General features: G+C 59.4%; 51 protein-coding genes (1 of these 51 running past the window's edge). 34 read left to right on the plus strand and 17 right to left on the minus strand.

What is annotated here, in order from left to right; all coding sequences use genetic code 11:
• Window positions 1–511: 511 nt before the first annotated feature.
• Both gap and tkt read right to left on the minus strand, forming a co-directional pair.
• Window positions 512–1,510 (minus strand): type I glyceraldehyde-3-phosphate dehydrogenase, encoded by a 999-nt coding sequence (gene gap / locus ACLV74_RS02530; RefSeq protein WP_411877796.1) that lies wholly within the window; start codon window positions 1,508–1,510, stop codon window positions 512–514.
• Window positions 1,511–1,565: 55 nt separating this feature from the next.
• Window positions 1,566–3,608, minus strand: a complete 2,043-nt coding sequence (gene tkt / locus ACLV74_RS02535) for a transketolase (RefSeq protein ID WP_411877797.1) — start codon at window positions 3,606–3,608, stop codon at window positions 1,566–1,568.
• Window positions 3,609–3,740: 132 nt separating this feature from the next.
• Here tkt and speD point away from each other — a divergent pair, with 132 nt between their 5' ends.
• From speD to ACLV74_RS02550, 3 genes are read left to right on the plus strand one after another with little or no spacing between them, the layout of a single operon-like run.
• Entirely contained in the window at window positions 3,741–4,118 is a 378-nt protein-coding gene (gene speD / locus ACLV74_RS02540) for an adenosylmethionine decarboxylase (RefSeq protein ID WP_411877798.1), read from the plus strand.
• Between the two features lie 20 nt (window positions 4,119–4,138).
• Complete coding sequence (gene murU / locus ACLV74_RS02545; RefSeq protein WP_411878038.1) at window positions 4,139–4,846, plus strand: N-acetylmuramate alpha-1-phosphate uridylyltransferase MurU; 708 nt, start codon at window positions 4,139–4,141, stop codon at window positions 4,844–4,846.
• 26 nt (window positions 4,847–4,872) lie between these two features.
• On the plus strand, window positions 4,873–6,264 hold the full coding sequence (locus ACLV74_RS02550; protein WP_411877799.1) for an aminopeptidase P N-terminal domain-containing protein: 1,392 nt from the start codon (window positions 4,873–4,875) through the stop codon (window positions 6,262–6,264).
• A 652-nt stretch (window positions 6,265–6,916) separates the two neighbouring features.
• On the opposite strand, the gene ACLV74_RS02555 is transcribed toward ACLV74_RS02550, so the two are convergent.
• The 4 genes from ACLV74_RS02555 to ACLV74_RS02570 all read right to left on the minus strand — a co-directional run bounded on the left by ACLV74_RS02555 (window position 6,917) and on the right by ACLV74_RS02570 (window position 10,427).
• Window positions 6,917–7,690 (minus strand): hypothetical protein, encoded by a 774-nt coding sequence (locus ACLV74_RS02555; protein ID WP_411877800.1) that lies wholly within the window; start codon window positions 7,688–7,690, stop codon window positions 6,917–6,919.
• 57 nt (window positions 7,691–7,747) lie between these two features.
• Window positions 7,748–8,407: a TetR/AcrR family transcriptional regulator gene (locus tag ACLV74_RS02560; RefSeq protein WP_411877801.1), complete on the minus strand. Its 660-nt coding sequence runs from the start codon at window positions 8,405–8,407 to the stop codon at window positions 7,748–7,750.
• Window positions 8,408–8,507: 100 nt separating this feature from the next.
• Window positions 8,508–9,791, minus strand: coding sequence for a patatin-like phospholipase family protein (locus tag ACLV74_RS02565; RefSeq protein WP_411877802.1), 1,284 nt, complete (start codon window positions 9,789–9,791; stop codon window positions 8,508–8,510).
• A gap of 129 nt (window positions 9,792–9,920) precedes the next feature.
• Window positions 9,921–10,427, minus strand: coding sequence for a phasin family protein (locus ACLV74_RS02570; protein WP_411877803.1), 507 nt, complete (start codon window positions 10,425–10,427; stop codon window positions 9,921–9,923).
• A gap of 215 nt (window positions 10,428–10,642) precedes the next feature.
• On the opposite strand from ACLV74_RS02570, the gene ACLV74_RS02575 reads away from it, so the two are divergent.
• The 21 genes from ACLV74_RS02575 to ACLV74_RS02675 all read left to right on the plus strand — a co-directional run bounded on the left by ACLV74_RS02575 (window position 10,643) and on the right by ACLV74_RS02675 (window position 34,507).
• Complete coding sequence (locus tag ACLV74_RS02575; RefSeq protein ID WP_411877804.1) at window positions 10,643–12,628, plus strand: SDR family oxidoreductase; 1,986 nt, start codon at window positions 10,643–10,645, stop codon at window positions 12,626–12,628.
• A gap of 148 nt (window positions 12,629–12,776) precedes the next feature.
• A complete protein-coding gene (gene rfbB / locus ACLV74_RS02580) occupies window positions 12,777–13,841 on the plus strand; it encodes a dTDP-glucose 4,6-dehydratase (RefSeq protein WP_411877805.1) in 1,065 nt (354 codons plus the stop codon).
• A gap of 8 nt (window positions 13,842–13,849) precedes the next feature.
• Entirely contained in the window at window positions 13,850–14,767 is a 918-nt protein-coding gene (gene rfbD / locus ACLV74_RS02585) for a dTDP-4-dehydrorhamnose reductase (RefSeq protein ID WP_411877806.1), read from the plus strand.
• A gap of 95 nt (window positions 14,768–14,862) precedes the next feature.
• Window positions 14,863–16,167, plus strand: a complete 1,305-nt coding sequence (locus ACLV74_RS02590; RefSeq protein ID WP_411877807.1) for a nucleotide sugar dehydrogenase — start codon at window positions 14,863–14,865, stop codon at window positions 16,165–16,167.
• A 1-nt stretch (window position 16,168) separates the two neighbouring features.
• Window positions 16,169–17,230 (plus strand): Gfo/Idh/MocA family protein, encoded by a 1,062-nt coding sequence (locus ACLV74_RS02595; RefSeq protein WP_411877808.1) that lies wholly within the window; start codon window positions 16,169–16,171, stop codon window positions 17,228–17,230.
• Window position 17,231: 1 nt separating this feature from the next.
• Complete coding sequence (locus ACLV74_RS02600; RefSeq protein WP_411877809.1) at window positions 17,232–17,792, plus strand: DapH/DapD/GlmU-related protein; 561 nt, start codon at window positions 17,232–17,234, stop codon at window positions 17,790–17,792.
• Window positions 17,793–17,800: 8 nt separating this feature from the next.
• Entirely contained in the window at window positions 17,801–18,904 is a 1,104-nt protein-coding gene (locus tag ACLV74_RS02605) for a DegT/DnrJ/EryC1/StrS family aminotransferase (protein WP_411878039.1), read from the plus strand.
• A gap of 138 nt (window positions 18,905–19,042) precedes the next feature.
• The gene (locus ACLV74_RS02610; RefSeq protein WP_411877810.1) at window positions 19,043–20,002 is read left to right on the plus strand and encodes an NAD-dependent epimerase/dehydratase family protein; all 960 of its coding nucleotides are present in this window, start codon (window positions 19,043–19,045) and stop codon (window positions 20,000–20,002) included.
• Window positions 20,003–20,007: 5 nt separating this feature from the next.
• Window positions 20,008–21,114 carry a DegT/DnrJ/EryC1/StrS family aminotransferase gene (locus ACLV74_RS02615; RefSeq protein WP_411877811.1) on the plus strand — a complete coding sequence of 369 codons (1,107 nt, stop codon included), beginning with the start codon at window positions 20,008–20,010 and terminating at the stop codon, window positions 21,112–21,114.
• Window positions 21,115–21,215: 101 nt separating this feature from the next.
• Window positions 21,216–22,127 (plus strand): NAD-dependent epimerase/dehydratase family protein, encoded by a 912-nt coding sequence (locus ACLV74_RS02620; RefSeq protein WP_411877812.1) that lies wholly within the window; start codon window positions 21,216–21,218, stop codon window positions 22,125–22,127.
• Window positions 22,124–22,813 (plus strand): metallophosphoesterase family protein, encoded by a 690-nt coding sequence (locus ACLV74_RS02625; protein WP_411877813.1) that lies wholly within the window; start codon window positions 22,124–22,126, stop codon window positions 22,811–22,813. Before ACLV74_RS02620 ends, ACLV74_RS02625 begins: the two co-directional genes overlap by 4 nt.
• Before the next feature lies 1 nt (window position 22,814).
• Window positions 22,815–23,915, plus strand: a complete 1,101-nt coding sequence (locus ACLV74_RS02630) for an ATP-grasp domain-containing protein (RefSeq protein ID WP_411877814.1) — start codon at window positions 22,815–22,817, stop codon at window positions 23,913–23,915.
• 10 nt (window positions 23,916–23,925) lie between these two features.
• Window positions 23,926–24,552, plus strand: coding sequence for an acetyltransferase (locus tag ACLV74_RS02635; RefSeq protein WP_411877815.1), 627 nt, complete (start codon window positions 23,926–23,928; stop codon window positions 24,550–24,552).
• Between the two features lie 10 nt (window positions 24,553–24,562).
• Window positions 24,563–25,783, plus strand: coding sequence for a glycosyltransferase family 4 protein (locus ACLV74_RS02640; protein WP_411877816.1), 1,221 nt, complete (start codon window positions 24,563–24,565; stop codon window positions 25,781–25,783).
• A 36-nt stretch (window positions 25,784–25,819) separates the two neighbouring features.
• Window positions 25,820–26,812 carry a lysylphosphatidylglycerol synthase transmembrane domain-containing protein gene (locus ACLV74_RS02645; protein WP_411877817.1) on the plus strand — a complete coding sequence of 331 codons (993 nt, stop codon included), beginning with the start codon at window positions 25,820–25,822 and terminating at the stop codon, window positions 26,810–26,812.
• Between the two features lie 231 nt (window positions 26,813–27,043).
• The gene (locus ACLV74_RS02650) at window positions 27,044–28,867 is read left to right on the plus strand and encodes a hypothetical protein (RefSeq protein ID WP_411877818.1); all 1,824 of its coding nucleotides are present in this window, start codon (window positions 27,044–27,046) and stop codon (window positions 28,865–28,867) included.
• 46 nt (window positions 28,868–28,913) lie between these two features.
• A complete protein-coding gene (locus ACLV74_RS02655) occupies window positions 28,914–30,605 on the plus strand; it encodes a glycosyltransferase (protein ID WP_411877819.1) in 1,692 nt (563 codons plus the stop codon).
• Window positions 30,602–31,846, plus strand: a complete 1,245-nt coding sequence (locus ACLV74_RS02660) for a glycosyltransferase (protein WP_411877820.1) — start codon at window positions 30,602–30,604, stop codon at window positions 31,844–31,846. Before ACLV74_RS02655 ends, ACLV74_RS02660 begins: the two co-directional genes overlap by 4 nt.
• Entirely contained in the window at window positions 31,843–32,712 is an 870-nt protein-coding gene (locus ACLV74_RS02665; protein ID WP_411877821.1) for a glycosyltransferase, read from the plus strand. Before ACLV74_RS02660 ends, ACLV74_RS02665 begins: the two co-directional genes overlap by 4 nt.
• 118 nt (window positions 32,713–32,830) lie before the next feature.
• Window positions 32,831–33,565: a hypothetical protein gene (locus tag ACLV74_RS02670; RefSeq protein WP_411877822.1), complete on the plus strand. Its 735-nt coding sequence runs from the start codon at window positions 32,831–32,833 to the stop codon at window positions 33,563–33,565.
• A complete protein-coding gene (locus tag ACLV74_RS02675) occupies window positions 33,566–34,507 on the plus strand; it encodes a methionyl-tRNA formyltransferase (protein WP_411877823.1) in 942 nt (313 codons plus the stop codon).
• Between the two features lie 116 nt (window positions 34,508–34,623).
• Here the strand turns inward: ACLV74_RS02675 and ACLV74_RS02680 are convergent, their stop codons facing one another.
• From ACLV74_RS02680 to ACLV74_RS02720, 9 genes are all read right to left on the minus strand, one after another.
• Window positions 34,624–35,577 (minus strand): hypothetical protein, encoded by a 954-nt coding sequence (locus tag ACLV74_RS02680; RefSeq protein WP_411877824.1) that lies wholly within the window; start codon window positions 35,575–35,577, stop codon window positions 34,624–34,626.
• Window positions 35,552–36,697 carry an MBOAT family O-acyltransferase gene (locus ACLV74_RS02685; protein WP_411877825.1) on the minus strand — a complete coding sequence of 382 codons (1,146 nt, stop codon included), beginning with the start codon at window positions 36,695–36,697 and terminating at the stop codon, window positions 35,552–35,554. The genes ACLV74_RS02680 and ACLV74_RS02685 overlap by 26 nt, the downstream gene beginning before the upstream one ends.
• A 745-nt stretch (window positions 36,698–37,442) precedes the next feature.
• Window positions 37,443–38,696, minus strand: a complete 1,254-nt coding sequence (locus ACLV74_RS02690; RefSeq protein WP_411877826.1) for an ABC transporter ATP-binding protein — start codon at window positions 38,694–38,696, stop codon at window positions 37,443–37,445.
• Window positions 38,697–38,699: 3 nt separating this feature from the next.
• A complete protein-coding gene (locus ACLV74_RS02695) occupies window positions 38,700–39,527 on the minus strand; it encodes an ABC transporter permease (RefSeq protein ID WP_411877827.1) in 828 nt (275 codons plus the stop codon).
• A gap of 280 nt (window positions 39,528–39,807) precedes the next feature.
• Entirely contained in the window at window positions 39,808–41,496 is a 1,689-nt protein-coding gene (locus ACLV74_RS02700; protein WP_411877828.1) for a glycosyltransferase, read from the minus strand.
• Window positions 41,497–41,561: 65 nt separating this feature from the next.
• Window positions 41,562–42,281, minus strand: a complete 720-nt coding sequence (locus ACLV74_RS02705; RefSeq protein ID WP_411877829.1) for a class I SAM-dependent methyltransferase — start codon at window positions 42,279–42,281, stop codon at window positions 41,562–41,564.
• A 53-nt stretch (window positions 42,282–42,334) separates the two neighbouring features.
• A complete protein-coding gene (locus ACLV74_RS02710; RefSeq protein WP_411877830.1) occupies window positions 42,335–43,087 on the minus strand; it encodes a TauD/TfdA family dioxygenase in 753 nt (250 codons plus the stop codon).
• A gap of 41 nt (window positions 43,088–43,128) precedes the next feature.
• Window positions 43,129–43,830 carry a WbqC family protein gene (locus ACLV74_RS02715; RefSeq protein WP_411877831.1) on the minus strand — a complete coding sequence of 234 codons (702 nt, stop codon included), beginning with the start codon at window positions 43,828–43,830 and terminating at the stop codon, window positions 43,129–43,131.
• Window positions 43,831–43,842: 12 nt separating this feature from the next.
• On the minus strand, window positions 43,843–44,955 hold the full coding sequence (locus tag ACLV74_RS02720; RefSeq protein WP_411877832.1) for a DegT/DnrJ/EryC1/StrS family aminotransferase: 1,113 nt from the start codon (window positions 44,953–44,955) through the stop codon (window positions 43,843–43,845).
• 368 nt (window positions 44,956–45,323) lie between these two features.
• On the opposite strand from ACLV74_RS02720, the gene ACLV74_RS02725 reads away from it, so the two are divergent.
• The 7 genes from ACLV74_RS02725 to rfbC all read left to right on the plus strand — a co-directional run bounded on the left by ACLV74_RS02725 (window position 45,324) and on the right by rfbC (window position 52,544).
• On the plus strand, window positions 45,324–46,175 hold the full coding sequence (locus ACLV74_RS02725; protein ID WP_411877833.1) for a dTDP-4-dehydrorhamnose reductase family protein: 852 nt from the start codon (window positions 45,324–45,326) through the stop codon (window positions 46,173–46,175).
• A gap of 45 nt (window positions 46,176–46,220) precedes the next feature.
• Complete coding sequence (locus ACLV74_RS02730) at window positions 46,221–47,231, plus strand: polysaccharide biosynthesis protein (RefSeq protein WP_411877834.1); 1,011 nt, start codon at window positions 46,221–46,223, stop codon at window positions 47,229–47,231.
• Window positions 47,224–48,351 (plus strand): non-hydrolyzing UDP-N-acetylglucosamine 2-epimerase, encoded by a 1,128-nt coding sequence (wecB, locus tag ACLV74_RS02735; RefSeq protein ID WP_411877835.1) that lies wholly within the window; start codon window positions 47,224–47,226, stop codon window positions 48,349–48,351. Before ACLV74_RS02730 ends, wecB begins: the two co-directional genes overlap by 8 nt.
• Entirely contained in the window at window positions 48,348–49,334 is a 987-nt protein-coding gene (locus ACLV74_RS02740) for a glycosyltransferase family 2 protein (protein ID WP_411877836.1), read from the plus strand. Before wecB ends, ACLV74_RS02740 begins: the two co-directional genes overlap by 4 nt.
• An 8-nt stretch (window positions 49,335–49,342) precedes the next feature.
• A complete protein-coding gene (locus tag ACLV74_RS02745) occupies window positions 49,343–50,983 on the plus strand; it encodes a glycosyltransferase (RefSeq protein ID WP_411877837.1) in 1,641 nt (546 codons plus the stop codon).
• A 137-nt stretch (window positions 50,984–51,120) separates the two neighbouring features.
• Window positions 51,121–52,008 (plus strand): glucose-1-phosphate thymidylyltransferase RfbA, encoded by an 888-nt coding sequence (gene rfbA, locus ACLV74_RS02750; RefSeq protein ID WP_411877838.1) that lies wholly within the window; start codon window positions 51,121–51,123, stop codon window positions 52,006–52,008.
• On the plus strand, window positions 52,005–52,544 hold the full coding sequence (gene rfbC / locus ACLV74_RS02755; protein ID WP_411877839.1) for a dTDP-4-dehydrorhamnose 3,5-epimerase: 540 nt from the start codon (window positions 52,005–52,007) through the stop codon (window positions 52,542–52,544). The genes rfbA and rfbC overlap by 4 nt, the downstream gene beginning before the upstream one ends.
• Here the strand turns inward: rfbC and ACLV74_RS02760 are convergent.
• Together ACLV74_RS02760 and ACLV74_RS02765 are read right to left on the minus strand one after the other, a co-directional pair.
• The gene (locus tag ACLV74_RS02760) at window positions 52,541–54,496 is read right to left on the minus strand and encodes a polysaccharide biosynthesis protein (protein WP_411877840.1); all 1,956 of its coding nucleotides are present in this window, start codon (window positions 54,494–54,496) and stop codon (window positions 52,541–52,543) included. The genes rfbC and ACLV74_RS02760 overlap by 4 nt on opposite strands.
• A 34-nt stretch (window positions 54,497–54,530) precedes the next feature.
• The gene (locus tag ACLV74_RS02765) at window positions 54,531–55,091 is read right to left on the minus strand and encodes a sugar transferase (protein WP_411878040.1); all 561 of its coding nucleotides are present in this window, start codon (window positions 55,089–55,091) and stop codon (window positions 54,531–54,533) included.
• Between the two features lie 406 nt (window positions 55,092–55,497).
• Here ACLV74_RS02765 and ACLV74_RS02770 point away from each other — a divergent pair, with 406 nt between their 5' ends.
• The 3 genes in view from ACLV74_RS02770 to ACLV74_RS02780 are tightly spaced (at most 14 nt apart) and all read left to right on the plus strand, a layout consistent with a single transcriptional unit that may run on beyond the window.
• Window positions 55,498–56,475 (plus strand): NAD-dependent epimerase/dehydratase family protein, encoded by a 978-nt coding sequence (locus ACLV74_RS02770; protein WP_411877841.1) that lies wholly within the window; start codon window positions 55,498–55,500, stop codon window positions 56,473–56,475.
• A 14-nt stretch (window positions 56,476–56,489) separates the two neighbouring features.
• On the plus strand, window positions 56,490–57,620 hold the full coding sequence (locus tag ACLV74_RS02775) for a glycosyltransferase (protein ID WP_411877842.1): 1,131 nt from the start codon (window positions 56,490–56,492) through the stop codon (window positions 57,618–57,620).
• Window positions 57,617–57,671: the 5' portion of a glycosyltransferase family 4 protein gene (locus ACLV74_RS02780; protein WP_411877843.1), read on the plus strand. 1,190 nt of this gene lie beyond the right edge of the window; 55 of the gene's 1,245 nt are visible here — the first part of the coding sequence; its start codon is at window positions 57,617–57,619; the stop codon falls past the right edge of the window. The genes ACLV74_RS02775 and ACLV74_RS02780 overlap by 4 nt, the downstream gene beginning before the upstream one ends.

Consider the following 57,671-nt stretch of genomic DNA (forward strand, 5'->3'; position numbering starts at 1 on the left):
ACAGCGGCGCACTTTGAGGCAGATCCACACACTCAGCCCAAAAAGGAGAAAACCAAGAACTTATCCACATCGTGAGCACCTTCTGCTCACAAAGAGTGTGGGTCAATATTCGATGGAAAACTCGGGTCAGACTTCAGCGGAATTCAACAGAATTTGTATTGGTAGCCAGTTATCTTGTCTGTCTGCCCGGGCTGCCTGTGAAAACTATCTAGCCCACGAAAGTCTCCGGATCGATCACTGAAAGTATTGATAATTCTGTGATCTTTATTAGCCTGGAAAAACAAAAGTAAATCAATTATTCGCGCAAACTCTTTTCCGCCCTCTGTTCCGCTAGGTAGGATTTGCGCCAAAGTTCTTACTTCGGGCAAACGTCGTATCGCGTTCATACTTCATCTCCTTGTTTTAACCGAGCATAGAAGATTCGGAAAGTTTGCGCGAGTCAGAGTTAAATTAAAATTTTTCCAAGAAAAAAGCGCCCGGAGGCGCTTTTTTGGATGGAAGCCGCGGCGAATTACTTCGAAACGACCCGCACCATTTCCAGGCACTTGTTGGAGTAGCCCCATTCGTTGTCGTACCAGGCCACGACCTTGATGAAGGTGCCGTCCAGCGCGATGCTGGCGTCGGCGTCAAACACGCTGGTGCAGGTCTCGCCGCGGAAGTCGGTGGCGACCACCTTGTCTTCGGTGTAGCCCAGGATGCCCTTGAGCGCGCCTTCGCTTTGCGCCTTCATCTCGGCGCAGATTTCTTTCAGCGTGGCTTCCTTGTTGAGTTCGCAGGTCAGGTCGACCACGGACACATCGGAAGTGGGCACGCGGAAAGACATGCCGGTCAGCTTCTTGTTGAGCTCGGGGATCACCACGCCCACGGCCTTGGCCGCGCCGGTGCTGGAAGGAATGATGTTTTCCAGGATGCCGCGGCCGCCGCGCCAGTCCTTGTTGCTCGGGCCGTCCACGGTTTTTTGCGTAGCGGTGGCGGCGTGCACCGTGGTCATCAGGCCGCGCTTGATGCCCCACTTGTCGTTCAGCACCTTGGCGATGGGCGCCAGGCAGTTGGTGGTGCAGCTGGCGTTGGAGATGATGGCCTCGCCCTTGTAGGTCTTGTCGTTGACGCCGAAGACGAACATCGGGGTGTCGTCCTTGGACGGTGCCGAGAAAATGACTTTCTTGGCGCCGGCGGCCAGGTGCTTCTCGCCGGAGGCTTTGTCCAGGAACAGGCCGGTGGATTCGAGCACCACGGTGGCGCCGATGTCGCCCCACTTGAGGTTGGCGGGGTCGCGTTCCTGCGTGAGGCGGATCTTCTTGCCGTTGACGATGAGGGTGTTGCCCTCGACGGACACGTCGCCTTCGAAGCGGCCGTGCACCGAGTCGTACTTCAGCATGTAGGCCAGGTACGCGGGCTCCAGCAGGTCGTTGATGCCGACGATTTCGATGTCGCTGAAGCTCTTGATCGCCGAGCGGAACACGTTGCGGCCGATCCGGCCAAAACCATTAATGCCAAGTTTGATAGTCATCTGCTGTTGCTCCTGGAAGTTGAAATTTCGTTGAATCGGTCGGGCCGTGCCGCGCTTATTTGCGCAACACCTTGCGCACGGTGTCGGCGACGTTCTCGGCCGTGAAGCCGAAATGTTTGAACAGCACCGGCGCCGGGGCCGACTCGCCGTAGCTGTCGATGCCGACGACGGCCGCGCAGCCGTATTTCCACCAGCCGTCGGTCACGCCCATTTCCACCGCGATGCGGGGGATGCCTTCGGGCAGGACTTCGGATTTGTAGGCGGTCTTTTGTTTGTCGAAGGTCGTGGTGCTGGGCATGGAAACCACACGCACGGCGATCTTGTGGGCGGCCAGCAGTTCCTGCGCCTTGAGCGCGAGCTGCACTTCGGAACCGGTGGCGATGATGACGGCCTGGGCCTTTTTGTTCAGGCCGACTTCGGCCGGCTCGGCCAGCACGTAGGCGCCGCGGCTGATGTTGCCCAGGTCATTCTTCGGCGAGTAAGGCAGGTTCTGGCGGCTCAAGAGCAGTGCCGTCGGCTTGTTCTTGTTTTCCAGCGCGACGGCCCAGGCAACGGCCGTTTCGGCCGTGTCGCCCGGACGCCAGACGTCCAGGTTGGGGATCAGGCGCAGGCTGGCGGCATGCTCGATGGACTGGTGCGTCGGGCCGTCTTCACCGAGGCCGATGGAGTCGTGGGTGAACACGTGCACCACGCGCAGCTTCATGAGCGCGGCCATGCGGATGGCGTTGCGGCTGTAGTCGCTGAAGGTCAGGAAGGTGCCGCCGTAAGGGATGTAGCCGCCGTGCAGCGCGATGCCGTTCATGATGGCGGCCATGCCGAATTCACGCACGCCGTAGTTGATGTGGCGGCCGATCGAGCTCACGCCCTCGGCGTTGGCCGTCAGCACGACTTCGCCGTTCATGTCAAAACGCAGGCTGGGCGTGGACTTGGTGTTGGTCAGGTTGGAGCCGGTCAGGTCGGCCGAACCGCCCAGCAGCTCGGGCAGGCCGGCGGTGAAGGCTTCGAGCGCGAGCTGCGAGGCCTTGCGCGAAGCGACGGTCTCGGCCTTGGTGTGCGCGCCGATGACGGTATCGACCGCCAGTTGCGCGAAGGACTTGGGCAGCTCGCCCTTCATCCGGCGGCTCAGTTCGCTGGCGAGTTCGGGATGCGCGGCTTTGTAGGCGGCGAATTTCGCGTCCCAGGCGGCTTCAGCGGCCAGGCCCTTGGCCTTGGCGTCCCAGGCGTCATAGGTTTCTTTCGGCACTTCAAACGGGGCGTAAGGCCAGTTCAGGGCTTCGCGCGTGAGCTTGATTTCCTCGGCGCCCAGCGGCTCGCCGTGGGCCTTGGCGGTGTTGGCGCGGTTGGGCGAGCCTTTGCCGATGTGCGTCTTGCAGATGATCAGCGTGGGCTTGTCGTTGGACTTTTTCGCGCCTTCGATGGCCTGCGAGACCAGCTCGGCGTCGTGGCCGTCGATGGGGCCCAGCACGTTCCAGCCGTAGGCGGCGAAGCGCACGGCGGTGTTGTCGATGAACCAGGGCGCGACCTGGCCGTCGATGGAAATGCCGTTGTCGTCATACAGCGCCACCAGCTTGTTGAGCTTCCAGGCGCCGGCCAGCGCCGCGGCCTCGTGGCTGATGCCTTCCATCAGGCAGCCGTCGCCCATGAACACATAGGTGTTGTGGTCGACGACGGTGTGGCCTTCGCGGTTGAATTCCTTGGCGAGCAGCTTTTCAGCCAGCGCCATGCCGACGGCATTGGTCAGGCCCTGGCCCAGCGGGCCGGTGGTGGTTTCAACGCCGGGGGTGTAGCCGTATTCGGGGTGGCCGGGGGTCTTGCTGTGCAGCTGGCGGAAATTCTTAAGTTCGCCGATCGGCAGCTTGTAGCCGGTCAGGTGCAGCACGGCGTAAATCAGCATGGAGCCGTGGCCGTTGGAGAGCACAAAACGGTCGCGGTCGAACCAGTTGGGGTTGTGCGGGCTGTGCTTGAGGTGGCTGCCCCAGAGGGCGACGGCCATGTCGGCCATGCCCATGGGGGCGCCGGGGTGTCCGGAATTGGCTTGTTGAACGGCGTCCATTGCGAGTGCGCGTATCGCATTCGCCATCATTTGCGTGTTTGCCATGTAGGCTGCTCCGGAGGGGGAAAGATCAGGGGTAACCCGGTATTTTACCGTCTGGCCCCGGCCGGGGAATTTGGCGGGATATGGAACCAAGTTACGGCCTGGACGAGGCCGCGCATCGTCTAAAGTCGGGGGATGCAAGGCCTACACCTGACCGCCGACCTTTACAAATGCCGCTGCGATCCCGCCTGGCTCACCGACGCCGAGCGCCTGGGCGGCTGGTGCGTCGAAACCGTGCGCACGGCCGGCCTGCAGGCCGTCAACCAGCTCTTCCACACCTTTCCCGACACCGTGCACGGCCCGGGCGGCATCACGGCCACGGTGCTGCTGGCCGAATCGCATGTGTGCATTCACACTTGGCCCGAGCAAAAGGCCGTGACGCTGGACGTTTACGTCTGCAACTTCGGCGCCGACCACTCGGCCCGGGCGCGCGGCCTGATGGATGCGCTGGTGCGGCGCTTCAACCCCGAATGGACCGAGCAGCGCTCGCTGGATCGCGGGGATACGCAGTGAGCGGCCCATCCATCAAAGCCATGATCATGGCCGCCGGCCGCGGCGAGCGCATGCGGCCGCTGACCGACAGCACGCCCAAACCCCTGCTGGCGGTGCGCGGCAAACCACTCATTGACTGGCATGCCGAGGCGCTGGCGCGCGGCGGATTTAACGAGCTCGTCATCAACACCGCCTGGCTCGGCGAGCAGGTGGAAAACCATTTCCGGCAGGAAAGCCGCACGCCGCTGTCGATTGCCTATTCGCACGAAGGCATTGATTTCGGCGGCGCGCTGGAAACCGCCGGCGGCATCTCGCGCGCATTGCCGCTGCTGGGCGAGGTGTTCTGGGTGCTGGCGGGCGACGTGTTTGTGCCGGGCTTTGAATTCACCCAGGCCGCCGTGGACCGCTTTGCCGCCGGCGGCAAGCTGGCCCACCTGTGGCTGGTGCCCAATCCGCCGCACAACCCCCAGGGCGATTTCGGCCTGGGCCCGGACGGCCTGGCGCTGAACCTGGCCAAGGGCAGCCCGCAACCCAAGTTCACCTACAGCACCATAGGCCTGTACCGGCGGGAATTCTTCGACGCCATGCCTTTCGGCAACCCGCAAGGCCTCAAAGCCCCACTGGCGCCGCTGCTGCGTACGGCGATGGACAATGGCCAGGTCAGCGCCGAGCTGTACACCGGGCCCTGGACCGACGTGGGCACGCCGGCGCGGCTGGACGAGCTGAACCAGGCCACGACCACACACTAACAACCCCACAAAAAGCGCCGCGCACCATGAGCACCACCACGATTTACCAGAAACGCCGTGCCGCCGTGGCCCGCGCGCTGAAAGCAGCCGGCGGCGGCGTCGCCCTGCTGCCCACCGCGCGCGAATACCCGCGCAACCGCGACAGCGATTTTCCCTACCGGCACGACAGCTATTTCTATTACCTGACCGGCTTTGACGAGCCCGAAAGCTGGCTGGCCATCGACGCCAGCGGCAAGACCACGCTGTTTTGCCGCCCCAAGGACCTGGAACGCGAGATCTGGGACGGCATACGCCTGGGCCCCAAGGCCGCGCCGGCGCAACTAAGCGTGGATGCCGCCTTCAGCACCGAGGCGCTGGACGCGCGCATGCCGGCCCTGCTGGCCAACCAGAAGTCGGTATGGTTCCCGTTTGCCACGCACGAAGGCCTGGACGCCCGCGTGGACGGCTGGCTGGACAAGGTGCGCACCCGCGTGCGCCTGGGCGACGAATGCCCGCAAAGCCGCAATGACCTGTGCGGCGTGCTCGACGAGATGCGCCTCTTCAAGGACAGCCACGAGATCGCCATCCTGCGCCGCGCCGGGAAAATTTCAGCGGGCGCGCACGTGCGCGCGATGCAAACTTCCGCCGCGATGCTGCGCAACCCGGTCAAGGGCGGCCTGCGCGAATACCACCTGGAGGCCGAACTGCTGCACGAGTTCCGCCGCCACGGCTCGCAGTTCCCGGCCTACACCAGCATCGTGGCCGCCGGCGCCAATGCCTGCGTGCTGCATTACCGCGCCGGGGATGCCGAACTCAAGGCCGGCGAACTGTGCCTGATAGACGCCGGCTGCGAGCTCGACGGCTACGCCAGCGACATCACCCGCACCTTCCCGGCCGGCGGAAAATTCACGCCGGCCCAGCGCCGGCTGTATGACATCGTGGTGGAGTCCCAGTACGCCGCGGTCAAAGCCACCAGGCCCGGCAAGCGTTTTAACGACCCGCATGAAGCCGCCTTGCGCGTGCTGGCGCAGGGCATGCTCGACACCGGCCTGCTGCCCAAGGCCAAGCACGGCAAGGTCGACGACGTGCTCGAATCCGGCGCCTACCGCCAGTTCTACATGCACCGCACCAGCCACTGGATGGGCATGGACGTGCACGACTGCGGCGACTACAGCGAACCCGGCAGCAAGCCCCGCCCCGACAAGGACGCCATGGGCCAGCCCATCATGCGCAAGCCCTCGCGCATCCTGCGGCCCGGCATGGTGCTGACGATAGAGCCCGGCATTTATGTGCGGCCCGGCAAGAACGTTCCCAAGGAGTTCTGGAACATCGGTATCCGGATTGAGGATGATGCCTTGGTGACTATCAAGGGGTGTGAGTTGATGACGCGTGGGGTGCCCGTCGATGGGGATGAGATTGAGGCGTTAATGGCGGGTTGAACTGGCCGGGTCTTGCTCCGGCGGCGCGCCTGCCCCTTGCTGAGTACTGCTGGCCGGGGTTGCCCGGCGGCAACTCACTTTTCTTTGCTTCGCCAAAGAAAAGTAAGCAAAAGAAAGGCGACCCTGGTTGCTGCGTCCCCTGCGCTTCGCTCCGGGGCAACCTGCGGTGCTCGGTCCAGCCGGGGTCAAAAACAACTCGCTTCGCTCAAACAAGTTTTTGCCCTGATCCGTCTGGCCCTCCGCTCCTCGGCGCATCCACAAGGGGTGGGAGCGGGGAGAAGAAATACAAACAGCCGAATACCTGAAGAAACAAGGACTCGCCATGGCGAGTCCTTGTTGTATTTGTCTTTCTTGGTATTGGTATTCGGTTCCCGATCCCGATTGCCCCTTGTGGATGCGCCGAGGAGCGCAGGTTCAGGCGGATCAGGGATCGCGTTGTTTGAGCGAAGCGAGTTTAGCGAGACCCCGCCTGAACCGAGCACCGCAGGTTGCCCGTAGCGAAGCGAAGGGACGCAGCAACCAGGGTCGCCTTTTCTTTGGTGACTTTCTTTTGGCGAAGCAAAAGAAAGTTACTGGCCGCCGGGCCACTCCCGGCCAGCAAACCTATGCAAAGGGCACAGGCGCGCAAGCCGGCGCAAGACCCGGCAAAAAATCAATCTTCCAGCTCAGCCCTAGCCATCTCCACATCCAACCTCTCCGTCGCATCCAGCGCCTTGCTGGCCGCAGCCTGCTCATACAACTTGGTGGCTTCCTTCATTTTCTTGTCGCCTTCGAGCATCACCATGCCGTTGGCGTACTCGATCATGCCGATGGCGGAGCCGGGGTGCAGCTTCAGGGCTTCCTTGTAGAGCGACAGGCCCGTGTCTTTCTTGGCGCCGTAGGTCATGCCGCCTATCAGCGAGCCGACCTTGTCGATCACCTCGGCGTGGAAGGCCGCCAGCGCGATGTGGGCGTCGGCGTGTTTGGGGGACAGCTTGATGGCCTGCTCGAGCGCGGTCTTGACCTTGGTGCCCAGGCCTTGGGCCAGGGCCTTGGCCACGCTGATGCCCTGGCTGTAGCGGCCCAGCGCATAAGCCTGCCAGTACCAGGCGTTGGCGTTTTTCGGGTCGTCCTTTTGCTGGGCCTCGGCGCGCGCGGCGACTTCCATGAAGAGGTCGAGCTTGGTTTTTTCCTTGGTTTCCAGGTAGGTGGCGTACATGCTGGCGGCCTTGTTGGCCACGGTGATGCCGTCGCCGCCGGCTTTCAGGCCGGCGTCAAAGGCTTTCTGGAATTCGCCGTTGTGAAACAGTACCCAGGCCTGCAGCACGGCGGCGTCTTTGGGCAGGGGTTCGCAGTCGCCCAGGTGCAGGCGGGTCCAGCTCTTTTTCAGGCCGGCGGCATCGAATGCGTAGTCGCCGGTATGGGGAAAGGCAGTCCATTTGGCCATGTGTCTTGTCTCCTGATAAAAATTGTTGGTGTTATGGGTAAGCGGGCTGCGGGGAACTCAGGCCGGGTTGCTGTACGCGCCGACCAGGGCCTGCAGGTGCGCGCGCTGGCTTTTTTCGAGGTAAGGAATCAGCAAATTGAGCACGTGGTGCGCGCCGCGCAGCAACGCGGCCTGCGCGTTGGCCGGCTCCAGCGCGTTGCGCGGGTCGCGCACGTACTCGAAACTGAGCCAGTAAGTGAGCACCACCACCATGCTGGTGGCCGTGGCCTCGACTTCGCGTGAATCGATGGTCACGGCGCCGGCGCGGCTCATGCCGTCGAGCAGGCCCTTGATGGCGCGCGTCTTGTTCTTGAGCACCCACTGGAAGTGGGTTTCCAGCCGGCGGTTCTTGCTCAGCAGGTCGTTCAGGTCGCGGTAGAGGAAACGGTACTGCCAGATCAGCTCGAACAGCGTGTGCATGAAGAACCAGGCGTCTTCCACGTCGCGCACGCCGTCGCTGGCGTTGAGCAGCTCGCCCAGGGATTTTTCGTAACGGTCGAACAGCGAGTTGATGAGCTCGTCTTTGGCCGGGTAGTGGTAGTAGAGGTTGCCGGGGCTGATGTTGAGCTCGGCCGAGATCAAGGTGGTCGACACATTGGGCTCGCCAAAGCGGTTGAAGAGGTCCAGGGTGACCTCCAGAATCCGCTCTGCTGTACGGCGCGGCGCTTTTTTCGCCATAAGTTGTCTACCTCGTATTGTTCTTTAACTCTAACCCAGCGTGCCCCGCCGCGAAACTAGGGAAGTCCATCAAAGCCCGGCAACCCGGAGAACCTTTGGATTACGCCGCGAGCGCCCGGCGGGAGTCGGGCCGCAGCGCATGGCTCAAATCCTCCATCACCTCCTCCAGCGAGGCGATGGCGCGGCCCACGCGGGTGGCGGCCGGCCTTGTGGCCGCCAGGTGGCGCTTGGGGTCTTCCAGCACCTCCAGGTTCAGGCTGACGCCGTGCCTGGCTAGCTTGGCCGACAGCGTGGTCTTGCGCGAGCGCAGCATTTGCCGGGTCTTCTGGTAGGCGTGCTCGGCCAGTTCGCGGCGCTGGCGGTAGCTGAAGGTGTTGGCCAGGAACATCTCGGCGTCGCGGTGGTCGGGCTCCAGCAGCACGATGTCGGTGTCGGGGTAGGCGTGCTCGTAGTGCTTCATGCCCAGTTCCAGCCGCGAATGGATCATGGAGCGGAAGGTCTGGCTCATCACCGCGGGCAGGCCGCCGCTCACGATGCGCGGGATGGCCTGTTTCACGGCGGGCAGGCCGCGGCGCATGACGCGCTGGTCCATGGCCAGCTCGGGCGCGCGCGTGGAATTGAAGGGCACCAGCGGGTTCAGGCAGAACATCAGGTCTATGCCCTCGTCCATGGCCACGCCGGCGTGCATGGTCTTCTTGAGGGCGCCGTCCACGTAGTAGTGCTTGTCAATTTCAACGGGAGGGAACAGGCCGGGCAGGGCCGAACTGGCCTGCACAGCCTTGGAGATGGGCACGTGGTCCCAGCCGGGACGGCCGAAAGGCGCGGCGTCGCCGCTGTCCAGGTTGGTCGCGACCAGCGTCAGGCGGGTGCCGAGCTTGCGGAAGTCGTTGGTGCGCCCGGGTTTGGAGAACAGTTTTTCGAGTTGCGTGTCGACTTCGTCGTTAGAGAAAATTCCCGTGGGCAGGGCCGGCCCCAAGGCTTCCAGCGCATGGACAAATGACTTGCGCCCGAAGCTTGCGCGCCACGCGGCCGATGCGAGCAGGCCGGGCAGCATGATGCCGCGCCGCAGGAATTCGCCATACGCGGGCACCATCAGCCAGGCCGGGTCGAACACCTCCGAGGACTGGTCATCGTTTTCAATAAAGGCCGCGCAGAGTTCGCGCGGCGTCATGCCGTTCGCCAGGCCCGCGGCGATAAATCCGCCGGCCGAGACGCCGACGTAGTGGTGCAGCTCGGTGAAGGAAATGCCCTGCAGGGATTCGTCGAGCGCGCACAACGCGCCTATCTCGTAAATGGCGCCCAACGGACCGCCGCCGGCGAGTGCCAGGGCAATGCGCGGCTTGCCGGATGGGGATTTACTTTTTGAACGCTTGGCTGAGGTCATGGAAAGAAAGTGTAGACGGCGGCCCAATGAATATTTGCTGCTGTGCAGCAAAGCGGCGCGGGTGACGTGATGCGCACAGGCGAAAAAAAAGGGACGGCATGTCCCTTTTTGGGGTGAAGCCCGCCGCGCTTAAGCCGACTTGCGTGCGGCCGGGCGTTTGGCCGGTGCTTTCCTGGCGGCAGGCTTTGCGGCGGTCTTGGCTGCCGTCTTGGCGGCGGGGGCCTTGGTGCTCATCTTCTGCACGTTGCGGTTCAGTTCGTCAATCCGCGCGATCAGCGCGTCCACGTCCTTTGCGGAAGGCACGCCGAGCTTGTTCAGGGCTTTGGCGACGCGGTCTTCGAAGATGGTTTCCAGCTTGTCCCACTGGTGGCCGGCTTTGGATTGGATGTCGGTGGCCATGGTGGCCATCTTGTTGGTGGCTTCGGAGATTTTTTCCTCGGCGACGGCCTGGGTCTTGCGCTGGATGGACAGGCCTTCCTTGACCAGGGTCTCAAACACTTTGCCGCCTTCTTCCTGCGCCTTGGAGAAGGCACCCAGGCCGGCCAGCCAGATTTGCTGTGCGGATTCCTTGACGGCACCCGACAGCTGGGGACCGGTTTTTTTGTCGGCGCTCATTTTTTGCAGTTTCTTGACCATGATGGACTCCAGACGGTTTATGGTTGTGAAGGTTGCGCGAACAGTATGCCGCACAGACTGGAAAATATAAGCCTTACTCGCGGCGGTGTTTAGGTGCCCCGCTCTATGGAAAAGCGCGCCGCAAGCCGCTGAGCGCGGGTTTCTGCTGAATAGAGAGTCATGCGCTTTAAGCAAGAATCGCTTTTTGATCGACAGTTCAGCGGAGAACACACAACATGCATTATTTCGTCACGGGGGCCACAGGCTTCATCGGCAAGCGCCTGGTCAAAAAACTTCTGGAACGAAAAGGCACGACCGTTCATTTCCTGATCCGCAAGGAGAGCGCGGGCAAAGTGGCGGCGCTGAGGGAATACTGGGGTGTGAGCCCCGCGCGGGCCGTCGCGGTGCACGGCGACCTGACGAGCAAAAAACTCGGCGTCAGCAGCGAGGACGTCAAGAAGCTCAAGGGCCAGGTCGGGCATTTTTACCACCTGGCCGCGGTCTACGACCTGGGCGCCGACGAGGAAAGCCAGATCGCCGTCAACATCGAAGGCACGCGCAGTGCCGTCGAGTTCGCCAAGGCCATCGATGCCGGGCACTTCCACCATGTGAGCTCTATCGCCGCGGCCGGCCTCTATGAAGGCGTGTTCCGCGAAGACATGTTCGAGGAGGCCGAGAACTACGAGCATCCGTACTTCATGACCAAGCACGAGAGCGAAAAAATCGTGCGCAAGGAATGCAAGGTGCCCTGGACGGTGTTTCGCCCGGCCATGGTGGTCGGCGACAGCACCACCGGCGAGATGGACAAGATCGACGGCCCCTACTACTTCTTCAAGCTGATCCAGCGCATGCGCCAGCTGCTGCCGCCCTGGATGCCGGCCGTGGGCCTGGAAGGCGGGCGCATCAACATCGTCCCCGTTGACTTCGTCGTCGACGCGCTGGACCACATCAGCCACAAGACCGGCATCGCCAAAAAGTGCTTCCACCTGGTGGACCCGGTGGGCTACCGCGTCGGCGACGTGCTGGACATCTTCAGCCGCGCGGCCCATGCGCCCAAGATGAACCTGTTCGTGAACGCCGCCTTGCTGGGCTTTATCCCGCGCGGCGTCAAAAAGAGCCTGATGGCGCTGGCGCCCGTGCGGCGCGTGCGCAATGCGATCATGGCCGACCTGGGCCTGCCCGAGGACATGCTGACCTTCGTCAACTATCCCACCCGCTTCGACTGCCGCGAAACCATGGCCGCTCTGAAGGGGGCCAACATCGAGTGCCCCAACCTCAAGGACTACGCCTGGCGCCTGTGGGATTACTGGGAGCGCCACCTGGATCCCGACCTGCACATCGATCGTTCGCTGCGGGGCACGGTGGGCGGCAAGGTGGTGCTGGTCACCGGCGGCTCATCCGGCATAGGCTTGGCCGCGGCGCACAAGTTCGCCGAAGCCGGCGCGGTCACTGTCATCTGCGGGCGCGACCAGGACAAGCTCGACGAGGCCTGCAAGGAAGCCAAGGCCAAGGGCTACCACTTCGTGGCCTATCCGGCCGACATCGCCGACATGGCCGACTGCGACCGCTTCCTCAAGTTGCTGATCGCCAACCACGGCGGCGTCGACTTCCTGATCAACAACGCCGGCCGCTCCATACGCCGCGCGATCGAGGCCAGCTACGACCGCTTCCACGATTACGAACGCACCATGCAGCTCAACTACTTCGGCTGCCTGCGCGTGACCATGGGGCTGCTGCCCGGCATGGCGGCCAAGCGCAAGGGCCACGTGGTCAACATCAGCTCCATCGGCGTGCTGACCAACGCGCCGCGCTTTTCGGCCTACGTGGCCTCCAAGGCTGCGCTCGACGCGTGGACGCGCTGCGCTTCGAGCGAGTTCGCCGACGTGGGCATCAGCTTCACGACCATCAACATGCCGCTGGTGCGCACGCCCATGATCGCGCCCACCAACCTGTACAACAACGTGCCGACGCTGTCCCCCGAAGAGGCCGCCGACATGATCGCGCAGGCCTGCATCTTCAAGCCGGTGCGCGTGGCCACGCGCCTGGGCATCACCGGCCAACTCATGCATGCGCTGGTGCCGCGCGTCGCGCAGATCGCCATGAACACCAGTTTCCGCATGTTCCCCGACTCTTCGGCCGCCAAGGGCGACAAAGGCGCCAAACCGCATCTCTCCGCCGAAGCCGTGGCCATGCAGCAGATGATGCGCGGGATTCACTTCTGACCGGGGAGGGGCAAAGCCCTTGCGGGGCGGCCTTCGCTTCGGGGCGGTTTCCCTCTGATCCGCCGGCTTTCTTCATGACCGCCGCCTCAGGGTCAAAGGCATAATGCAAGCCGGTGCCGCGCAGCACCGGCACATGGAAGGGGAGTTCATGATTTTGGTTACAGGGGGAGCCGGATTTATCGGCGCCAATTTTGTTCTTGACTGGGTGGCGGGCACCGATGAGCCGGTCGTCAACCTCGACAAGCTCACCTACGCCGGCAATATGGAAACCCTGGCGCCTCTCAAAGGCGATCCACGGCATATTTTTGTCAAAGGCGACATCGGCGACAGCGCCCTGGTCGCGGGCCTGCTGGCCACGCACAAGCCGCGCGCCATCGTCCATTTCGCGGCCGAATCGCACGTGGACCGGTCCATTTCGGACCCCGAAGCATTCATCCAGACCAATATCGTCGGCACCTTTCGCCTGCTGGAGGCCGCGCGCCAGTTCTGGGCCGGCCTGCCGGCCGGCGAAAAAAGCGCATTCCGCTTCCTGCAGGTTTCCACGGACGAGGTCTACGGCTCCTTGCGGCCCACTGACCCGGCCTTCAGCGAAACCAACCGCTATGAGCCGAACAGCCCCTATTCGGCCAGCAAGGCGGCCAGCGACCACCTGACCCGGGCCTACCACCACACCTATGGCCTGCCGGTGCTGACCACCAACTGCTCCAACAATTACGGTCCCTACCATTTCCCGGAAAAACTGATCCCGCTGATGATCGTCAACGCCCTGGCCGGCAAGCCCCTGCCGGTGTATGGCGACGGCCAGCAGGTACGCGACTGGCTGTACGTCAAGGACCACTGCAGCGGAATCCGGCGCGTGCTGGAGGCCGGCAAACCCGGCGAGGTCTACAACATAGGCGGCAACAACGAAAAACCGAACATCGACATCGTCCACGCGGTGTGCGCGCTTCTGGATGAGCTGCGCCCGCGCGCCAACGGCAGCTACCGTGAGCAGGTGGCCTTCATCAAGGACAGGCCGGGCCATGACCGCCGCTATGCGATCGATGCCAGCAAGATGACGCAGGAACTGGGATGGAAGCCCGCTGAAACCTTTGAAACCGGCATCCGCAAGACCGTGCAGTGGTACCTGGACAACCCCGAATGGGTCACCCATGTGCAAAGCGGCGCCTACCGCGACTGGGTTGAGGCCCAGTATGCGGCGACGGCCGCGTGACCGCGCCCATGAAAATTCTGCTTTTCGGCAAGAACGGGCAAGTGGGCTGGGAGCTGCAGCGCAGCCTGGCGCCGCTGGGCGAGGTGGTCGCGCTCGATCGCCACAGCAAGGACTTTTGCGGCGACCTTGCCGACCTGAGCGGAATCCGCGAGACGGTGCAACGTATCCGCCCTGACGCCATCGTCAATGCCGCAGCCTATACCGCCGTCGACAAGGCCGAAAGCGATTCGGCCACGGCGCATACCATCAATGCCGAAGCACCGGGCGTGCTGGCCGAAGCGGCCGATGCCGCCGGCGCATGGCTGCTGCACTATTCGACCGACTACGTCTTTGACGGCAGCGGCAGCAAGCCCTGGGAAGAGGCCGACCCCACAGGCCCGCTCAGTGTGTACGGCCGGACCAAGCTGGAAGGCGAGCAGCGCATCGCGGCCCGGTGTGCCCGGCACCTCATTTTGCGCACCAGCTGGGTCTATGCGGCGCGCGGCGGCAACTTCGCCAAAACCATGCTGCGCCTGGCCGCGGAGCGCGACCGCCTGACGGTCATCAACGACCAGTTCGGCGCGCCGACGGGGGCCGATCTGCTGGCCGACGTCACGGCCCACATGCTGCGCAGCGCGCTCGCGGGGCCTGCCGCACGCCTTGACGGGACCTACCATGTGGCGGCCGCGGGCGAGACGACCTGGCACGGCTATGCGCAGTTTGTCCTCGACTGCGCCGCCAGGAACGGCGCGCTGCTTAAAGCCACGCCGGGCACCGTGGACCCCGTTCCCACATCGGCTTTCCCGACGCCGGCGGTGCGTCCTCATAACTCACGCATGAGTACGGCCAGGCTTGAACAGTCATTTGGCTTTCAGCTTCCTGTTTGGCAGCAGGGCGTTGCCCGCATGCTGGCTGAAATTGGTGACACTCTGGCATCGCCGCGTTGAACGGGGAGTGGCTGGGCTTGGCCGGACCGGGAAGATGGCTGGGCTGATAGTGCGCGTGCTAACATCAAACTCCTCCAAAAAAGCACCCGCCTACAGTGAAATCAAGCCTCATTTCTAAGCTCAAAAGCAAAAAAGCCGTCATTGGGATTGTGGGTTTGGGATACGTGGGCCTGCCTCTGCTCCTTCGCTACTGCGAGATGGGCTACAAGGTCATCGGCTTCGACATCGACGAGGCCAAAGTGCAGGCATTGCGGGACGGCCAGAGCTACATTGAGCACATTTCCGCGCAAGCGATTGGTGCGGCAGTGAAGCAGGGGTTTGAGCCGACCACGGACTTTTCGCGTGTTGCAGAGGCGGATGCGCTGATACTGTGTGTGCCGACGCCGCTCAACAAGCACCGCGAACCCGATCTGAGTTTTGTCCTGAATACGACGGACTCCTTGCTGCCCTACCTGCGTACCGGTCAGGTGGTTTCATTGGAAAGCACGACTTACCCCGGCACGACGGATGAAGAGTTGCTGCCCCGCATCGAGTCTCGCGGACTGAAGGTAGGTGAAGATGCCTTCCTGGTGTTTTCGCCGGAACGGGAAGATCCCGGAAACCCGAATTTCACGACTCGCACCATTCCCAAGGTGTGCGGCGGGCATACCGCGCAATGCCTTGAGGTCGGCTTGGCGCTTTACGGACAGGTGATCGACCAGGTTGTCCCCGTCAGCTCGACGCGCGCCGCCGAACTGACCAAGCTTCTCGAGAACATCCACCGCGCGGTCAACATCGGCCTGGTCAACGAGATGAAGATCGTTGCCGACAAGATGAATATCGACATTCACGAAGTCATCCGGGCCGCCGCAACCAAGCCCTTCGGCTTTGTCCCCTATTACCCCGGCCCGGGCCTGGGCGGGCACTGCATTCCCATAGACCCGTTCTACCTGACCTGGAAAGCCCGCGAATACGGGGTGCACACCCGGTTCATCGAGCTTGCTGGCGAGGTGAACTCCTCCATGCCCGATTACGTCATCGCAAAGGTGGCTTCCGCGCTCAATGCGGCCAAGAAGTCCATCAACGGCTCCAGGGTGCTGGTACTGGGAATTGCCTACAAAAAGAACGTGGACGACATGCGCGAATCGCCCTCGGTCGTGCTGATGGAGAAGCTTCGCGAGCTTGGCGCGGATGTTTCCTATAGCGATCCCCATATACCGGTATTCCCCAAAATGCGGGAACACAGCTTCAACCTGTCGAGCGTGCCGTTGACGGCGTCCGCGCTGTCGCAGTACGACTGCATCCTGCTGGCGACCGATCACGAAAAATTTGATTACACCCTGATCAAGGACAACGCCAAACTGATCGTGGACTCCCGCGGTCGTTATCGCGAGTCGGCTTCGCATATTGTGAAAGCCTGACATGCGCCGCTGGCCCGCTCCCATCGCAGGTAGAAAAATCCGCTTTGCAATCGTCGGTTGCGGGCGCATCGCCCGAAACCACTTTGCCGCGCTCAAGCAGCATGCCGAATATGCGGAGCTCGTGGGCATCTGCGACATTGACAACGCAGCCCTGCAAGCCGCAGCCGCCGAGACCGGCGCCAAACCCTACGGCAGCCTTGCCGACATGCTGGAGGATACGGACGCGGACATCGTCGTGCTCACGACGCCGAGCGGGTCCCATCCCGAACAGACCATGCTGGTGGCCGCGGCGGGCCTGCACGTCATGACGGAAAAGCCCATGGCCACGCGATGGAACGACGGGTTGCAGATGGTCAGGGCTTGCGACGACGCGAATGTCCGCCTGTTTGTGGTCAAGCAGAACCGAAAAAACGCCACCTTGCAGCTGCTTAAACGCGCCGTGCAGCAGGGGCGCTTCGGCCGCATCTACATGGTCAACATCAACGTGTTCTGGACGCGGCCGCAGGAATACTACGACAGCGCGGCCTGGCGCGGCACCTGGGAATATGACGGCGGCGCCTTCATGAACCAGGCCAGCCACTATGTGGACCTTCTTGACTGGCTGATCGGGCCCATCGAAAGCATTCAGGCCTACACGGCGACCCTGGCGCGTGATATCGAGGTGGAAGACTCGGGCGTCATCAGTGTCAGGTGGCGCTCAGGCGCACTGGGCTCGATGAACGTGACCATGCTGACCTATCCGAAAAACCTGGAAGGCAGCATCACCATCATCGGCGAGAAGGGTACCGTCAAGGTGGGCGGCGTCGCGGTCAACGAGATCCAGCACTGGCAATTTTCCGATTCGCACGAAGATGACGGCAAGGTCAAGGATGCAAGCTACGCCACCACCTCCGTCTATGGGTTTGGCCACCCCCTTTATTACGACAATGTCATCAAGGTGCTGCGGGGCGAAGCGGAGCCCGACACGGACGGCCGCGAAGGCCTGAAGTCCCTCGAAGTGCTGATCGCCGCTTACCTTTCCGCGCGCGACGGCAAGCGTATCGCGCTTCCACTGGACTATTGACGTGACCACGACGGTCCATTCCAGCGCCATTGTTGACGAGGGCGCGAGCATAGGCGAGGGAACGCGCGTCTGGCATTGGGTGCACGTCTGCGGCGGCGCCACGATCGGCAAGGGCTGCTCGCTCGGGCAGAATGTTTTTGTGGGCAATGACGTGGTCATAGGCGACAACGTCAAAATACAAAACAACGTCTCGGTCTATGACGCCGTCAGGCTGGAGGATGATGTTTTTTGCGGGCCCAGCATGGTCTTCACGAATGTCTACAACCCCCGCTCCGCCATCACGCGCAAAGACGAATACCGCAAGACCCATGTAAGGAAGGGCGCGACCCTGGGCGCCAACTGCACCATTGTGTGCGGCGTGGATATCGGCACCTACGCCTTCATCGGTGCGGGTGCGGTCGTCAATCGCGATGTGCCTGCTTATGCACTCATGCTCGGAATGCCGGCGCGCCGCAAGGGCTGGATGTGCAAATGCGGCGTGCAGCTCAAAGGGGATGGCGAGATTCGTTGCACTTGCGGCCTGGCCTATCTGATTGACAAAAACAGCTGCGTTGCCTTATGACATCCAAAATTGAATTCATCGACCTGAAGTCGCAATATGCGCAAATGCGCGAACCCATCAACGGGCGCATCCAGCAGGTCCTCGATCATGGCCAGTACATCATGGGGCCTGAGGTCAAGGAACTTGAGGAGAGGTTGCAGGACTTTGTGGGGGTCCGGCATTGCATCACGGTGGCCTCTGGGACCGAGGCTTTGCTGATCGCGCTGATGGCGCTGGACCTGAAAGCCGGCGATGAAGTCATTACCACGCCGTTTACCTTCATCGCCACGGCGGAAGTCATTGTCCTGCTGGGCGCGATTCCCGTTTTTGTGGACATTGAGCCCGACACGTGCAACATCGACTGGCGATTGATCGAGGCAAAAATTACCTCCAGGACCAGGGCCATCATGCCCGTGGGTCTCTATGGGCAGACAGCCGACATGGACGAGATCAACGCCATCGCCGCCCGTAATGGAAATATTCCCGTGATCGAGGACGCCGCCCAGAGTTTTGGGGCAACCTACCGCGACAGGAAAAGCTGCAACCTTTCAACCATCGGCTGCACCAGCTTTTTTCCCAGCAAGCCCCTTGGCTGTTACGGCGACGGCGGCGCCATTTTCACCAACGACGACGAACTGGCCAAGGCCATGCGCGAAATCCGGGTACACGGCCAGGAAAGGCGCTACCACCACACCCGTGTGGGCGTAGGGGGGCGCATGGATACCCTGCAGTGCGCCATCGTGCTGGCCAAGCTGGACAGCTTCGAGGCGGAGGTGCAAAGCCGGCTTGCCTTGGGTGAGCGTTACGCGGAATTGATCCGCAAGGCGGGGGTCCCGGCCAGCGTGCTTGCCGTGAGGCCCGACAGGACCTGTGTCTGGGCGCAGTTCACCGTTTTTATCCAGAATCGCGATGCGGTCCAGAAAAAACTGCAATCCCTGGGCGTTCCCACTGCGGTCCACTACCCTGTAGCGCTCAACCGGCAGCCGGCGTACCTGCATCTCGGCAGTGCGGACAATACGCCGCTCAGCGATGCGGCGGCCGGCACGGTGATCAGCCTGCCCATGCACCCGTATCTCACAGAATCAACGCAGGCGTTCATCGTGGACGCCCTCGCCGGCGCTCTTGCGGGTTGACGGCGTCCCGGCTGTGGGCCGGGAGCAGCTAAAATCAAAATTTCCCGCATCTGGTCGGCATAGTGATGGCTCACATCGCCAGTCGCCGCCGGCAAACTGGTCCGGTGCAATCATTCTTTTCAAACAACAGGGTTCGCGATGGCAATCAAAGGCAAAAAAATCTTCATCACCGGCGGCGCTGGTTTTATCGGCTCAACGCTGGCATCCCGCCTTTGCGCCGACAACGAGATGGTGTTGTTTGACAACTTGGATCGCAACACGCTGCAGCATTCCGAGCTGGGCAAAAACAAAAACATCCACTTGATCAAGGGCGACGTGCTCGACTTCAACGCGGTGAACGAGGCCATGGCCGGCGCCGACATCGTGGTGCACGCCGCCGCCATCGCCGGCATCGACACGGTGGTCAAGTCGCCCGTGCGCACCATGGAAGTCAACATGATAGGCACGGCCAACGTGCTCAAGGCCGCGCAGCAAAACAAGATCAAGGACCGTGTCCTGGACTTTTCAACCTCCGAGGTGTTCGGTTCCATGGCCTATCGTGTTGCCGAGACCACGCAAACTGTCGCAGGCTCCGCGGGCGAGGCGCGCTGGGTCTACGCCGTCAGCAAGCTGGCTGGGGAGCATCTTGCGCATTCCTATTTCAAGGAGTTCGGCCTCCCCGTTGTGACGGTGCGGCCGTTCAATGTTTACGGCCCTGGCCAGACCGGCGAAGGTGCGCTCCAGATATTTGTCCGCCGCGCCCTTAAAAATGAGCCCATCACTATCTACGGCGACGGCACGCAGATCCGCGCATGGTGCTATATCGACGACATGGTCGAATGCCTGATGCTGGCGCTTGAAGACAAGCGCGCCATTGGCGAGTCGTTCAATGTGGGCAATGCGCGGGCGGTAACGACCATCTTCGGCCTCGCCGAGGCCGTCTGCCGCGTGCTCGAATCCAAATCCAAGATTGAATTCAAGCCGGCGCTGTCCGCCGACATCGAACTGCGCATTCCGGAAACGGGCAAGGCCAAGGAGCTGTTGGGCTTTTCCGCCAAGGTCGACCTCGAAGAGGGTGTGCAGAAAACGGCTGTCTGGTTCCGACAGAACCTGCTGTGATCCGGTTGGCTGTCCCGGATATTCGCGATGACGACATTGCCCGCATGGTCGAGGTCGTCAGGAGCGGCCAGCTCGTCCAAGGAAAGGCCGTTGAAGAATTTGAAGCGGCACTGGTGGCGTTCTCGGGCATTCCCCATTGCGCCGCCGTGTCGTCGGGAACCTCTGCTTTGCACCTTGCGCTGCTTGCGTTGGGGATAGGCCCCGGCGACAAGGTCCTGGTGCCGGCCTTTACTTACCCGGCCACCGCCAACGCCGTCGAACTGGTCGGCGCCAAGGTGCTGCTGTGCGACGTCGACCCGCAAAGTTATGTGGTGACGCCGCAAGCCGTGGAAAAGGCGCTGTCTTCTCCCGAGGGTCAGGATATCAAAGCCATCATGCTGGTGCATGAGTTCGGCTTCCCGGTTGAGGTCAAAAGCATTGCCGAACTGGCGGCAAGCCGCGGCATCAAGGTAATCGAAGACGCCGCTTGTGCCCTCGGCACGATTGCGGACGGTTTCCATCCGGGCTATTACAGCGACATGGCCTGTTTTTCCTTTCATCCGCGCAAGGCGATCACCACCGGTGAAGGCGGCGCGATGATGTCGCGCAACGCCGAACTGGTCACGCTGTCCAAACGCCTGAGAAACCATGGGACCCAGCCCGTCAACGGGCGCATGGACTTCACCGAGGCAGGCCTGAACTATCGGCTCACCAACTTCCAGGCCGCGCTCGGCATCAACCAGATCGCCCGCTTCGGGCAGGAGCTGGCTGTGCGCAAGGAGATGGTCGAGGTGTATTGCGCGCTCCTGCAAGACCATGCAAGCATAGGCTTGCCGCGGCGCAGCGACGGGCACTCATGGCAGAGCTTCATGGTCGTGCTTCCGGACGGTGTCCGGGAGCGCATCAAGCAGTTGATGATCGAGCAGGGCGTGGAGGTCAACCTGGGTGCGCACGCCCTGAATTGCCTGAGCTATTTCGAGGCCACCTATGGCGTGGGTGCCGCGACATGCCCGGTTTCGACCGCCCTGTACCACGACGGACTCGTATTGCCGCTCCACGGGCGCATGTCCATGCGGGACATTGAAGACGTGGCCGGCAAATTGCTCCGCAGCGTCTCAGAGTGCTGCGGATAGCAGGTGGAGGTCCGGATGATCCTGCTCACAGGGGTTAAGCGGACGCCAGGTTTTTGCCCGCATCGTGTCCATCACCAGTTTCCCGGCCACAGGAGTGTTCAATGAAGTCGCTGGAGGGGATGAAGGTGCTGGTCACCGGCGCAAGCGGTTTTCTCGGGAGCGTTGTCGCCGCCGACCTGCTGGCCTGCGGCGCCGACGTGCTGCCGCTGGCGGGACCAAAGTCCGGCCGGTCGCCTGCGCAGGCGAAAGCCCTGGGCCTGGACCTCTCCGATATGGCTGATGTGCAAAAACTCGACGTTCTCGGCCGATTCGACGCGGTGGTTCATTGCGCGGCCGTCTTGCCGGGCGGCATGGGTGAGCCCGGCGTGTTGCTGGAAAATCAGAAAATGACCCACAACCTGCTCGAATGGGTCATACGGGCAAACACCGGCCACTTTGTTCTGGCCTCCACCTGCCGGGTTTACGGCGCACAATCCTCCGCCTGCGGCGAGGACGCCCCGCTGTGCCCCCCAGATCTTTACGCCGTCGGCAAGGCGGCCTGCGAACTCATGTCTTCGGCCATGCTGGCTCCGCACGCCATCCCCTGCTGCAGTTTGAGGGTGTCGGCGCCTTATGGCCCCAGGGCGAAGGCAAAAACGGTGATACATCGCTTTCTTCACGACGCCGCGGCCGGCCTGCCGTTGGTCCTCAATGGCACGGGCAGCCGGAGCCAGGATTTTGTATTTGAGTCCGATGTCGCGGATGCGTTTCGCCAGGCGATAGCCGCCCGCGCAACGGGCCGCTACAACCTCTCCGGGAACCAGGCGGTCAGTTCCAGGGAACTGGCACTGGCGGCGCTGGAACTGTTTGGCCGCGACCCGGCAACCCACCTGGTTTTTGCCGGCGCGGACGCCCAGGAAAATTACCGCGGGCGCTTTCCGACAGACGCGGCGTTCGCCGCTTTCGGCTTCAGTCCCCGGGTCTCTCTCAAAGAGGGCCTGCACCGGACCGCCACCGCCTGGGGGCTGCTGTGAAGCTGGCATTCCTGTCCGATATCCACGGCAACCATCTTGCGCTTGCGGCGGTGCTGAACGACATGCCGGCGGTGGACGCCATCATCTGCAGCGGTGACGTCGTGGGCTATTACCCGGACGTCAACCAGGTGTGCGATGCGGTGAGAGGCGCGAAGATGCATGTGGTGCGCGGCAACCATGATGCTTATGTCTGCGGCGGGCTGACGCCCGCGCCCGAGCACCGCCAGGCTTACCGGGTGGACTGGACGCGCGAGCACCTGAGCGCGGAGAATTTCAGATGGCTCGCCTCCTTGCCGCTCGAAATGAATTTTGCCTTCGACGGTTTGCGGATCAAGGTCCGCCATGCCAGTCCCTGGGACGAAGAAAGCTACCTATACCCCGACTCTCCCGAGCTGGCCGACATCCGGCTCGAGCACGACCAGATGCTCTGCCTGGGGCATACTCATCATCCGCTGCGCATCGAAGCGGGCGCGGGCGTGCTCCTGAATCCGGGCTCGGTGGGCCAGCCGCGCGACTGGAATCCCGATGCGAGTTATGCGATTTTTGACACGCTGACCCGGGCCGTGGAGTTCCGCAGGGTGGCCTACCCGGTCCAGGATTTCCAGCTTCGGCTGCGCGAACTCGGCTGGGAAGAGCCTTCGATCCAGATACTGAGCAGAAAAAGACAGCAAAGGGCAATGCCATAGCATGACGTACGACAAGTCGAATCCCATTGGGGTCCTGGTGACGGGGGTGAGCGGCGGCAGCATAGGGGAACAAGTCTGCAAGTCCCTGCTTCTCGGGCGCCAGGCTTACCGGATTATCGTCACCAACGTCCATCGCGATGCCACCCAGGTGGTTCCGGCCGACGTCCGCGAGACGCTTCCCGTCGCGTCTTCGGACGATTACATCGGCCAGTTGCTGGGCTTGATCCGCCGGCACGGCATCCAGTTTGTGGTCCCCGGCAGCGAACCCGAGCTGATCAAGATGTCCAGGCACTTGGACGCGTTCGAATCCTCGGGTGCCACCGTGCTGGTCAATGCGCCGCAAGTCATCGCCACCTGCGTCGACAAGCAGCAGACCATCGATTTTCTGTCCGCCAACGGCTTCCATACCCCCCGCACCTTCATCTTCGAAGAGGGGCAAAGCCTTGATGCCGGGCTGCCCCTGCAATTCCCCTGCATCATCAAGCCGGTTCACGGCGGCGGGGGTTCCGCCAACACCTTTCTTGCGCAGGACGACGAAGAACTGCGGTTTTTTACCCGCTACCTCGTCAAGTACGGCGCCACGCCGCTGGTGCAGGAATATATCGCCGGTGCGGAAACCGAGTACACGGTTGGCGTGCTCCACAGCCCCAAGGGAAAGCACCTGGGTACCGTGGTGCTGCGGCGCCAGATACTCGCGGGTCTTTCAAACCGCCTTCGCGTCGCCAACCAGACGGGGCGAGCGGAGCTAGGCAAGGTGTTGGCCGTGTCCTCGGGCATTTCGCAAGGGGACATTGTCGATTTCGAGCCCGTGCGCCAGGCCGCCGAGAAGATGGCGAGCGCCATCGGCTCAGTCGGGCCCCTGAACATCCAGGGCCGCTGGGACGGCAGCCGTTTTGTGCCTTTCGAAATCAACCCGCGGTTTTCGGGAACCACGCCGATGCGCGCGCTGGCCGGCTTCAATGAGCCCGAGCGCATGATTGAATCCTGCCTCGGGCTGGCACCCGGCGCGGACGGCGGCGGCGTGAAGCTGGGTTCGTGCATGCGGGGCCTGAGGGAATACTTCACCTCGGCCGACGGATCCTTCACGGCGTCCACCATCTGACCCGGCGGCCATGAAACGTATCGCCGTCATTGGGGCCGGGCTGCTGGGCAGGCAGATAGCCCACTACATCAAGACCGACCAGGCCTACGAGCCCGTCGGGTTCTTTGACGACCATGTGCAATCTGCGACCGATGGCATGACGGTGCTCGGCACAGTGAATGATGTTGAAAAACAATACGCAAAAGGTGCTTTCGATCAGCTGGTGGTAGGCATCGGCTATGCACATAGCCGTTACCGCTGGCAGTGCTATGAGCGCTTCAAACCTGTCATCCCGTTTTTGACATTTGTGCATTCAAGCTGCTGGGTGGATGAGACGGCCCGCATTGGCGCGGGCAGTTTTCTAATGCCGCGCTGCAATGTCGCGGACCATGTGGCACTCGGCGAAAATGTGCTCTTGCAGATGGGGTGCTCGATTAATCATCACGCCCGGATTGATGAAAACTGTTTCCTGGGCCCTGGGGTGACGTTGGCCGGCTGCGTGACGGTAGGCAGAGACTGTTTTTTGGGTGCCGGATCGGTGTTGATCGACTGGGTCAATATTGCACCGGGGGTGCAGACGGGCGGCGGGGCCGTCGTGATCGACTCCCTGCCGGCGCCTGGTCTGTATGTGGGCGTTCCCGCCAAAAAAATCAAATGATGGGTCCAAATTGACAACCAATCCGAAGTGCGTCTGCGTTTTTAGCAACTTCTACCCACCTGTGGTCAGCGGATCTTCGGTCCAGGTTGAAGGGCTTTGCCGTGAGCTGGTCCGGCAGGGCTGGACGCCGGTTGTGGTGACCGCGCACGTTGTTCCTGGCAGCGCGGAGTCCGAGGTCGTCAATGGCATCCATGTTTACAGGCTTCCTTCATTCAGGTTGCCGGCAGCCCTGACTTTGGGGTTCAACTTTCCCTGGCTGGGAGTGACGTTCACACCTTCAAATGTCGGTCGAATCAGGAAAATCATCGAACTGCACAAACCTTCGGTGATGCATCTTCACAATTACATGTTCGACCTGTCGCTCAGCGCGTCTTACATGCGCTGGGCCACGAAATTGCCGCTGGTGTTGACCATCCATACTTACTTGCGCCATCCGAGCTGGATCGTCAATGCGGTTTTTTACTTCGTCGAGCAAGCTGTGCTGAAACCGGGCGTCGTCAGCCGGGCCGACTGCATTGTCTGTCCGGATATGAACGTCGTTGACTACGCACGGCGCAACTTTAAAAATACCCGTTCCGCCCTCGTGCCGTACGGGATCCATCATTCGAAACCCGAACCCAATGCACGCGAGGACTTGCTCCGGCGCTTCAAATTGCACAACAAACGCATAGTGCTTTCTGTGGGGCATTTGCATCCCATGCGCAACCGGAGGGATCTTTTCCTTGCTTGGCCCGAAATCGTGGCCGCCGTCCCCGATGCTGTTTTGCTTGTAGTGGGCGATGTCTCCATACCCCTGCCCGATGAGTTGGTCAAGTCGCAGAATTTCTCCAACTCAATCATTTTTTCCGGCCCCCTGCCGCATACGGAAGTCTCCGCATTGCTTGAAATGGCTGAACTTGAGGCGCATTGGCTGAATCAGGAAAAAGCGGCGAAGACTTCACCCGGCATCGCATCGCTGGAGGCCATGGCGATGGGGGTACCGGTGCTGACGGCGGCGAATCCCGACACCTACGGCAAGGGTGTTCTTGAAAACGGCAAGAACATCATGATCGTGGAGCCTGATCGGGCCGGACCGCTGGCGGCCACCATCATCAGCCTTTTGCGAGATGAAGAGCTCCGCAAAAGCATTGGCGAAGCCGCTGCCAAAACCGTGCGCGAAAATTTTCTGTGGGAAAGCGTGTGCAAACGCACCATCGATGTCTATGAGTCCGTCAAAAAAAAGCTCGCATGAGATTTCTTGTGTCCTCCAAACAGGTCAGCGGCCCGCATGAAGCTTAAAACCGGTCTGGGGCTTGCCTTTGGCATCGTCCTTATTGCGTGGATTTTCTCCAGGTACCACATTGGTGATGCCGCGGCGTTCCTCGCGCGGGCCGATACGCTTTATCTGATTCCTCTGCCGCTTTTCTTCGCTGCCAGCTACGTAACCCGCGCCGCGCGATGGAAGGTTCTTTTTGACAAGACGGACAGGCCAAGAATCGGCACTTTGCTGCGCTCACTTATGGTCGGGCACATGATGAACAACTTCCTGCCCGCCAGGGCGGGCGATGTTGCGCGTATCTACCTGCTGGGGCAGCGCGCCGTCATCTCCAAGAGCATCGTGCTGGCCACCGTGGTGCTTGAAAAAGTCGGCGACCTGATCATCACCGCGTGCCTGATCTCCGTTGTCCTGGTCAGCCTTCCCGCGAGTGCCTGGATCAGGAGTGCCGGATATGCGCTGGGGATGTCGTCGCTCGCAGGCGTGCTGGTGATTCTTCTGGTGCCTATTTTCGGGATGGAGATGCTGACGCTTCTCAGGCGATACCTGCATTTTTTGCCTCATGCCGTCTACGAGCGCTTGCTGACCATTGCCGAAAACCTGATTACCGGAATCCGAAGTGGGACCAAGGTACGTGGACTGGTCTATTTCGCAGCTTATTCCATCGTCATATGGGCCATGGAGATTCTGGTGATGATGTTCATCGCGAAATCACTTGATATCCAGCTGGGATTGATTCCATCGCTCTTTGTCATGCTGACCATCGCAGTGGGCGCAATGATCCCCGCCGCACCCGGTTCGCTTGGAACGTTTGAGTATTTCTCACTGACTGCCCTGGCGCTGGTGGGGATAGACGGCAGCGCCGCGCTTGCCTTCACGGTGCTTTATCATGCGGTGCTTTTGCTGGGTACAACGCTGGGCGGGCTGTTTTTTCTGGTATTGCCTGGGCGCCAGAAATTGCTGGAACTGCTCAAGCGTGGTGATGCCGCGCGGCAAGACGTTTGACAAGTCATGGCGACTTTCTGGCCGTACCTCATAACGAGTCACTTCACGGGAAGTCCTGCGCTTTATGCGCAAGTTCGCGGAATAACATCATGCTGAATCATTTCCCTAAATTTTTGGCTTTCACTCTCTTCGTCTTGTGGTTAGTCGTCGTGCTCATGGCCGCCTGGGGAACAATCCCACTGTTGAGCCCGCCTATCTGGCTTTACACGCTTCTCCAAAAGCTTTTCTATCGTGACTATCTCTTTTAGTTGGGCGGCGTGCGCGCTGATCCTGTCGGCGGCATTGCTGGTCGGCGCTTATTCCTTCATCTGCTGGTGCATGGGCCGCCTGGTAATTGGGAAAAATGCGGACAGCCAGATCGTTGGCGGCGCTTTTGCGCTGGGTCATGCCATCCTGGCGATTTTTCTGCAGATCCTCGCGGTGCTGGGTGGTTTCTTCTGGTACACCATTGCGCCCGTATTCGCCGCAGTCGTGGTCTTGAGCCTGACGCGTGTGCCCGTGCGGCAGTTCGCCTTAAAGACGCGGGACTTCATCCCCGAGACACCTGTCGGTCAATGTTTGTCTGTGGCCGTGGTCTTGCTGCTGCTGATGTTCGGAATGGCAGCATTTTCCCAGCCCGGAGCCGATGCGATTGCTTACTACATCGCCCAGCCCAAGCTGACCGCTGCGACGGGCGCATTCAAGCTGTTGCCTGCATTTGAATCCTTCGGCGTTATTCCTGCGATTGCGGAAATGCCTTACGCCGTCATGTTTGTGTTTGGCGGGGATGCCGTCGGATTGATCGCCGCAAAATTTTCCATGTGGCCGGTGCTGGTTGGCATTTTGCTGTCGCTCTGGCGATGCGCCAAAGGCCTCGGTGTCTCAGTGGAGGCGGCTTGGCTTTTCATGGGGCTTGTTCTGACGAGCACCGCCGTGACGCTGGTAGCCTGGGATGGCAAGACAGACCTGATTGGATTGATGTACCTGATCGCTGCGGTGCTATGGATGCCTGGTGCAATCCATTCCCTCAGTCCGTCACGGCGCCACTGCGCTTTATTCGGGTTTATGGCGGCTTGCGCGGTGCTGGCCAAATTTTCGTATGCGTTGATATTGCCCTTCACATTGGGGCTGCCTCTGCTGCTTTTGTGGTGGCGAACCCCCAAAGTGTTGCTGCAAATCCTGCTTGTCTCGGGGCTTGCTGTTTTTGCGGCTTTTGCACTTGGATGGTGGGGCAAGAATGCTCTTTTGTTTGGAGATCCATTTTCCCCTTTGCTGCAGTTCAACAAAGCCACGCCAAAATTTACGCTTGACCAAGTTTGGTTTAACGCGGAATACACGAGGTGGATCATGGCAACTTACCCGCTGGCCGTGACATTTGGAAAATACCCCATGCAGCACGGAGGCATATCTCCCTTGTGGCTCATGCTGCTTCCCGCGCTGTGGATGAGGCCCTGGCAATCCGAAAGCGGCCGCAAGGCCTTGTACCTCGCCCTGGGAAGCCTGGCCGGTATGTGCGCGTGGGTCCTGCTGAGGCCGTCGGTAATTGCTCCCAGGTACTTCTTGCCGGCCCTGATTCTTCCCTGCCTGATCCTGGTCATGGGCTATCAGTTGTGGGTTGAAAGAAAACTGGAGCTTGCTTTAGCCGCAATGGTTGCCGCCTTGCTGTTGCTGGTCATGCACGTCCAGAGCACCAAAGTCGCTTCACACTATGCCAGCATGCCGCTACTCGATGCGGTCAATGGCGACGCGCCAGCCTCCCCGCTCTATGCGTTGGCCCAGCGCCTCGACGCAGACACAAGGCCTAATGCGAAGGTGCTACTTTTGTCCTACGCCACGGGCGCATTACCGAGTCGAATGCTCGCCACTTTTGAGGTCGGCAAGGCGATCAACAAGGGGGAGAACATTTTTGAATTCGCCCTGCGCACGAAAGTTGACTATATTGTGTACAGCCCCCACACGCACAAGCGCGCTGATATCGATTCGGGGCCGCCGCCAGGCCTCACCGTGCAGAAAATCACCGTTCTTCCGGATGTTTACTATCTCTATGTGCTGACTCGCCAGCCTGACGGCCAGTAGAGCGCGAAAAGCAAATCCCGACGGTGTCGCCAATTCAAAAAATGATATGTCCCCACTAGTTACTATTGCCATCCCCGTCTACGGTGGAGCGAACTATATGCGCCACGCCATCGACAGCGTGCTTGCGCAGAGCTACCCTAACATCGAGTTGATCATTGTGAATGACGGCTCAAAAGACAACGGCGCAACAGAGGCCATCGCGCTTTCTTATGGCTCAAGGGTTCGCTATTACGCCAAGCCAAACGGCGGCGTGGCGTCCGCTCTGAATCTTGCGCTTGAGAAAGCCAGTGGAGATTACTTCGGATGGCTCTCTCACGATGACATCTACCTCCCGGAAAAAGTGGCCAAGGAGATGGATTTCCTGCTGGCGCTGCCCGACCCGCATGCAGTGGTATTTTGCCGGCATGCCCTGATGAACGCCGCCGGCGAATATCTCCACGTTGCCCCGTCCGAGCCCGCATTCAAGCCAGGTCAGGCCGCCTACCAGTTGATTTACAGGCAACGGCTCCATTGCTGCACCATTCTTGCCCCCAAGTCCCTGTACCTGGAGGCGGGTGGATTCCGGGAGGATTTGCCGACGACGCAAGATTACGATTTGCTGATCAAGATTGCCCTGAAACATCCATTTTTCGGACTTCCGGAAATACTGCTGCACGCGCGCTCACATGCAGAGCAGGGGTCCCTGACGATGGGACATCTTGCCGAGGTCGAGAACTTCTTCGACGAAAATATCCCTCTTTTGTCTCCTGCCTATATGGCGGAAAATTTCACTCCCGAGGAGGCCGTTTCCGCATTTGAGTCGCTCGGGCGTGAAATGCTTGATCGGAGCCATCCCAGGGCCGCGTTGCTTGCGATGAAGCAACTGCTGGTATGCGAGGCTGTCACGGCCGATCCGGCCGTGTTGTGGCGCGTCATGTCCCGCCTGACCGCCCGATATGATCCATCGGCAACGCTCTCCAATGTGAGCGCTGCATTTTTTATTCGTACTTCGGGCCGTGCCATGCTTAAAACCCTGCTTCGCAAAATACTCCCTTCTCCAGTGATTCGCGTTTTGCGCCGCCTTCGCAGAATGTTGGCCGCCCAGCCGAGCGTGTCGGTTGCCGATGTCCGCGAGGTTAAGGAAGCCTCGCTGGATTTCGTCGGCATCTATAACAACAATGGGTTTGAAGGTACCGAATCACGCTCCGGTGGTGGTTCAACGCTTTTGCAAACCAGGGTGATCAGCACGGAAATTCCAAAGTTGCTGAAAGAGCTGGACATCCGGCACTTCCTGGATGTGCCTTGCGGCGACCTGAACTGGATGCGCCATATTGATTTTGGTGATGTGCTGTACACGGGTGGCGACATCGTTCAATCCATTGTCGACAAGAACGCGGCGACATACGGCAACGAAAAGCGCAAATTCGAACGTATGAATATCACGACCGGCCCGCTGCCCAAGGCGGATCTGATTTTCTGCCGCGACTGCCTGGTGCACCTGAACTATGCCGACGGCTTGGCAGCCCTGGAGCAATTCCGCCGCAGCGGCGCCAAGTGGCTCTTGACCACGACGTTTATCGACAGGCCAAGCAATAGCGAACTCTACGAGGGAACCATCTGGCGCCCGTTGAACCTGGAGAAGGCGCCTTACAACCTGCCCAAGGCGGACCGCTACATCAATGAGGGTTGCACGGAAGGCGACGGCATGTATGGCGATAAATGCCTGGCCTTGTGGCGCATTTCCGACGCCCACTCATGAACGTATTGCAGGTCAATTACACCGATGTTTTGGGGCATCGCTTTAATGGCGGTGCCCTGATTCCCTGGCTTCAAGAGCATGGGCATACCGCACGGCAGGCGGTGGGCATCAAGCAGGGGGCTGGAAATTCCTCCGTCCCCATCGTTGCACCTTCGCTGCGGAAGGTGACGAGCGCTTGTGAGCGAGGGGTGCGCAAGCTGGAAAATTCCATCGGCGTTCACAATGTCCTGTACCCCCAATCGTTCCTTCTGCCATTCAATCCGGCGTTCAAAACAGCGGATGTTGTCCACTATCACATCATTCATAACCAGTTTTTCAGCTATCTGGCCTTGCCGCGGCTGACCAAACTCAAGCCCAGTGTCTGGTCTCTCCATGACCCATGGGCACTGACCGGGCATTGCGTGCATCCGCTGGCATGCGAAGGCTGGAGAACAGGTTGCAAGAGTTGCCCACACCTCGACTATCCCTTCGCCATTCGCAGAGATACGGCATGGCTGAATTTCAAACTCAAGGATTTCTCGTACCGGAACTCCAACATGCACCTGGTGGTCGCCAGCCGCTGGATGCAGCGTCTCGTGGAGCAATCCCCGTTGATGCAACACTTCCCGCTTCACCTCGTTTCCTTCGGTCTGGATTTGAAGGTGTTCACACCGGGCAACAAGGCATTGGCAAAAAGCAAGTTGGGCCTGTCGCCTGGCCGCATCGTGATCGGTCTTCGCGCTTTGGAGGGACCGTACAAAGGTCTTGAGTACGCCCTCAAAGCGATTGAAATGCTGCCTGCCGACCTGCCTGTCCATCTCTTGACCTGCCAAAGGCTGGGCGCCTTCTCATCATTGAACGGGAAATTTCCCATCACGGAACTCGGCGAGGTGGAAGGTGACAACGCTATGGTCGATTTCTTTCAGGCCACCGACATTCATCTCATGCCGTCCATGGCCGAGAGCTTTGGCATGATGGCGATGGAGGCCACAGCCTGCGGCGTACCCTCGGTCGTCTTTGAGGGCACCCCCCTGTCTGATGTGTGCTTCGCCCCTGAGGGTGGTTTCGCCGTGCCTCGCGGCGACGCCCGCGCTCTGAGCCAGGCGCTGCATCGGCTCGTCGACGATGATGAGCTACGTGAAACGATGGGGAAAAAAGCACGGGCCCTGGCAGAGTTGAACTACAGTTTTGAGAAGTATGCCGCGTCCATGCTCCATGTCTATGATCAGGCGCGCGCATCGCATGAGACGGCAAAACCATGAAGGTTTCAATCATCACGCCGGTTTATAACCAGGCCAAATTCATTCAAGAGACCATCGAAAGCGTCCTCAAGCAGGATTACCCGGAGATTGAATACATCGTTCTGGACGATGGGTCAAAAGATGAGACTCCCGTAGTCGTCGGCGAATACGCTGACCGGTTGATACACGTGCGGCACGACAATATCGGCGAGAGCCGTACCGTCAATAAAGGCTATCGCATGTGCACCGGTGACATCGTCGGTGTGGTCAATTCGGACGACCCCTTGTTCACGCTGGATGCGGTGTCCAAAGTCGTCGAATGTTTCAGGTCCCGGCCGAATGCTTCGGCGGTCTATCCGGACTGGGCCTCCATCGACGAGAACGGCGCCTTGATCGAGGAGTTCCGCCTGCCGCAATACACGATTGAGGGCATGCTGACAGAGTTCAATGTCAGCCTTGGGCCGGGCATGTTCATACGGCGTGATTTGTTGGCCGCCATGGGCTATCGCAACGAGTCGGTGCGCTACACCGGCGATCTGGACCTGTCATTCAGGCTGGCCCTTGCCGGCGAGCTTGCCCACCTGCCAAGCATCATCGCGACGCACCGTGTGCACCCCGCCGCAGCATCTTCAGCCGCGACCGGGGAGACCATGGCAAGGGAGCTGGTGGACATGGCTCAACGGACACTGGACTCCCCACTCCTTTCCAAGCAGTTGCGGGGGCGGAAAGCCGGCATTCTGGCCTTTGTCAATCAAGTCGCCTCGAATTACTGCGGCGCCGATGAGGCCGCGAAAGCGCAATTCATCCGCAAGGCAAAAGTCCTGGGCCGCTGGGCAAAAGTCTTGCGCGCCAAAGACAAAGCCATGGAAATATTCACCGGGCGATGATTTTCCGTTCGTGGGTTTGCGACTCACGCACAACCTGTATCCGCCTGGGGTGTTCTCTGACCAGCGGCATAGAATTAGCGGCGGCCTTTGAAGCGCTTCCACAGCACAGGACATAGCTATGCTTTCATTGACTTTTGATATTGACTGGGCCCCGGATTGGGCCGTGGCTCTTTGCGCCGACATTTGCCAAAAAGCCGGTGTCAAAGCGACCTTTTTTGCCACCCATGCCGCCGATGTCCTGAAGGACCTAGCGACCGAAGATCGCTTCGAGATAGGCATACACCCCAACTTTTTGCCCGGCTCCAGTCATGGCGTGAAGACCAGCGAGGTCGTCGATCACGTGCTGACGATCGCGCCGCAGGCCAAGGCGATGCGCACCCACGCCCTCGTCCAGTCTTCACCCATATTCGCCGGTATTGTCGCGGACACCGATATTGACACCGACGTTTCCCTATTCTTGCCGTTTCACCCCATGCTGGCACCCACGAAAATCTACTTCGAGGCAGGCGGGAGGCCCCTTGTGCGGCTACCCTACTATTGGGAGGACGATGTGGCCGCCTGCTGGCCGGGCTGGTCCTGGGATTCTGTTGTAGAAGATGCGCCCGGCCAGTTGAGGATTTACGATTTCCACCCTATCCACATTGCGCTCAATATGTCCACAATGAACGAGTACGCCCGCCTTAAAGCCGAGTTAAAAGGCCGGCCCCTCACGTCGTTGACGCGCGCTGAATGCCTGCCGTTTATCAATCAGGGCAAAGGTGCACGCAACTACCTGGAACAGCTTGTTGCCATGGGCAACGGGCAGCGCTTCCAGCGGATTTCCGATATCACACAAACCTATCTCGAGGCCTGAATGCGTGTAGCGATTATTGGTAGAACAAAGGCCTTGCTGGATGCGGCGAGGCTGGTACGCGCGGCCGGACACGAAATCCCGGTGATCTGGACCTGCAGCGCGGAAGCGTTTTACGGGGCCAACGAAGATGCGTTCAAAAACCTGGCCGTTGAGTTAGGCGCGGATTTTATCAATGATGTGGCGATTAATTCAGAAGCGAATGCCCGCAGGCTCGCTGCCTACGGCTGCGACATTGCCATCTCCGTCAATTGGCTCACGGTGATAGGCCGCAGCGTTCTGGATCTGTTTCCCCACGGCGTGCTCAATGCCCATGCCGGTGATCTGCCCCGGTACCGTGGCAATGCCTGCGCGAATTGGGCGATCCTGATGGGAGAGCCGCACGTCGCCGTGTGTATCCACCAGATGGCCCCGGAACTGGATGCGGGGCCGGTGATCGTGAAGCAACTCTTGCCCTTGACCGACGAGGTCGATATGACCGTGGTGTGCGATTGGCTGGATCGGCAGATACCGCTGATGTTTGTAGAGGCGGTGCAGGGATTTGCGGCCGGCACGGCGACGCTGCTGGCTCAATCGGCGGATGTTGAAGTGGCCTTGCGGACTTACCCACGCCGGCCGGAAGATTCACGAATTGATTGGAACTGGGCCCCTGAGCGTATCTTGCGCACGGTGCGCGCGTCCGCCCGCCCTTATTCCGGCGCCTACACTTATCTCGAAGGCGCGCAAAAAGTCACCATCTGGCGTGCCGTGGAGGTCCAGCACCCCGGGCCCTTCATGGCCGTACCGGGGCAGGTGTGTTATCGAATCGATGGCGATCCTGTGATTGCCTGTGGCAGTGGCACTGGCGTGATCAGGTTGATCGATGTGGAAATTTCCGAGGCGCCAGGCAATGCCGAGGCCAAGCGCTTGATAGGTCGAAGCTTGCGAAACCGCCTGACTTTCTGAATTTTTTCAAATGCAGCGCGGATGATGCCACCGCTTGCGGCATCTGTATCTATCCCCTCTTTGCATTTGGCTGGGGGCTTCTCTCACCCCGGCATCTGGTGCAAGAGGCACGGCGTCTAGTGGACATTTTCCTGAAGAAACTCAGCTATTGATTGGTTCACATAAGGGGCCGATTCAATGGATGTGTGAAGCCCGTCAAAGTACGTAATTTTTTTTCGATCAAGATTTTTATTTAAATCAAGCCCGGGAACATCCAGTAGCTTTGTCAGTGCCTCAAAAGTAACTGGATCATGTTTCGTTTCAAGATCAATGACCCAGTCATCCACAGGCATGCGCACGAGCATTACCTTGGAGCCTCTTTTTTTGAATTCGAGTACAAGTTTTAAGAGGTCATCATTGATGGCCCTTATTTGATCTGCCGGCATCGGCTTTTCGTACATGGTCTTGTACCAGTTCCGTTGCTCCTGCACGGCAGCATCATGAGCAATTTGATATTGCATGGAAGCTCTGCCGTTCCGTGCAATGGACCTTGACGCCATCCAGGACCTCTCCCCTCCCAGTCCTCTTCGAAAAAGACTCGGGGAGTAGGTAAATAAATGATCAGTCAAAAAAAGATCGATCTTGCTATTGAATCGGTCCTCAATTTTTACTTTCTCGGCGGGGAAAAAGGGTACCTTGCTCCAATACAGGCTGAGATGTGAGTATCCAATGACGAGAACAGGCGGTGCAAAATCGCGGTGCAACAATTCTCGCAATATTGGTCGAACTGAGGCTCCGGGATAAGCCAGCGTATAGATATCAAAACTTTTGTTCATCGAAGGCATCAACCCCGAGTCGACGACCCACTCGACTCTTGAGTCGCCCACGAATGCAACTACCGGCTTGTCGTTTTTCAGTGAATTTTTTGCGCGGTCGAACACAATACGCCATTCGACAGGGTACTTCCCGAACCATACCAGGGGCAGAAAACCAAGCCCCCTGCATACCAGCTCCACGGCCAGAATTACGCCTACGAAGCCGATGAGCGAAAGTGAAAGGGTCTTCTTAAAACTGGAAGTAGATGAACTCAAAGTTCTCGCCCCTCAAGAAGTAAATGGCGCAAGCCACCGTGATGTAGAAAAGGGCTTTATTTTTGCAAAGAGTCTGAATTTTTATATCCAGATCCAGCCTGCTTGCGAATGCATGAAACACCGGTCCGGTGACAAGACACAGCAACAACAACGCTACCTCTTCTCTGGATGGCATGCGATGAACGGTGAACAGTATTTGGTACATCGCCAAAGCGGCTGAAGTGTTTTGCGCCCTGAATGCGATCCAGGAAAAACTGACCAAGAAGAAAACCAGTAAAACCGATATCCATCCAGGTATCTTTATGCGGGGTGAAAATCTGTCACTTAGCCATAGATAGGTTCCGTGGAGCCACCCCCAAATAAGAAAGGTACCATTCGCGCCGTGCCAAAGGCCGCCGAGCAACATGGTTAGCATGGCGTTCAGGTTTTTACGGTTTCGGCCGCGGCGATTGCCGCCCATGGAGATATACAAATAGTCCCGCAGCCAGGATGAAAGCGAGATATGCCACCTCAACCAAAACTCCTTGAGGGACCGGCTGGCGTACGGGAAATTAAAGTTCTCCAGAATCCGAAAACCGAAGATTCGTGCAGTGCCGATTGCGATGTCGCTGTAAGCACTGAAGTCCAGGTATATCTGAATGCCAAAACACATGGCGGCGACTGCGACCTGAACGGACGAAAGCTGTTCAACGGGAAGATTGAACAGCCGATCTGATTGCGTCGAGAAAAAAGTGGCAGCGACGAGCTTTTTGAACAAGCCGATCGCTATTCTGTAGGCGCCTTCCTGGTAATCATCTGTCGTGACGAAGCGTGGTGTCTTCAGTTGCGGAAGGAAGTCATAGGCACGGACGATAGGGCCGGCAACCAACATCGGGAAAAATGAGACGTATGTTGCGTAATCCAGAAAGCTCTTTTCGGCGTTCATTTTCTTTCTATAACAATCAATGGCATAGCTCATCGATTGGAAGGTATAAAAAGAAAGGCCCACAGGCAATATGACATTCAAGGTCCATGTCGCTGGAGTTATGCCAAAGGTGGATAGGAGTGCCGCACTTGATTCAATAAAGAAGTTCGAATATTTGAAAAAACCGAGAACAAGCAGATTGATGGTGATGCTCAAGATCAGAAAAACTCGGGGTCTGATCCCCTTTGTAATGGCCAGGGCGCAAAAATAATCAAATACGGTCGTCCCCCCTAGCAGGAGTAAAAACCGCACGTCCCAGACCCCATAGAAGAAATATGAGGCCAGTAAAAGAAGCGTTTTTCGAAGGCTCCAGGATGGTAGTACCGTGTAAAGCGGCACCAAAATGGCCAAAAACGCCACGAACATGTAAGACGTAAAGTGCAAGCGAACCTCTTTGATTTTGGCGTAAGTATGCCTTAGCGAACACTGCGATTGCCCGGCCCAGGCGTTGTCAGTAAGTAGCCGAGGCCGGGAACTGCGAGGTGATCAAATGCAACTTTTAGCTTTGATGTCTCAAGAGCGGGTGGTTTTGCGCTTGCGAGGAGCACCTATTGAATAACCCCGCGATGTTGGCAGTCTGGCTGCACGGTGTGGTAGACAGAGGCTGGCGCATGTCCAGGGATGGGGGCTCGGCACCGGAGACTCATCCTCATTGGGCTTCGAGAGAGCGCCGAGCCCATGTCCTTGGGAGTCAGCTCGACGGGCCCTCCTTGAGGGCGGCATCCTAGATATCCGCATACCGGCCCCGATCTTCGGACACCCATTACCGTTACATATGGTGGGGCGAAATGGCTAGGCAACAAAAGCTGCGCGAGCCAATATTCACCGCGTTCAAGACATTCAGGAGAGTTCCGAAATAACCTGAATCGCAATGCTGGGGCGCAGAGAGTTGCGCCGGCAATCAATCCTTGGAAACGGAATGCGTGAACTCGCACTGGTATACACCCGGGAATATCTGGAAGTGTGCGAGGTTGCGTGGGTCCAGTTCTACCGTGAAGGTTGCAGCGTCGGTGCTCATTGCAATGTTTTCCACGTCCTTGCGCCCTATCCAAAGGCCGATGCGGTAGGTGTCCGGGCGCAGCAGCAGGTTTCGCAGTGTGAAACGAAGGATGGCTTTCTGACCCGGTCTCAGGGAGAGGTAGTCATCTTTCAGCGCAAGATTGGCATCGATCACGCGGTATCCGGTAAGCTCGCTGACCACAATGGCAACATTGGCATCCTGAACGCGTTCGGCAGCCTCAACTTCCACCTCGATTTCGAGATCTCCACCCACTCGCAGGACTTCAACTGGTGAACCTGCCTTGTCCAGCGGCGTCAGGCGAACGCGCGTGAAACGCGCCGCATCGGTTTTATTCTGCTCGGCTTGAATAACCTCAAATGACTTGTTGGAGCGCTCAGTCAGGGACTCCTGGTAGTACTCAACGACCTCTTCCGCAGGACCGTCCTTTTCCACCTGCCCCTTGTCCAACAGAATGCAGCGATTGCAAAATGCAACGATCATGGGGGTGCTGTGCGACACCAGCAGGACCGTCCGGCCATCCTTGGCGACGGAGTCCATGCGACCCAGGCATTTTTTCTGGAATGCGCCGTCACCCACGGCCAATACCTCGTCGAGTATCAGGATGTCCGGGTCCAGATGCGCGGACACGGAAAATGCCAGGCGCATATACATTCCGCTTGAATAATGTTTCACCGGCATGTCGATGAACTGCTCGACTTCGGCGAATTCGACGATCTGCTCAAAGCGATCTGCGATCTGCTGCCTGCTCAAACCAAGGATGGAGGCATTCAGCAGGATGTTTTCACGCCCTGAGAGTTCGGGGTGGAAACCGGTGCCTACTTCCAGCAACGCTCCAAGCCGTCCGCGCAACCTGATCTGCCCCGCCGTCGGCTTGGTGATGCGCGACAGTATCTTCAGAAGCGTGCTTTTCCCGGCGCCGTTGCGGCCGATCAGGCCGACGATTTCGCCTTCCTTGACATTGAACGACACGTTGTTGAGAGCCAGGAATTCGTTGCCGATCAGCGGCCGGTCTCCCAAGCCGCCTTTTCTGAACAGGCGCTGGGCGAGCTGATGGCGCATGGCGCCTATGCCTGCGCTGGCACCCATGGAATAGCGCTTGGAAAGTCCTTCGACCTGAATTGCGTATTGAGTCATTTTTTAAATCAGGTCCGCTGTTGCGTCTTCAAGCGCGCGAAAAAACACAATCCCGGTTACCAGCAAGGTCAGGCCGACAATCACGGAGGCGCCCAGGGAATACCAGGGAATCTCACCCACTCCGAGCAAGGCCCAGCGTGATGTCTCCACGATCCCGACCATGGGATTCAGGTCATAAAGCCAGCGCCAGTCGGAAGGTACCAGTGCAATGGGGTACAGGACGGGGCTGCAGTACATAGCCATCTGCAATGCGACGGGAAGGGCGATGCCGATGTCCCGAACGTGGACCGTCAGCAGTGAAAACCACAATCCGGTGCCCAGCGCAAGCGGTATCACCAACAGGACAGGCACCACCAGCATCAGCCAGGAAATCTGGGGGAATCGGCCATAGAAAAGCGCCGCGACCAGGGTCACGCCCAACAAGACTGCCAAATCCAGAAGTCCGGCCACCAGGGGGACCAGAACAATAATCACGCGCGGGAAATAGACCTTGGTAAGCAGATGCGCGTTGGCGCCCATGCTGTTGGCGCTGCGGCTGACGACATTGCTGAAGTAGATCCAGAAAGGATAGGCCGCGAGAATCACGAGCGGATAGGGCTGTCCTGCAGTAGGTACGCGTATCAGTATGCCCAGAACCACGGTCAGCACGAGTGCGGTGGCCAGCGGCTGAAGCAACACCCAAAAGACACCGGCCGCAGTATTCGCATAGGCCATTTGCATATCGCGTTTGACCAGATAGCGCAGCAGGTCCCTGTGGCGCCACAGGTCTTTGAATGTCATCTCCGACAGGCCTGGGACTGGCGCAATCAGCGTTTCTTCACGATTAGTCATGGGCTTCGCGGTCAATACAAAAAAGCGGGTGCTCAGGTTTTAAAATAATATGGCGCTTAGCGAATACTCGCCATTCACAGCCACGCCCGCTTTTCAAGGGCATGTTGCTTGTCCTCGGCGCAGGGATGGATCATCGCGGCAGTGCCGGCGTATCGTTGCGGACTGGCCGCCAAATCGTCGTTTTGCGGTTTGTCGTTCAGGCCAATCCACGCGATGTCAATGATACCTCGGGCGAGCTGGCCGCACCCCCTGAAGGCGTCCCAGCGCACCAATCCGGCAATTAGGAGCGAAAAACCCGGCCAAGTACTTCAAAAAAACCCGTTTTGGGAGCCGCAGGAAGACTCAAAGTTCCGTTCGCTTTTCGGGCCAGAATCTTTTTGTAGATGGCCTCGTGGCTTTGAACATATCTTGTCGGTGAGCTTCTTTTCTCGTGTATAGCCGTGCGACATAGACTTCCAAGTTCCTTACGTTGCAGCGGGTTTTCGATAAGGGAAGAGAGGAGCTGCTTCAGGCCTTCTAAATTATCCCTGCTCACCAGTAACTCAGGCAGCGGTACAAGGTCTTCACCCAGATTCCAGTTCATCTGGTCAAACCGCTGGGAGTAGTCGTGGTGGAAAGACACGGCGGGAATTGAGAGCGCCATGGCATCCAGCAAAACCAGGCCTCCACCTGAGGGATAAGTGTCCACCACCACATCAGCCATGCCCAGGATGCCAAGATAGTCGGCCTGCCAGCCCAGCCGGATGACACGGTCGGCCAGCGGCGTGTCGAGCAACAATTCCGCGAGGAATGGCGGGTCGACGTCCAGGCCTACGGCAACAAAGACCGCCCGGGGATGAGCCTCCAGGGTCTGAAGAATGGCGGACCAGAATTCCCGGGACATAAATTTCAGCGGACGCCCCGCGCTGATCAGCACAACCGCATCGTCCGCGATGTTCAGGCTGGCTCTGTCGGAGATGGTCAGCGACTGGCTGTCCGGCAGATCGTATTCAATATGAACCACGGAACCACTGCTGGGGCTGTCAATGATCAGGCTGTCCAGGCTCGCGATCACCCAGTCAAGCCGGGGCGCAATGTAGAGTTCCGGCGGTCCGTAAGTCAGCCCTATGCGCGCAACGGCAGGGCAGGTAAAGGACAGGAAATAGTGTTCGTACTCGGCCAGAATGGCGGTGGTGATGAACACATGCGGGCCAAAAGCCCGAACATGCGCGGCCGTTTGGCGCAGGCAGGCCATTACATCCTCCTGATCCGCCTGGATGACGCGTCCTCCCGCTTGAGTGAGCACGTCAATATTTTTTAACGAAACCGCGTCATTCTTCCGGCTGGACTCCGCGATAAAAAAGGCAACCTCAAACTCGGAGGAGTTGTGATATTTGGCAAACGCGCTCAGCATCTTGACGATGACCGACTCGGGGTGATGCACGTGAAAAACCAGGTAAGCGAGACGCGTCTTCTTCCCTTTGGATGGCGCCGTCGACTGAAGAGCCATATTTTTCGTTTCAGTGAGTGCCAGCTGGTCAATACACTCGAGAACGTCGAAATCGTAGTCATACCGGTTTCCCAATCCTGCCAGGGCATAGACGTTCCTGTGCTGGTTGAAACACTTAAGGGCCGTATACACATCCCCGGCGGCCGCATAACGCTTCCCCACGATTTTGTAGGCCGTCCTCTGTGCTTCCAGATTACCCGTCGCCTTGTGCAGTTCAACATAGAAGGCCAGAAAATCTTCCGACAGGCCGCACAGCGCTAAAGCTCTCTCCGCGAATACCGCCGCCTTGTCAATATCCCGGGGGAAGTAGAAATACGCCTTGGCCAATTCCTGGTTAACCCGGAAACGGTGAGTGGTGGTTTCAAGGCTAAGCAGGCTGACCAGATCGGATTGATCGGGCGTTTCCCCGCGCTGTATGGATTGATAGACTGAACTCAGCTTTTCAGTTATCTGGCTGTCATCGGTGTTGAGGTCTGTCACAGGCTTCTATGCGCAGGTTGCAAATGGGGCGCGGTCAAGGCGACGATGGGTTACTGTTGGTGGTCTCAGCCGGAAAATCGGGCCGCAAAGAATTTACGCGTAAATTGCTGCGCAAATGAGTAGCGGGGGTTCGCGATAATCTTGTCGCTAATGGCCTTGTTGACGCCTTCATACGATGAAAAAGCGTCATCGAAACAAATCCAGCCGCCAGGTACGAGATATTTTTCGACGCGCGCAATATCACCGCATACGGCTTCGTAGCTGTGGTCGCCGTCAATAAAAGCCAGTTTGCATTTAAAGTCCTGCGGGCCTTCCTTGGAGAATAGCGCCAGGTCGCCGCGGAACGGGGTCACGATATCGTCAAGCGATTGATTGGCAACACATTGCCGGAAAGTCTCCAGCAGGCTCTCATTCCGCTGATAAACGGGAACAATGTCGCGTTCAAACGGCTCCTTCCAGACGGTTTGCTCATGGTATGCATCAAATAGTTTGTCACCTATCGTCACCTTGAACGAATAGGAGCCGTCCTTGTTCTCATACCAATCCGACTTCTCCGGGAACAGGTCAACGCACATGACCTTGGTCTCCTTCATCAGGCGAGCGGCAAGGCCTAGCGCAATCGCCGAGCGACCGCACCAGGAGCCCAGTTCCAGGATGTCTCCTTTCAAGCCAGTCGTTGAAACCGCCAGAACAAAAAGAGAGTAAAGCTGATCGATCGGCGTCCATCCGGGAACGTCCTTGACGGATTTTTCAATGGACTGGATGATCGGGGCGGTTTGGGTCATTGGCATTTCCTGGAACGGTATTTTTATTGGGAGGGGCGTTTGCGAAGCGTGAACTAGAGCTTCCACATCGACTGAAACAGCATCCGCTCAAACGGTTGAGACGCTGTAAAGGCGGTTCTGCCATGGAGCACTTTTTGGTCGTGAAAGCACAGACAATCGCCACTACGGCATTGTATGAATTCGACACTGGAGCTTGTTTCCCTTTTCTCGAGGTACGCAAAAAAAGCATCACACAGGCGTTTGATCCCGGGATCGCTTTTGATCGTTCGGTAATAATTCCAGAAGATATTGGGCTCCGGACGCATTCTGATGATCGGTGTCTTGTGAAAATACTCACCGTCGCCTTTCTGGATTGTGACTTCAACCGACTGCAGGTCACGCAACAATGCCGGGTCATCTTCACCCAGGTCCAGAATCAACCGTTCAAGCGGGTAGATCGACTGCTCGCCACCCGCCGAGGCCTGCTTTTCCATAACGAAGAAATTAATCTCTGCCGGATCCGAAAACCAGGAGTTGTCGTTGTGCAGGGGATGCCGGGTGTTGCTGTGGGCATAGACCGTTTGTTTGTCGGGCTGGTAGGAGATCTCCCACCACTGCGCATGTTCGATTTTTTCGGACAGGTTGTATTGCCGCGTGTCGAGATTCAATCCGCATTCTTCCGAAAGAAACTTGGCCCAATGGCCTTTGTCGAACAAGCGGGATCCCTCCCGGATAACCAGTACGCCGCCGTCCTTGCCGACATTTTTGATTTCATCGGCCAGGAGTTTCATGTTGGTCGGAGCGGTGAGTGTCAAGATTTTGGTCATAAAGCTCTTTTGCATTGATAAGGTATAAATTCCAGCCTGCATCAGGCTAGAAGATCGAATTCGTCCAGATAGGCTGATACCTTTGAAAAACCATTTTCCATTAACAAATCGATAATTGAAAGGTGGGGCGTGAACGCTTCCGCTCTTTGCGCATATGCGAGAGGCCGGGTGTTAAGGAATCTCAATTTGATGCCATGCCCGGAGAAAACAGCCGGATCATAGAGTTGCCGCCCACCCGGGGCGTTGACGTATGTCAACGCGCCCTCGAGTTTGCAAATGTTGAGAATCCGGTCGGTTCCTGAAATATCCCGATTTCCGTACTGCTCACTGGCGCCGAATGTTGTCGTGATTCCCATGTGCCCGGCAAGAGTTCGCAATTGAAAGCCCAGGTATTCCGAGAGTGTGGTGGCGGGTTGGCGAATCAGGCCTTCAATTACCGGAAACACGTCCAAAAAATGCGGGGACTTTCGATAACTCAAACTGATGGTCTTGAGCAGCTTCTCGCGCCAAGCTGAGGTCGTGTCCAGCTCGATCTCGCAAATGAGCCGATTCTGGGATGCGTGCTTGAGAGGCACGGTGATGTAGTGCGCTTGCCCATTGACCAGAATACGGTTACGGTTGACCCAGCCGCGCGTAATGTAGTTGACGTCGTTGTAAACAACAAACTTGTCAACGGCTTTGATCAATTGCCAGTACCCCAGGTAGGGGAAAAAATAGGGTTGCATGATCGCGAGGCTGCCCATCGAGTTCCCGCCTCAGGCTGTGGCTATCAATTCAACGATCGCATCCACTTGCTCGCTTTGAAGATCCGGGTAAATCGGCAGGCAGAGTATTTCTTCGGCCGCCTGGCTGGCCACGGGCAGGTTGGCCGGAAGGGCTGACGGGAATTGCTGGTAGGGCGGAAACTGGGTGATCAGCGGGTAGAAATAACGCCTTGCGAAGATATTCCTGTCCTTCAGTTTTTGATAAAGCGCATCCCTGCTGAGGGGGTAGCTGCCCTGCACACGAATCGGAAAGTAGGAAAAACTGGTTTCCTGCTGATGCGTTTCGGGCTGCAGGACCTGGATGCCCTTGATCGATGCGAGTGCGCTTCGATACCGTACGTCAATGGCGCGGCGTTTTTGCAGTGCCGTCCCGACGTGTTTGAGTTGCAGCAAGCCGAAGGCGGCGTGGATTTCACTCATCTTGCCGTTGATTCCGGAGCTTTGTACGTTGACCTCATCGACGTAGCCAAAATTCTTCAACCTGTCGATGTGCTGCTTGGTTTCAGCGTCGTGGCAAATAATGGCGCCGCCCTCAAAGGTGTTGAAAACCTTGGTGGCGTGAAAGCTCAGAACGGAGAGATCCCCATGGTTCAGGAGGCTTTCTCCATGAAACTTCACGCCAAAAGCGTGGGCCGCATCGTAAAGAACTTTGAGACCTCGGGTGCGAGCGATTTTGTGAATAGCTTCAACGTCGCAGGGGTAGCCATAGCAGTGCACGGGCAGGATGGCGGTGGTTCTCGGTGTGATAGCCGCCTCAATGCCCGCCGGATCCAGGTTCAAGCTCACGGGATCCACATCGACAAAAACCGGCGTCAGACCGTTCCAGAGTATGGAGTGCGCGGTCGCGACAAATGAGTAGGGCGTGGTAATAACCTCGCCGGTGATGCGCAGCGCCTGCAGTGCGGTCACCAGCGCGATGGTGGCGTTGGTGAAAAGCGAGATATGTTTGACGCCGAGGTACTCGCAGAGCGCCTTTTCCAGTTGCTGGTGAAAGGGGCCGCCGTTGGTCAATATTTTGCTGTCCCAGATTTCCCGCAGGGAGGGGATGAATTCCTCCAGGGGCGGAAGATAAGGTTGGGTTACGTAGATCGGCTTGCTCTTCATGGCTTATATCTGGTTAGCTCCAATCGGCGCGGACTTTGCTTTGCCGCCCCGAACGGTCTCTGGCGTGGCCGGCGCCGCATTCAAGGACGGATGTTTTTCCGGAGGATTCAATCCGTCACCAGTGAACAGCTCGGTTGCGTCCATTGCATCAGGCCTATGGAAATTGACTTTGAGCGTCATGTGCGGCCGGCGCAACGTCTGCCTTGACCTTAACTCTTGTGTGTTCTAGCAAGGGCCGACCGGATCGTGGAAGCCCCCGATCATCAATCTTCCAATGGTAACATCATGCCGTCTTGCGTCTAGTAGCCAAGATTTCACCTCTGCGCATGTGCCGGAGTTGGGTACTCACTGCCTGGAAGAAGATATATATGCGATTGTTAGTGCTGGGGGCCACGGGAATGCTGGGCAGCGCCATGTTCAAGACATTGGCGTCAGATGGCGGAGGGCATGAAGTTTTCGGTACGGTTCGCGGCGCCAGCGCCACTTTCAAGGGAAATGGCGCAGGACAAATCATAGGCGGAGCCGACGTCGAGAACCACGATTCGCTGGTTCGGGTGTTTGCAGAAGCACGGCCTGATGTTGTCATCAATTGCGTAGGCCTTGTCAAACAGCTTTCGCAGGTCAACGACCCTCTGATTGCCTTGCCCATCAATGCCTTGTTGCCGCATCGATTGGCCGGTCTCTGCGCCGTAGGTGGCGCACGGCTAGTTCATGTGAGCACCGACTGCGTATTTTCTGGATCAAAGGGCAACTATCTGGAGTCGGACTTTCCCGATGCCTACGATCTGTACGGACGCTCAAAGCTGCTGGGCGAAGTGGATTACCCGCACGCCGTCACCTTGCGGACGTCGATTATTGGCCACGAACTTGCCGGCCATCGCAGCCTGGTGGGGTGGTTTTTGGCGCAAGAGGGCCAAGTCAAGGGCTTCACGCGAGCCATTTTCTCCGGCCTGCCTACCGTCGAGCTGGCGCGCGTTGTGCGTGATTTTGTCTTGCCCAAGCCGGAACTTCGCGGGCTTTATCACGTGGCGGCGGAGCCCATTGACAAGTACAAGCTGCTAAGTCTGGTTGCGCAGGTTTACAAAAAGAAGATCGAGATTGTTCCGGACAATGACTTTGCCATTGACCGCTCGCTCAACGCCGGGCGTTTCACGGCGGCAACCGGCTACGTTGCACCGCCGTGGCAAACGCTGATTGAGCGGATGCACGAATTCCAGTAGACGCCAATATTCCAAGCTTTCCTTACCTGACATGCGGGCTGATTTATGTTTAAAGACAAAATTTTATTGATCACGGGCGGCACCGGCTCGTTTGGCAACGCGGTGCTCAAGCGTTTTCTTGAGACGGATGTGCGCGAGATTCGCATCTTCAGCCGGGATGAAAAAAAGCAAGAGGACATGCGGATTGACTTCAATCACCCCAAGCTGAAGTTCTACATCGGTGACGTCCGGAACTCCGACAGCATCGGCGACGCGATGAAGGATGTGAACTACGTCTTTCATGCCGCAGCGCTGAAGCAGGTTCCTTCCTGCGAGTTCTACCCGATGGAAGCCGTCAGAACCAATGTGCTGGGCGCGGAGAACGTCATGAATGCGGCCATAGCTGCCGGCGTTGAGCGGGTGGTGGTGTTGAGTACGGACAAGGCCGTTTATCCGATCAACGCGATGGGCCTTTCCAAGGCCATGATGGAAAAACTGATGGTCGCGAAAGCGCGCAGCCGCACGGAAAAAGAGACCGTGCTCTGCGCCACGCGCTACGGAAACGTCATGGCATCGCGCGGCTCCGTGATTCCGCTGTTTGTGGGTCAGATCAAGGCGGGCAAGTCGCTGACGCTGACGGACCCCTCCATGACGCGTTTTCTCATGTCGCTCGAAGACTCTGTCGACCTGGTGCTGCATGCGTTTGAGCATGGGCATCAAGGCGACATTTTTGTGCAGAAGGCGCCGGCGTCTACGGTTGAGGTGCTGGCCCAGGCGCTGATGGAAATCTATGGCGCCGAGGCTCCCGTGCGGGTGATCGGCACCCGCCACGGCGAAAAGCTGTACGAGTCCCTGGTGTCGCGCGAGGAGATGGCCAAGGCGGAAGATATGGGCCAGTACTATCGGATTCCTGCGGACAACCGCGACCTGAATTACAACAAATTCTTTATCGAGGGCGAAACCGGCATGGCCGCATTCGACGACTACACCTCGCACAACACCGAGCGCCTTGAGATTGAAGGCGTGAAGAAGCTGCTGCTCAAGCTCGACTTCATCCAGGAGCAGCTCAATGCTTAAGGTGATGACCATCGTTGGTACCCGGCCTGAGCTCATCAAGATGAGCCGCGTCATCGCCGAACTGGATGCCCACACCCGGCACGTGCTGGTCCATACCGGGCAGAACTACGACTATGAGTTGAACCAGGTGTTCTTCGACGACCTGAAGATCCGCAAGCCGGACTATTTTCTGGAGGCTGCCGGCAGCAACGCGGCGCAGACCATCGCCCAGGTCATCGCGAAGTCGGATGAGGTGATGGAAAAAGAGGCGCCCGATGCGGTGATGCTGTACGGCGACACCAATTCCTGCCTGGCCGTCCTGTCGGCCAAGCGCCGCAAGATACCGGTGTTTCATATGGAGGCCGGCAACCGGTGTTTTGACCAGCGGGTTCCGGAGGAGCTCAACCGCAAGGTGCTGGACCATCTCTCCGACATCAACATGGTGCTGACCGAGCATGCGCGCCGCTATTTGCTGGACGAGGGCATCCGGCCGGAAACGATTTTCAAAACCGGCTCGCACATGCGCGAGGTGCTGGACTATTACCGGCCCGGCATCGAAAAATCCGACATCCTGAGCCGGCTGTCCCTGAACGCGCAGCAATACTTCCTGGTCAGCGCGCACCGCGAGGAAAACGTCGATTCGCCGGCCGCCTTGGCGGACCTGCTCGACACACTGGGTGCGCTGGTCGAGGTGTATGGCTTTCCTGTCATCGTGTCGACGCATCCCCGCACGCGCAAGCGCCTGGAAGAGATGGACCGATCCGTGCTGAGCGACAAGATCGTCTTCAGCAAGCCCTTCGGCTTCCTGGACTATGTGCACCTGCAGACCAAGGCTTTTTGCGTGCTTTCCGACAGCGGAACGATCACCGAAGAATCTTCGCTGCTGAACTTTCCCGCCATCACGATCCGCAATGCGCACGAGCGCCCCGAGGGCATGGACGTGGGCACGCTGATCATGAGCGGCCTGAAGCGCGAGCGGGTGCTGGATGCCGTCAAGGTCGTTGCCAGCCAGGCCGTGGCCGGCGGGCGGGCGGTGTTGCCGGTGGCCGACTACGAAAATCCGCACGTGTCCAAACAGGTGTTGCGGATCGTCTTCAGTTACGTGGACTACATCAACCGCGTCGTGTGGTCGAAACCATGACTGACGCGCAGGCCGGTGCGGCAGCCGCCGCCTGTCCTGTTGTCAGCGTGATCCTGCCCACCTACAACCGCGGGAACTTCATCGGCGAAGCGGTCGAATCCGTGCTGTCGCAAAGCTTCACCGACTTCGAGATCATCGTGGTCGACGACGGATCCAGCGACAACACCGCCGAGGTGATGCGGGGCCTGGCCGATCCGCGCGTCATTTACCTTCGGCAGGCCAACAAGGGCCGCTCCAATGCCAGGAACCATGCGCTGTCGCGCGCGCGCGGCCGCTACATCGCTTTTCTCGACTCGGACGATCTCTACATGCCCGGCAAGCTTGCCATGCAGGTCGAGTACCTCGATGCCCATCCCGGAACGGGCATGGTCTACACCTCGGCCCATTGCATAGACTATTCCGGCAACCCGCTCGCTGAAAACTACCGGGCTTCGGTTTCGGGCTGGATCTATACCTCCATCGCCTTTTTCCGGCCCGTGACGATCACCCTGCCCACCGTGATGGCCAGGCGCGAACTGTTTGAACAAGCCGGTGGCTTCGACGAGAACATGCATCGCTTCGAGGACACCGACATGTGGCGGCGCATCTCCAAGCTGACGCGAATAGACGCCATGCCGGCCTTCACCTGCCGGCTCAGGACGCACACGGAGAACAGCCTGGCAGCCCAGGACCCTGCGCAGATCGTGGGCGCGCTGGACTACTACGTGCGGAAAATTCTGGCCGAAGACACTGCCGTGGGCACGCTGGTCAAAAGGCGGGGCATAGGCTCCCTGTATTACTACTACGGCCGGGCCTTCCTGACCGTGCCGGCCTGGAGGGAGGAGGGCCGGCAGCTGTTGCGCACGGCCTACCGTTACTGGTTCTTTCTCTGGTTTCGGCAACTGGCGGTCATGGCATATCGCTGGGCCTCGCCGGATAATGCTTCTTTGTCCCCGCGGACCAGCGCGGCTGCCGTGGCCTCTCCCGAAAAAACTGATGATTGACCTTTCGAATGAACGTGCCTGCCCAGACCGCCCTGGTTTCCATAGTCATCCCCGTCTACAACGGCAGCAATTACCTTGGCGAGGCCATCGACAGCGCGCTGGCCCAGACCTATCCTAATATCGAAGTGGTGGTGATCAACGACGGGTCCACTGACGATGGCCGGACCGAGAAAGTGGCTCTGTCTTACGGCGATCGCATCCGCTATTACAAGAAGGAAAACGGCGGCGTTGCTTCGGCATTGAGTTACGGTGTTGAAAAAATGGCCGGCGATTTTTTCTCATGGTTGAGCCACGATGACCTCTATGTGCCTGAGAAAATTTCACGGCAAATGCAGGCGCTGGCCCAGGCGGCCGGTCCGCGCACCGTTATCTACAGCAATTACGAAGTGTTCACTGACGACCCGGACACGGCGGTGCGCGTGACCTTGCGTGGAGTGCCGCCCGAGGCGTTCCGCTACTGGCTGACCATCGAGAACAGGCTGCATGGCTGCGCGCTGCTCATTCCAAAGCAGGCCTTTGCGGAGTGCGGGAAATTTGACGCCGCGCTGCGCACCACCCAGGATTACGACCTCTGGTTCAGGATGGCTGAAAAATTTTCGTTTGTGCATATTCCGGACATCCTGGTCAAAGCCAGAAGCCATGCGGAGCAGGACAGCCTCAAGATGGGCGCCGTTGTGCTCGGCGAGTGCAATGCGCTCTTGTCCGGGTTTGCGTTGAGGCTGGGTGAAGGCGAACTGAAACAAGCCTCGGGCGAACCCCTGCCGCTGGCATATGCCCGGATCGCCTCCAGCATGTGGTGGCGCGGGTTTTCTCAAGCCGCAATGACAGCCAGCCGGCTTGCCCTGGCGAAGCTTGCGGGCGAGCCCTTGCCGACGCAGCTGCGAGTCGGGGCGAGCCTGGTGCTTGGCCCGCTCAAGTACTGCGTTCAACCGCTGCGGCGCCTCTTGCCGGCGCGTGTGCGGGGGCTTGTCCGCCGGCTGCTTCGCGGCGCCAGGCTGCGTGCCCCACCCGCGGAGGCGGTGCGCGATCTCGCGCTCAAAGAGAAATTCTCCGAGGTGTATGACAAGAACATCTTCGGAGGAGCAAAGTCGCGCTCGGGGGAGGGCTCGGACATGGTGCAGACGGCCGTCATACGACGGGAGATACCGCGCCTGCTCCAGAGCCTGGACGTCAAGACTTTTCTGGACGCGCCATGCGGTGACTGGTACTGGATGCGGCATGTCGATTTGCCGGTCGATCGCTACATTGGCGTCGATATCGTCGAGCCCATGATTGCCAGAAACCAGCGTGAATTCGGTACGGGAAAAACCAGTTTCCAGTGCCTGAACCTGGCGAGCAGCGAGTTGCCGAAAGTTGACCTGATCTTTTCCCGGGATTGCCTGGTTCATCTGTCGTTCGACGACGCCCGGAAAATCATCGCCAACTTCAAGCGCTCGGGTGCCACTTATCTGCTCACCACCACGTTTACACAGCGCAAGGCGAACCAGGATCTCGGCAGCGGCTTCTGGCGCCCGTTGAACAAGCAGCTGCCGCCTTTCAACTTCCCGCCCCCCCAACTGCTTATCAATGAGGGATGCACGGAGGGCAACAACATGTTCACGGACAAGTGCCTGGGTCTCTGGAGACTCGAAGATATCGATCTGAAGTAGGTAGACACCGCGCGGCAGCCGCTTGCGGGTTAAAACGGCCTGAACATGGCTAAACTGCGATATCGATTTAACCCCGAGCCTCCTGCCCCGGCGCAGCCGTCACCCGTATGCAGACTCACTCAATGGACCCTGTACCCATGACTCAACGCAAAGGCATCGTTCTCGCCGGCGGCTCGGGCACACGTTTGCACCCCGCCACGCTGGCCATCAGCAAGCAGTTGCTGCCGGTGTATGACAAACCCATGGTGTACTACCCGCTGAGCACATTGATGCTTGCGGGGATCCGTGAAGTGCTCATCATCAGCACGCCGCAAGACACTCCGCGCTTCGAGCAGTTGCTGGGCGACGGTTCGCAATGGGGCATGAAGCTCCAATACGCGGTTCAACCGAACCCCGACGGGCTGGCGCAGGCTTTCATCATCGGCGAGGCCTTCCTCGCCGGCGCGCCCTCCGCCCTTGTGCTGGGCGACAATATTTTCTACGGGCATGACCTGCATACCTTGCTGATGGAAGCTGATGCGCAGCAAGGCGGCGCAACGGTATTTGCGTACCATGTGCAGGATCCCGAGCGCTATGGCGTCGTGGCGTTTGACCAGACCGGCAAGGCCAGCAGCATCGAAGAAAAACCTGCTGTGCCCAAAAGCAATTACGCCGTCACCGGCCTCTATTTTTACGACGCCCAGGTCGTGGAGATCGCCAAGTCCATCAAGCCCAGTTCACGCGGTGAACTGGAAATCACGGCTGTCAACGAGGCTTACCTGGCTCGCGGCCAGTTGAATGTGCAGATCCTCCAGCGCGGCTACGCGTGGCTTGATACCGGCACGCATGACAGCTTGCTCGATGCCGGCCAGTTCATCGCGACACTGGAGCACCGCCAGGGACTCAAAATTGCCTGCCCGGAGGAGATCGCCTGGCGTAACGGCTTTATCGACGGCGCCCAGCTGGCGCAACTGGCGATGCCACTGGCCAAGAACGGCTACGGCCAATACCTGATGCGCTTGCTCAAGGAAGGAGGGCGGCCATGAAAGTCACGCCTACGGAAATCGCCGACGTCCTGATCATCGAGCCCCGGGTTTTCGGTGATTCGCGGGGCTTCTTCTTCGAAAGCTTCAACCAGCGGGCCTTCAACGATGCCACCGGCACCGATCATCATTTCGTGCAGGACAACCACAGCCGTTCCGCCAGGGGCGTGCTCCGCGGGCTGCACTACCAGCTAGGGCAACCGCAAGGCAAGCTTGTCCGCGTCGCTCGGGGGGCGGTTTTCGACGTCGCCGTCGACATCCGCCCCGGTTCGCCGACCTTCGGGAAGTGGGCCGGCCTGGAATTGAGCGAATCCAATAATCTGCAGCTGTGGGTGCCGCCCGGCTTGGCGCACGGTTTTCTGGTACTCAGCGACAGCGCCGATTTTCTCTATAAAACCACCGACTATTACGCACCCGAGCAGGAGCGCTGCCTCGCGTGGAACGATCCGACGCTGGCGATCTCGTGGCCGCTGGACGGTGCGCCCACCTTGTCGGCCAAAGACGGCGTCGGCCAGGCTTTTAAGGCCGCCGACTTTTAGTTGCCCGCCATGCCCACAAGATCGCTGTCCTGCGCATCCGGCGTGAACCCGCTCACGCGTTTGAGCAGGAGGGCCCGCAAAGCCGCCGTGTCGTTAACGGCGACCGCTCGCTGGAGTTGCTCCAGGTCCGCCCGGAATTCAGTCCAAGGGGAAAAATCCTCGTGGGCTTTGAGGATGCGCGGGTGAACGGTTGCCGCCGGGTTGTCGCCGATCAGCAGTTCCTCATACAGTTTTTCCCCCGGGCGCAGTCCCGTGACTTCGATGGCGATGTCGCCGTCCGGACGGCTCTCGTCGCGCACCGTGAGGCCGGAGAGTTTGACCATGCGGTGGGCCAAATCGATGATCTTGACCGGCTCGCCCATGTCGAGCACAAAAACCTCGCCGCCTGTGGCCATGGCGCCGGCCTGCAAGACCAGCTGGGCGGCTTCGGGAATGGTCATGAAGTAACGCGTGACATCGGCATGCGTGAGTGTGATCGGGCCGCCACTTTCGATCTGGCGCCGGAACAGGGGCACGACACTGCCGCTGCTGCCCAACACGTTGCCGAAGCGAACCATTGAAAAGCAGGTGTGATTGTCGACGGAGGGCAGCCCTTCCTTGAAGGTGACGGCCGGAATGGACGACAGGGCTTGCAGCACCATTTCGGCCAGGCGCTTGCTGGCCCCCATGACATTGGTAGGGCGCACCGCCTTGTCGGTGGACACCAGCACAAACTGGTTGACGCCGGTTTCGACGGCGGAGCGCGCCGCGCTCAGTGTGCCAAGGACGTTGTTCGCAATGCCTTCGGCCGGATTGTGCTCAACCAGCGGGACGTGCTTGTAAGCCGCGGCGTGAAACACCGAGTGGGGCCGATAGGCGCGGAAAATCTCGAGCATTCGCGTGTAGTCCCGTACATTGGCCAGCAGGGGAATGAGTTCGACGCTGACACCGGCGCGTTCTGCCAGGCGCAGGCTTAGCTGCTGCAGTTCCTGCTGCAGGGTGTAGAGACCGAATTCGCTGTGCTCCACCAGAACCAGGCGCACCGGGTGCTCCTGCAATATCTGCCGGCACAGTTCGCTGCCGATGCTGCCGGCGGCGCCGGTGACCAACACGACCTTGCCTGCCAGGCCTCGGACCAGCAATTCGCGGTTGGGCGGAACGGCATCGCGCCCCAGCAGGTCTTCCACGTCGAGATCCTTGATGTCGGCCAGAGCCACGCGGCCATGGGCGAGATCGGTCAGGCCTGGCAGGGAGCGCACGTGGACCGGCAATGGCTGGAGTTCGTTCAGGATTTCATTGCGCCTGGACCTGCTGACAGATGGCAATGCCAGCAGCATGTCGGTGATGTCGTATTTTTCGACCAGGCGAGGCAGTTCGCCGGGCGCATAGACCGGTACGTGATTGATGGTCAGGCCCTGAAGGGTGCGGCTGTCGTCGATAAACCCGAAAAGCTTGAACTCGTGCGAGGTGGCGATGGCGTTGGCGATCTGGACGCCGGCGGATCCCGCACCATAGATCAGCAGGTGGCTGACCGGCAGGCTGTGGCGCTGGCTGGCGGAAAGGCTGCTAAGCCATTGGCGCGCGACCGCCCGGCTTCCGCCTATGAGCAGCATCAATATCAGCGGCTGCAGCAACCCGATCGAACGGGGGACATCAGGCCACTGCATCAACACCAGCACGCCGGAAAACAGCACGCAGTACAGCGACACGGCCACGGCCAGCGCGCGCATGGCCGCCATGCCGCTGTGCCGGAAAACGGCCCGGTAGAGCCCGTTGCGCCAGAAGATGGGCGCGGCCAGAACCGGCGCGAGCAGGTAGGGCCACCATTGATGAGGGCTGTGAGGCCAGTGAAGGCTATCGAGGCGCAAGGAATAGGCCAGCCAGACAGCGGCCACGCCCATCACGGCGTCCGCCGCCAGCACCACCAGTTGTTTGACGCGCCGCGGCTGGCTTAGCAGTTTGTTTTTTATCATTGCCTGTACACAGTAAGCTCGATGGGCGGCGGACTCAATGGGACACACCGTCACGGCGCAGCACCTTGACCGCAGTCAACCACAAAATGCGCATGTCGAACCAGATCGACCGGCGGCGCAGATACTCGGCGTCCAGCGCCACTTTGTCGGGGATGGGTAACTCGTCGCGGCCATTGACCTGCGCCCATCCAGTGAGTCCAGGAACCAATGCATCCACGCCTTGTTCCGTGCGCAGGGCAATCAGGTCGGCCTGGTTGAACAGGGCCGGCCTTGGGCCAACGAAGCTCATGTCGCCGGCGAGAATGCTCCACAGTTGCGGCAGCTCGTCGAGGCTGCTTTTGCGCAGAAAGGCGCCTATCGGGGTCAGGTGAGCCTGGGGGTTGGCCAGCAAATGGGTGGCGACGGCCGGTGTGCCTACACGCATGCTGCGGAACTTGGGCATCCTGAATATGGTGTTGCGGCGCCCGACGCGATCCGACCAATACAACGCGGGCCCAGGCGACGTCAGTCGGACCAGGACGGCCAGGATCAGGATCGGAAGGGCCAACAAGCCCGAGAGAAAAATGGCTAGTGCCAAGTCAAATATCCGCTTCAAGCGCCCCCCGTACCCTAATATTGCGCCCATGGGCTATCCTTTTGTCTCAATGCTCCAGGCGGGCTGCCTTTTTATGCACATGCAGAGCCCGGCCGGCCCTGAAAGCAGCCGTCCAAGTATGGCGGCGTGATGTTTCTCCAATGGGCGAATAGCTGGCTAATGTTGTTTTTATTAGGTTTCCCGCCCAGGTGCATAGAATAACGCCTCACCAGTGGATAAGGCGGGATTCCGTCAGACTTGATTCTATGCTGCCGGCCTGGGCTTTGACGCGCGGCCAGTCAGCCAGGACATGGCGTCTCTCCTGTTTCCCCCTGCGTCTCGGCGGAACCGCCTGTTGTCGAATTTCTATGGATGGAATGAGTGTGCAGTTGTGGACGCTGTCGGTACGGCTTCGGGTTAGGCTGTTATGGCTTTGACAACCATTGCAATCACCGGTGCGTCGGGTTTCATCGGGACTCACCTGGTGAGCGCGCTGCTGCGCTCTGGCGGGTACCGGGTCAAGGTCCTGTCCCGCTCCTTGCGCAGCGAGGCGGCGCAGTCAGCGTGGCCGCCTGAAGTGGAAGTCGTCCAGGGCGACCTCCGTGATCCCTCCACACTCAAGGGCTTTGTCGAGCAGGGCTGTACGGTCATCAACCTCGTTTACCTCTGGGGCGAAGGCGAGGTGGAAAACCTGGCCGCCGTTGGCAACTTGCTGGTGGCCTGCCGCCAGGCAAAAGTGGCGCGGGTCATCCACTGCAGCACGGCCGATGTCGCGGGCCGCACCCCGGACAAGTGTGTCACGGAAGCCAGCCCTTGCCGGCCTGCGACGGCCTACGCCACGACCAAGCTGAAGATGGAAGCCGCCGTTCTGACGGCCGGCGAGAACTGCCACGGCGTGGCAGTTCTCAGGCCCACAGCCGTGTTTGGTCCCGGTGGCGAGAATCTGAAGAAACTGGCCCGGGACCTTGCCGGAGGCAGTCGCTGGCGAAATGCGGCCAAGGCCTGTATCTTTGGGCGCAGGCGGATGAACCTCGTGCACATCGACAACGTCGTTGCGGCGATCATTTTCCTGGCCGATCCCGGCCGCGCCCTGGACCGGGAGATATTTATTGTCTCTGACGATGACGCGCCGTCCAATGAATTTTCCAGCGTCGAATTCGCGATGATGCAGGCTTTGGGAATTCAGCGTTCACCGCGGCCGCGGATTTTCCTTCCTGCGTGGGTACTGTCGTTGATGCTCCGGGCCCTGGGAAAAAACAACGTCAATCCTCTCTGCATATACGACGCCGGCAAGCTGGGCGCATGGGGCTTTCGGCCGCCCGTGCCGTTCGGGGACGGCCTGCTTCGCTATGCGGCCTGGTATCGCTCACAGTACCTGGACCGCCCCGGAAAGGCCGGCCTCTAGTGCGTGTACTCAATGTGAGCTCTTCCCTGAGCCTGCGCGGCGGCGGAGGAACGGCCGAAAGAACGTTTCAGATGAGCCGCTTTCTGGCGCGGCGCGGCGTGGCGTGCACGGTGCTCACCCTGGGCACCGGGCTGGACGCCGGCCGGGTCCTTGCCCTGGCGCCGGCCACGGTGGTGGCGCTGGACTCCTTGTGGGAACGGTTTTTCGTGCCTCGCGTGCGCTGGAAAACCATACGCAAGCTTGTGGAGACGGCCGACGTGATTCACCTGATCGGCCACTGGGGCGTGCTTAATGCCATGGTTTACCTGGCGGCGCGCGCCGTGGGCAAGCCTTATGTCGTGTGCCCCGCCGGGGCCTTGCCCTTGTTTGGCCGTTCCGCCTGGCTCAAGCGGCTTTACAACCTGCTGGTGGGCAAGGCCGTGATTCGCAATGCTGCCGGCTGGATTGCCGTGACGCCGGGTGAGTTTTCGCATTTTGAGCGCTACGGTGTGCCTGCTTCACGTGTGATGGTGATACCCAACGGGGTGTCTGAAGAAGATTTCCCCCCGACCGACCGGGCGACCTTCCTTCGGTCGCAGGGCCTTGCGGATGCACCCTTCATCCTGTTCATGGGACGCCTGAACCCTATCAAGGGCCCGGATCTTTTGCTGGAGGCTTTTGCGCGGGTTTGCGACCGCTTTCCCGGGCACCAGTTGGTATTTGCCGGGCCCGACGGCGGGATGCTGGAATCCTTGCGTGCAAGGGCCGCGCAGTCCGGGCTGGGCTGCCGTGTGCATTTCCTGGGCCATCTGGACGGCACGGCCAAGGCGGGCGCTTACCGCTTCGCGCAATTGCTGGTCGTGCCTTCGCGCCAGGAGGCCATGTCCATTGTTGCGCTGGAAGCCGGTATCTGCGGAACCCCGGTGTTGCTAACGGACCAGTGCGGGTTTGATGAAATCGCCGCGGTCGACCGGCGGCTCATCGTGGCAGCCAGCGGCGACGGCCTCGCCGTGGGCCTGTCCGCCTTGCTCCAGGATTCCGATGCGCTCCGCGAAACGGGGCTTCGCCTCGAGGCCTTTGTGCGGTCCCGGTATGCCTGGCCGATCGTGGTTGGCCACTACGTCGAGCTGTACCGCCGAATTCTCGCTGCCGGACCGTTGCCGTGAAATTGCTCGTGATTTCGCAATACTTCTGGCCTGAAGAGTTCATCGTCAACG

Origin of the sequence: Polaromonas sp. YR568 (assembly GCF_943369415.1) — a bacterium.
Taxonomy (GTDB): domain Bacteria; phylum Pseudomonadota; class Gammaproteobacteria; order Burkholderiales; family Burkholderiaceae_C; genus Polaromonas.

Coding starts and splice junctions, on each gene's coding strand:
- gap (WP_411877796.1), bottom strand. CDS start 1,510: ATGACTATCAAACTTGGCATTAATGGTTTTGGCCGGATCGGCCGCAAC.
- tkt (WP_411877797.1), bottom strand. CDS start 3,608: ATGGCAAACACGCAAATGATGGCGAATGCGATACGCGCACTCGCAATG.
- speD (WP_411877798.1), top strand. CDS start 3,741: ATGCAAGGCCTACACCTGACCGCCGACCTTTACAAATGCCGCTGCGAT.
- murU (WP_411878038.1), top strand. CDS start 4,139: ATGATCATGGCCGCCGGCCGCGGCGAGCGCATGCGGCCGCTGACCGAC.
- ACLV74_RS02550 (WP_411877799.1), top strand. CDS start 4,873: ATGAGCACCACCACGATTTACCAGAAACGCCGTGCCGCCGTGGCCCGC.
- ACLV74_RS02555 (WP_411877800.1), bottom strand. CDS start 7,690: ATGGCCAAATGGACTGCCTTTCCCCATACCGGCGACTACGCATTCGAT.
- ACLV74_RS02560 (WP_411877801.1), bottom strand. CDS start 8,407: ATGGCGAAAAAAGCGCCGCGCCGTACAGCAGAGCGGATTCTGGAGGTC.
- ACLV74_RS02565 (WP_411877802.1), bottom strand. CDS start 9,791: ATGACCTCAGCCAAGCGTTCAAAAAGTAAATCCCCATCCGGCAAGCCG.
- ACLV74_RS02570 (WP_411877803.1), bottom strand. CDS start 10,427: ATGGTCAAGAAACTGCAAAAAATGAGCGCCGACAAAAAAACCGGTCCC.
- ACLV74_RS02575 (WP_411877804.1), top strand. CDS start 10,643: ATGCATTATTTCGTCACGGGGGCCACAGGCTTCATCGGCAAGCGCCTG.
- rfbB (WP_411877805.1), top strand. CDS start 12,777: ATGATTTTGGTTACAGGGGGAGCCGGATTTATCGGCGCCAATTTTGTT.
- rfbD (WP_411877806.1), top strand. CDS start 13,850: ATGAAAATTCTGCTTTTCGGCAAGAACGGGCAAGTGGGCTGGGAGCTG.
- ACLV74_RS02595 (WP_411877808.1), top strand. CDS start 16,169: ATGCGCCGCTGGCCCGCTCCCATCGCAGGTAGAAAAATCCGCTTTGCA.
- ACLV74_RS02610 (WP_411877810.1), top strand. CDS start 19,043: ATGGCAATCAAAGGCAAAAAAATCTTCATCACCGGCGGCGCTGGTTTT.
- ACLV74_RS02620 (WP_411877812.1), top strand. CDS start 21,216: ATGAAGTCGCTGGAGGGGATGAAGGTGCTGGTCACCGGCGCAAGCGGT.
- ACLV74_RS02630 (WP_411877814.1), top strand. CDS start 22,815: ATGACGTACGACAAGTCGAATCCCATTGGGGTCCTGGTGACGGGGGTG.
- ACLV74_RS02635 (WP_411877815.1), top strand. CDS start 23,926: ATGAAACGTATCGCCGTCATTGGGGCCGGGCTGCTGGGCAGGCAGATA.
- ACLV74_RS02645 (WP_411877817.1), top strand. CDS start 25,820: ATGAAGCTTAAAACCGGTCTGGGGCTTGCCTTTGGCATCGTCCTTATT.
- ACLV74_RS02655 (WP_411877819.1), top strand. CDS start 28,914: ATGTCCCCACTAGTTACTATTGCCATCCCCGTCTACGGTGGAGCGAAC.
- ACLV74_RS02660 (WP_411877820.1), top strand. CDS start 30,602: ATGAACGTATTGCAGGTCAATTACACCGATGTTTTGGGGCATCGCTTT.
- ACLV74_RS02665 (WP_411877821.1), top strand. CDS start 31,843: ATGAAGGTTTCAATCATCACGCCGGTTTATAACCAGGCCAAATTCATT.
- ACLV74_RS02670 (WP_411877822.1), top strand. CDS start 32,831: ATGCTTTCATTGACTTTTGATATTGACTGGGCCCCGGATTGGGCCGTG.
- ACLV74_RS02675 (WP_411877823.1), top strand. CDS start 33,566: ATGCGTGTAGCGATTATTGGTAGAACAAAGGCCTTGCTGGATGCGGCG.
- ACLV74_RS02690 (WP_411877826.1), bottom strand. CDS start 38,696: ATGACTCAATACGCAATTCAGGTCGAAGGACTTTCCAAGCGCTATTCC.
- ACLV74_RS02695 (WP_411877827.1), bottom strand. CDS start 39,527: ATGACTAATCGTGAAGAAACGCTGATTGCGCCAGTCCCAGGCCTGTCG.
- ACLV74_RS02705 (WP_411877829.1), bottom strand. CDS start 42,281: ATGACCCAAACCGCCCCGATCATCCAGTCCATTGAAAAATCCGTCAAG.
- ACLV74_RS02710 (WP_411877830.1), bottom strand. CDS start 43,087: ATGACCAAAATCTTGACACTCACCGCTCCGACCAACATGAAACTCCTG.
- ACLV74_RS02715 (WP_411877831.1), bottom strand. CDS start 43,830: ATGGGCAGCCTCGCGATCATGCAACCCTATTTTTTCCCCTACCTGGGG.
- ACLV74_RS02720 (WP_411877832.1), bottom strand. CDS start 44,955: ATGAAGAGCAAGCCGATCTACGTAACCCAACCTTATCTTCCGCCCCTG.
- ACLV74_RS02725 (WP_411877833.1), top strand. CDS start 45,324: ATGCGATTGTTAGTGCTGGGGGCCACGGGAATGCTGGGCAGCGCCATG.
- ACLV74_RS02730 (WP_411877834.1), top strand. CDS start 46,221: ATGTTTAAAGACAAAATTTTATTGATCACGGGCGGCACCGGCTCGTTT.
- wecB (WP_411877835.1), top strand. CDS start 47,224: ATGCTTAAGGTGATGACCATCGTTGGTACCCGGCCTGAGCTCATCAAG.
- ACLV74_RS02740 (WP_411877836.1), top strand. CDS start 48,348: ATGACTGACGCGCAGGCCGGTGCGGCAGCCGCCGCCTGTCCTGTTGTC.
- ACLV74_RS02745 (WP_411877837.1), top strand. CDS start 49,343: ATGAACGTGCCTGCCCAGACCGCCCTGGTTTCCATAGTCATCCCCGTC.
- rfbA (WP_411877838.1), top strand. CDS start 51,121: ATGACTCAACGCAAAGGCATCGTTCTCGCCGGCGGCTCGGGCACACGT.
- rfbC (WP_411877839.1), top strand. CDS start 52,005: ATGAAAGTCACGCCTACGGAAATCGCCGACGTCCTGATCATCGAGCCC.
- ACLV74_RS02760 (WP_411877840.1), bottom strand. CDS start 54,496: ATGATAAAAAACAAACTGCTAAGCCAGCCGCGGCGCGTCAAACAACTG.
- ACLV74_RS02770 (WP_411877841.1), top strand. CDS start 55,498: ATGGCTTTGACAACCATTGCAATCACCGGTGCGTCGGGTTTCATCGGG.